The following is a 51,087-nucleotide window of genomic DNA, read 5'->3' as shown; positions in this document are numbered from 1 at the left end:
CGCCGTCGCCTGCGACGCCCGCCGGCACGCCGCCGCGCTCCGCCGGGAGAATCGCCGGTTGGCCGCCCGCCTGGCGACCTTCACCCGCGTCCTGGAGCCGCTACCGGCCATGCTCCGCGGCGAACCCGGCGCGGAGATCCCGGCCGAGCAACTCGCGGTGCTCGCGCTCCTCGTCGAGCAGGAAGGCCCCGAAGGGGACCGGCTGGCGATGCTTGAGGTCGCCTTCCACCAGTCGCCCGGCTACGACCGTGGACAATCCAATTAAATCTCCTGTATTATTGGCACATTGAGACAGGGGATTGCGGCCCCTATTTCGGTGACCAGGAGGAACACCCATGAACCAGTACCGGCACCACTTCGCCGAGGAACTACGCGGCCTGGGCTTCAGCGCGCCCGTCAGGGCCGAGGACGACTACGAGGTGCGCTTCTCGCACCGCGATGGCCTGCACTACGCCATCCACACCGACACCGGAAAGATCACCATCGCGCAGGTGGCCACCAGCGACCTCACAGGCGACGCGGTCCGATGGGCCACCGCATGGGGCACTGGCCGCCCGGCGCTGATCGGCGACGCCTCCGCCGTATGGGAGATCCCGGTGGACGTGGACACTCCCGAGTACCTCGTCCTCGCGATCCTCAACGCACACCTTCAGCGGATCGCCGAAGACCGCGCCGCCGAGCGCCTGAGCAGGTCCCTCAACCGGGTCTTCGCCTAACCCGCCCTCTCGCTGCGCCCGCACACGCGGGCGCTCAGCATCCCTTGGAAGGACACCCGATGCGCGCCCTGACAGCGCTCACCCTCGCCGACCTCATCGACCCTGGCGAGCTGCAGCAGAACATCGCGAAGTCCTACGTCCGCGTGCAGACCCATCCGGTCCTGCCGTACTCGATCCTCAACTACAGCGACCTCACGCAGTACCACTGGGCCTGGAACGACGTCACCCGCCAGTGCCGGGGCCTGATCATCGACGCCCCTACCGGCCAGATCATCGCCCGCCCCTTCCCGAAGTTCTTCAACTACCACGAGCTCCTGGCGGATGGCCGCAAGCTGCCGCTGTCCACTCCCGCGATCGTCACCGACAAGCTCGACGGCCAGCTCGGCATCCTCTACCCGACCGGCTCCGGCGGCTACGCGATCGCCACGCGTGGCTCCTTCACCAGCCTCCCGGCGCAGCACGCCACCACCGTCTGGGAGGAGCGCTACGCCCACGGCTTCCACCCCGAGCAGGGCTACACCTACCTGTTCGAGATCATCTACCCCGCTGGCCGCATCGTGTGCGACTACAACGGCATGGACGACCTGATCCTGCTTGGCGCAGTCGAGATCGCCACCGGCCACATGCTCCTTCCCGAGCACATTGGCTGGCCAGGCCCATCCGCCCCGACGTTCCCGCACGCCACCCTCGGCGACGCCCTGGCGGCTCCTCCGCGCCCCGGCGCGGAAGGCATGGTGGTGCACCTGCCTGACCTCGGCGTCATGCTGAAACTCAAGCAGGACGACTACAAGGCGCTCCACGCGATCTTCACCCGCACCAGCGCCCGCTCCCTGTGGCAGCACCTCGCGGTCAACGCCTGCCAGCACCTGGCCACCCACCCGAAGCAGTGGCAGAACCTCCTTGGGCTCGACCCCCGCCGCGCCGAGCGATGCCGGGCCGTAGGCCCGAACTGGCTGCCCAAGATCCTCGACGGCGTCCCCGACGAGTTCCACGCCTGGGTACGCGACACCCTCTCCAACCTCACCAGCGGGGTCGCCGCCCTTGAGGCCGAGATCCGCGCGTTCGCCGACCTCGCCCTCTACGTCTACGGCGGCGACCGTAAGGCCCTGGTCCGCGAGGTCCTCGACCACCCGCACTACGGCGCCGTCCTCAAGCTCATCGACGGCGACGACATCGCCCCCTACCTGTGGCGCAGCGTCTACCCCGACGCCGACAGGCCGTTCCTCGTGCAGCCGGAGGACGCGGCGTGACCACCCTGATCATCACGCGCGGCCTGCCCGCCTCCGGCAAGACCACCTGGGCCAAGACGTGGGTCGCCAACAACGTCGGCCTCCGCGCCCGCGTCAACAAAGACGACCTGCGCCTCATGCTCCACAACGGGACCTTCGTGCCCCGGGTCACCGAGCAGCAGATCCGCGTCGCCCACCGCGCCTTGGTCACCGCGCTGCTCGCCGCCGGGCTGGACGTCGTGTGCGACGACACCAACCTGTCGCAACCAGCCGTCACCAGGCTGGCCGCGTACGCCGCCACGGCGGGTGCCAGCGTCGAGGTCAAGGACTTCACGAGCGTCCCGATCGACGTGTGCATCCAGCGTGACGCCGCTCGCGCCCAGCCGGTCGGCGAGCCTGCCATCCAGAACATGTACGACCGCTACCTGCTCGGCAGGGAACTGCCCCTGCCCCTCCCCGGCGTCCCGGCCGCCACTCCGCTCACGCCCTACAGCCCGCCTGCCCGAGCGCTGGCGCGCCGAGCGGTCCTGGTCGACATCGACGGCACCCTGGCCACGATGAACGGCCGCTCGCCGTATGACGAGAGCCGTGTCGGCGAGGACCTGCCCAACCTGCCGGTCATCCACGCCGCCCAGGCCATGTACTGGCGCGGCTGGGATCTCGTGATCATGTCCGGCCGTAGCGAAGCCTGCCGTGAGGCCACCGCGCTGTGGCTCAAAGAGCATCTCGGCGTCCCCTTCGAGGGCCCGTTCCTGCGCGCGGACGGTGACCGGCGGCCCGACTGGCAGGTCAAGGCCGAACTGTTCGACGCCCACGTCCGCCACCACTACCGGGTCGAGTTCGTCCTGGACGACCGCACCCAGGTCGTCGAGATGTGGCGCCGCCTCGGTCTGACCGTCTTCCAGGTCGCAGACGGCACCTTCTAACCCCACCTCGGGCGGCTCACCGTACGCGGGACCGCCCACCCCACCCCCGGAGGATCACCATGACCGCCACCGTCGCAGACCACCCCACCGCCGCCCCGCCCGGCATCACCCCGGAATTCGCCCGTGCGCTTCGGCTTCTGTCCACCGGCAGCACCGCGCATGCAGCCGCCTCCAAGACCGGCGTTCGCCTCGGCCGCCTCATCGGTCTCGCCCGCCGCCAGGGCTGGACCATCCACCCGGCCACTCAGCTCGCCACCGACCCGCTCCAGCCTGGCGGCAAGCCCGCCCTGGACTCCGCCATCGCCCAGCTCGCCGACACCTGGACCAACCCAGGAACCGCCATCACCCCTGACGCGGCACCATCGGCAGACGAGTCCAGCCTGGTAGGGCACGAGGACGCCGCCGCAGATGCCGCCCTGGAAGTCGTAGCGCTGCTCGACGACGCCCGCGCCTCCACCGACACCTACGTCCAGGCCGCACTCCGCCGTGTCGAAGAGGCGATCAGGCACCTGCGTGACGCGCTCCACTCGGCCAAGGACCGGGTGGACGCCGCAGCGGAGGTCGCCGAACTGGAGGCGCAACTGGCGGCCGCCCGGCAACGGCTGCAAGGCCTCAAGCCCACGTTGGCAGCCATACCCGCCGCCAAGACGGCCAGGAAGCCCAAGCCCGGTCGGCCGGGAGCGGTCGCCACCGACGCCGACATCCGGCGGTGGGCGCTGGCGAACAGGGTCCCGGTCAGCGAGCGGGGCCGCGTCGCCCGCGAGGCCCGCGACGCGTATGAGAACGCACACCCGGGCCAGGCGAGCGCCCGATGAGATCCAACGCCGCCTGCCGCGGAACCGACCCCGACCTGTTCTTCCCCCTCACTCACGAGGGGCCCGGCGCTGCCCAGACCGACCAGGCCAAAGCCATCTGCCGTGGCTGCCCCTGCCTGGACAGCTGCCTGGCGGACGTGATCGCCAACCCGCCGGCATTCGGCGTGTTCGCCTGCACCACTCCTGACGAACGCCGCATCCTGCGCGCCAAGCGAGGGCTGGCCGACGTTCGATGATCTGTGACGAGCAGGCGCTGCACTTCTACCTCGGCACCCACCGGCCGAACTGGATAGCCGCCGCCAGCGTGCCGCCCGAGGTGAGCCTGTTCATCTCCCACCGCGTCCTGGCCAGGTACAAGACGCTGCCCACAGCACCGGCCTGGCCAGTCCGCCGACACATCGCCATCGATTCCGGAGCCTTCACCGAACTCAGCCTGTACGGCACGTTCCGCACCACACCGGAGGAGTACATCGCTGCGCTGGCCCGCTACGACGACAAGATCGGCGACCTGGACTGGGCCGCACCCCAGGACTGGATGTGCGAGCCGTGGATGCTGGCCAAGACCGGCCTCACGATCGCCGAACACCAGCGGCGAACGGTCGCGAACTTCGTGCGCCTGGTCGAGCTGTGGCCCGACTACAGCGACGCCGACTGCCCGGTCATGCCCGTGATCCAGGGGTGGACCGTGGACGACTACCTCGCCTGCGTCGACCTGTACGAGCAGCACGGCGTGCGGCTGGCCCAGGACTACCCCGTCGTCGGCGTCGGCTCCGTCTGCCGCCGCCAGGCCACCCGCGACATCGGCGACATCTTCCAGACCCTCGCCGCACAAGACCTGCCGCTACACGGCTTCGGCGTCAAACTCTCCGGCCTGCGCCGCTACGGCCGCTACCTCACCACCGCCGACTCCATGGCCTGGTCCTACGCCGGACGCCGCACCCCCACCCAGTGCGGCTCCACCCGGCACAAGAGCGAAGCCAACTGCCTCATCTACGCCCTCGCCTGGCATGCCCGCGTGCAGGACGCCGCCGACGCTGCTCAACGCGTCCACCCGACCACCCGACACGACCTGCAAACCGCCGCCTGAGAGACCCGACATGCCCTCCAAGACCCGGATCATCACCTGCACCAACTGCCACAGAACCCTCCACCTCGGCGGATACGGCTGGTGCTACGCCTGCTACTACCGATGGCGCAGAGCGGGACGCCCGGACACCGGCCCACCACCCGCCCTCGACCCCCAGACCGTGCACCTCCTGGCCGAGGAAGGGCGACGCGCCGCCCGTCGCGCCCGCATCGAGGACTACCTGTTCATCCTCGACACCTGCCCCGGCATCTCCGTCACCGCCGCCGCCGAGCGCATGGGCGTCACCACGCGAACCATCTACCGCTGGAACGCCGCTCTCCGAGCCGAGCAGAACCAGGCAGCCGCCTGAGCGCACCGCCGCCGCAGTGCACTCCGGCCAACACGGCGTGCGACCATAGGTCTCGTGGTTCTGGCAGCTGACGTACCGATCAACCCGCCCGCAGGCGTCACCGACGTCTCCGACTGGTCACTGGCCTGTGCCGCCGGCGGGCACACCGAGTGCAAGGGCTTCCGACTCAACCCCGCGCTGCGGGCGCCCGCCGAGGAAGTCACGCGGCCCTGCGTCTGCACCATCTGCAACCACAAGCCCAAGGCCCGCGGCCGCCCCCGCAAGTCCGCGTAGCCCGAAAGCAGCAAGCAACGGCAGCTGATACGAGGTTGGGCGTGAATACGCTCAACCAACCGGCATACGACCGGCTCGTCGCCAAGTACGGCATCAGCACCAGCCCCTACTGGCACAGCGACCGAGCCACCCTCTACCAGGGCGAGACTCTCGCCATCCTGCCCACGCTGCCCGAGCACTACGTCGACGCGGTCATCGCCGACCCGCCCTACAGCTCCGGCGGCGCCACCGCCAGGGACCGCCAGCGCTCCACCCGCGACAAGTACGTCTCCGGCCGCGCAGGCGACATCAAGCACGAGGTCCCCGACTTCCCCGGTGACCAGCGCGACCAACGCTCCTGGACGTACTGGTCCACGCTGTGGATGTCCCAGGCCCTGCGGGTGACCAAACCCGGTGGCGCCCTGCTGACCTTCTGCGACTGGCGGCAGCTCCCGGCCACCACCGACGCCGTACAAGCCGCCGGCTGGACCTGGCGCGGCGTCGTCACCTGGATCAAACCGGCCGGCAGGTCCCGCCCGATCCGCGGCGGCTTCCGAAACGCCGCCGAGTACGCCGTCTGGGCCGTCAACGGCCACATCCAGAAGGAACACGAGGTATACCTGCCCGGCGTGATCGAAGGAACAGCGCCGACCGGCAAAGACCGCGTCCACCAGACGCAGAAGCCCGTCGAGCCGCTCCTGACCACGCTCGCGCAGGTCGCTCCGCCGGACGGACTCATCCTCGACCCGTTCGCCGGCTCCGGCTCCACCGGCGTTGCGGCCTTGCGCACCAGCCGCCGCTTCGTCGGGATCGAGATGACCCCGTACTACGCCCAGGTCGCCGCCGACCGGCTCGCGGCAGAACTGGAACTCACTCCCGCGTAGCAGGTCAAGGCGTCGCGCGACGGCAGGAAGACGTAAAGGGCGGAGTGTGACACACTCCGCCCGCTTCACCCAAACGACTCAACTGCCACAGGAACCGCACACTGTGTTTACCGCCACTCTTGAATGCGTGTTCGACGCCGCACACCGGCTCCCCCAGCTCGACAGCAAGTGCGCCAACCTCCACGGCCACACCTGGCAAGTCCGCGTCACCATCGGGGCCCCGCACCTCAGCCCCGACAGCACCGTCGTCGAGTTCGGCACCGTCAAGGACCTGATGCGCGCCTGGATCGACACTCACATCGACCACGCGACGCTGCTCGGCAAAGACGACCCGCTCATCCCCGCGCTGCGCGCCGCGGGCTGCCGCGTCTATGAGTTCGGTGCCGACTACCCCGACCAGATGTGGCCAACGGCCGAGGCCGCGGCCGCCATGATCGCCCACCACGCCCACTCCTGGGCGCGCGCCGGCGGCCGCGACGACGTCCACGTCCTGCGCGTCGAGGTCTTCACCGCCAGCAGGAACTCCGCCGCCTGGACCACGTCATTGCCTGGCTGGCTCACCACCCTGTGACCACCACCCGCACCATCGCGGCCTCGCCCCCAACCCGTCCCCGACGTCGTGCTTCCCACGAAGGAGCTTCTGATGACCGCTGACCACGCAGACCACGAGCCGCAGCAGATCGGCAGCCTCATCGACCAGCTTGGCGTCAAGGCGTGTCTCCACAAAGGCGATTACGTCACCGACGTCATCGTCATCGCCAAGATCCTCTCCCAGGACGGCCGCGTCGGGGTTGCCGCCTTCCCCAGCGAGAGCACCCAGCCGTACGACCGCTGGGCGATGATCAACATTGTCGCCGGGCACTCCGGTTCGGGGGAGCGTTGATGGTCGACGAAGCCAAGCTGGGGCGACCCACCAAGCTCACCCTCGAACTGCAGGAGGAGCTGTGCGCCCACCTGCGTAAGGGCAACTACCTCAACGCCGCCTGCGCCCTCGTCGGCATCCACGAGTCCACCGTCTACCGGTGGCTGGAGCGCGGCGAGGCCGCGGCCGTACGCGAGGACGAACACGGCGACCTGGAGCCCGACGTCCTGTACCGCGAGTTCTTCCGGGCTGCTGCGCGCGCCAAGGCGGAGGCCGAGGCGATGTTCGTCAGCGTCATCGTCGAAGACGCCAAGGGCGGCGTCACCACCAAGGAGGTCATCCGGCACCCGGACGGGTCCACGGAGGAGCGCACCTACACCCCGCCGAACTCGCGGCCCGCGCTGGAATGGCTGGCACGCACCCAGCCAACCCGGTGGGCGCCGAAGAAGGCACTCGAGGTGTCCGGCCCCGGCGGCGCGCCGGTGCAGCTCAGCCACCAGGCCGACATCGTCAGCGGGCTCGTGAACCGCATCGCGGCGGTCAAGGCCAAGCGCGAGCAGCGCGCGGGCGAGGCAGACGCATGACGCCCGACGACCAGCGGGAGACCGCGGTACTGCGTCTGGGAGGCCGGTCGACCGCTGCACCCGCCTGGCTCGACAACGGCCTGGCCGAACCCTCGCCGGCGGCCGTCGAGACCCCCGAGCAGATCGAGCGCCATCTACGAGAAGAGATCGCCAGCGAGATCGCCAAGCAGATCCAGGACTGCCCGGAGCACCCGGACCCGAGACGCCTGCGGGCACCCTGCCGGTGGTGCGACCGCAACGAGGTGATCCACCACACCATGCAGATCGCTCTCGGGCGGATCAGCGGCGACCCGGCGCCCTTCCCCCGCCAGGCGTGGCAGGTCATCACCAACACCCGCGCCGAACCCGAGCCCGTCATCGCCTTCCGAGCACCGAATGGATGATCTGCCGCACACAGAAGCCGGCGATGAAGAGGAGGCAGGCGTCGAGATCGTCGTCGGCGACCCCCAGCCGGCCACGTGCCCGGCCTGCGGGACGCTCGCGGCGTTCGCGGCCGCCGACATCTACGCCTTCACCCTCGCCGGATGCTGCCGGGTCGGGGCGTTCGCAGTGTGCGGCGAGTGCGGCTGGTCGCCATACCGCGCGGCGCCCTCCGGCCGGTGTGAACGCCGAAGGGCCGCTCACCGGCCGTACCCCAGGAGTCGGTACGGCCGGTGCAGCGGCCCACGCTGAATTGCGGTCAGCAGCTATGCGTGCTCCGCCACGGCGTAGCCCTGGGGCAGCGTCACCCGCCGCAGGCACGTGCTGCACTCGTAGACGCCCGGCGCGGTCTCGAAGTGCGGGGTGCCCGAACTGGCCTTCAGCTCACCGGGCCCGACGACGGTGACGTCGTTGTGCCGCCAGCCCCAGTCCAGTTCGACGATCCCTCCGGCGCAGGTGGACGTCGGGCACTCCAGACGCCCGTCGGCACCGACCTTCGCAGGCTTGGCAGGTTCAGCCGCGAGAGTGCCGACGCTGGTCATCACCGCCTGCAGGATCGAGGTGGCGCGGGCGGTGCCGCGCTCGGCGGCCCACACAGCGGTCTCGGTGTAGAGGACGAGCTGGCGGGCGATGTCCTCAGGCGTGCGGCTGGCCATGTCCCGGATCGTGTCGGTGAACACCTCGCGCAGCCGGTCGATGTAGGCCGGGTCGTGGTAGTCGGCCACCGGCTTCTTCAGCATCTCGATCTGCTGCTCGGCCTGGCGGAGCCGCACCAGGACAGGCGCCATGCGCTCGCCCATGTAGCTGGTGAGGTTCGCGCAGTGGATATCGCCCAACCCGGGCAGAGACTCGTGGTCGTGGGCGAGCCGGTCGCGAACGACTCTGGCCAGCTCTTCGACCAGGTGGTCGCTGGCGGGGTTCCCCGGGACGAGGGGCAGGTTCTCGGTCACAGTCATTGCGTACTCCAAGGGTTGGGAAGGTGCCCTTGCGGGGCCGGGAGGGGTCAGACGGGGTTGTCGATGATGACCTGGCGAATGGCCTTCAAGGACGGCGCGTCCCGCCAGTAGTGACCGGGCCCCTGGAGCGGGACATGCCGCCAGATCAGCAAAAACAGCCGCAGGGTCTTACCCCCGGTGGCGCGGCTGTGCCAGGTGACTTTGATCTCCCATTCGGGGTTGAGCCGCTTGAACAGCAAGGTCACGAAGGGGTTCCCGCCGGTGTCTATGTCAGCGGCCCCTGCGACTGCCCATCCGTTGTTCTTGGCCAGCGCCAGAAGGTCCTGCGCTGCCTTGGGGAGCTTGTCAATCGCCATCTCTCTTGGCTTCGCAGGCTGTTCGACAGCGGTCATCATGCGCTCCCGAGAATCTGGGGTGGGGCCGGGCCCTGATGGGCCCGGCGGGAGGTCAGGAGTAGATGGCGTCGTACTCGTCGGTTCGCAGGTGCAGGGCCACGGTCCGGCAGAACAGCCGGGCAGCCTTGGCCTCCAGGACCTCGCGGGATCGGTAGATCGACCCGACGCCGTTGGAGTAGAGGTGATCGGGCAGGCTCACGATGATGCGCAGCGCCCTGACCTGCTCGGCGTCGGCCGCCGTGCGCAGGTCCTTGCCGTCCTTGATCACCTGCCAGGCGACGTGGAAGGCGTGCTGGGCCAGGAATTGGGCGACCGCGTGCCCGTCTAGGTGGATGGTGAGCTCGGCGACCATCGCCGGGCCGCTGGTCCTGGTCATCAAGGTGCGAAGCTCTTCGTCACGGTTGGCGGCCTCGTCGAGCATCTCGTTGAGCGCCTTGGCGAACCGCCGCTCCGCGAAGGCGCACGACTCCAGCTCGGAGATCTTGTCGGGTAGGCCGCTCACCTTCACGGCGGCTTCGACGTAGATGGTCTTCAGCAGCGAGCGGCTCGCGGCGGAAGCCAGCCTCTTGGTGACCGCACCGGCGGTCTCGTGAAGGTCGGCGATCCGGCGGCGCAGCTCATCCATGGTGGGAATGGCGGCGGCGGCCTTGATCGCGTCCTCGCGGACGGCGGCGAGTTCAGCAACAAGACCCGGCCGCTGCTCGGCGATGGCCTGCGCGGCAGGCGACCAGGACTCAGCGAGGTCAAGGTCGATGCGGAAGTCGGTCGGGATCTGCATGGGGTCTCGATTCCTCGAAGGGGCCAGGGGAGACAGCCCCGGTGGGATTGCGTCCCACCGGCCGGTTAGTTGGAGACGAAGTCGTAGAAGTTCTGGGCGATCGCGGAAAGCAGGCTGGTGGCGGCGGTGAGCGTGGCGGCATCCAGGTCAGCGAGCGGGTACGGCCCCGGGTACTGCGGGTGTCTGACGGGGACCAGGTCCGGGCCGATGCACATCACCGCGCCGGTCAGGAGGCGGTCGTTGACCAGCAGGCCGGTCAGGTTGTAGCCGCTCTGGTCCCCGGGGCGGCCCAGGCTGATCGCCACGGCGAGCCGGTTACGCATGCCGAAGTAGCCGGGCTGGACGAAGATCTTGCCTCGGGAACCGAAGTTGTACAGGGCGTGGCGGCCGTCGCCGGTGCCGATGAAGTGGAGGTTGGCTTGGTGGATCGGGTCGAAGCGGACAAGGGTCTGGGTCACGGTCGCCACTCCTTCAATGGGGGTCGCAAACTCTCTACATCTCAAATATTACAGGCTATTTAATTTTGGTCAAGGGGATTCCCGCGCTGCCCTCCGCTTCCGCGGCCGGCCACGACCGAACGTCCCTGTCCTGGGACCCGGCGGCCCCCGCCCGACGCAAGCCGGGCGGGGGCCAGGCCCCGCCCGGCTACCGCAGTGAGATGTCCACCTCGGCCTCGCAGCAGCTCGTCACCGTGGTGCTCGACGCGTCGCCACGCGTGATCACCCCGGGGTCCTTCCGGCCGCAGCCAGGGCAGGCGTCGACGTATCCCCGGCCGGGCTCGCCGGGGCCGATCTCAGCGACGATGAGGGTGACGTTGTCCTTGCCGCCTGCATCGAGCGCCAGGGTGATCAGCGCGTCGCGGGCCTCTTCGACGGTCGCGGCGTCGGCCAGAGCGGCGCCGATGTCCTCGGGCTCGACGTAGCCGTCGAGGCCGTCCGAGCACAGCAGCAGCCGCCAGACGGGCGCCTCCTCAAGGTTCAGCTTCACCGTGTCGGCGCCCTCCTCGCTCGCGACGTGCCGCAGCAGGAAATGCTGGTCGTCGGGCTTGTGATGCGGCTTAGTGAGCCGCTCGAACCGCCCGTCCGGGGCCAGCACCCACGCGGACGTGTCGCCGAGCCAGGCGATATCCACCCAGGCGGGACCGCTCGCGAGAAGCTCGTCGTGGGGAAGCACGGTTATGGTCAGCGTGGATGTCGCGGCGCCCCGCGCCCGGTCGGAGAACTCGGCGTAGCGCCCGAACACGGCGGCCTGGACGGTGTCGGCGGCCAGCAGCGCATGCCCGCCGTACGCGCCGGTCGTGGCGGCGACCTCGGCGGCCAGCTCGGCAGCCTGCCCCGCGAGAAGTGCGCACCGACACCGTCCGCGACTGCCAGCGCGGTGAAGCGCGGGCCGACCCGGACGGCGACGTGGTCGTTGTTGTCCGCTCGTCTCAACCCGATGTGTGTGGCGTAGGAGATCTCCCCGGCCGGGCTGGTCAACGTGCCGTGCGGTGGGCCCGGCGGCAGCTCGGGGGCGTGGAGCGCCGACACGGGCCGAGCGGTGGGGGAGAGGTCGCGCGCTGTGGACATGATCGCCTCCAAGGGCGTGAGTGAGCGGGCCGGGGGGGACCGCCCGCCCGGATCGCGGGCGGGCGGCCGAGATGGCTACTTGTGCGCGTGGGCCAGGGCGCGCAGCCCGTCCTTGTCGCCCACCGGGATGGCAGCGAACCGGGATACGGCGGAGCGCTCGGCCGCTTCGGCGAGGGGGAAGACGCGGCAGGCGGACACATTCACCTCGCCGCTGCCGCGCTTGTAGCCCTTGGAGGCTGCCCAGGCGTAGACCTGCTCGACCGCTTCCTCGGCGGAGATCTTGCCGTCAGGGTCAGGGCCGAACACGGTCACGCCGTGCGACTGCTCGCCGTCGTTCAGCTCGGCAACGATGACGTACATGCGGTTACCAGCTCTCGGGGTAGGCGGCCAGGCCGTCGATGGTGATGGTCAGACCGACCGCGTAGCCGGGGCCGTGCCGCTCCTCCAGGCCGTTGGCCAGGGAGCGAGCCAGAGCGTCCGGCCAATCGGCGTCGGCCAGTGTGTGCAGAACGTCGATGATGATGTCGGCCGCTACTTCGGTGTCGTCCCCTTGCCCGCCCAGATCTCGGCGGTAGTAGGTGCGGAGCGCGGTACCGCGTCGGCGAGCCTTCCTGGCCTTCTTGGACCTTTTGGGCTTGACGGGAATCGCGTGGGTCATGCCGATCATGGGTGGTCCTTCCGGGTGGGCCGCCCGCCCGGATCGCGGGCGGGCGGCTTCGGAGATGGTGCTCGTTAGAGCTGGTTGCGTCGCTCGCCTCGGGGGCGCAGAATCCGCCAGGCGATCAGCCCGCCGATCGCGCCGATCGGGAGCAAGACGACCAGGACCGCGCCGACCACCGTGCCGAAACCGGGGCCGCTGTCTTCGGCCTGCCGGACTAGCTGGGCGGCCATCCAGGCGGGCATCTGGTCAGCGGGAGCCGCCTGAGGCACGGCGTGCACCGGGGCGGCCTCAGGAGCAGGCTCCGGCGCGGGGTCGAACGTGAGTTGAGTCTGCGGGGTCGCCGCAGGCATCTGCTGGACCACGACCGGCGGCGGGGTCTGCTGCCGGTCAGCGGGGGCTGCCACGGTGCGCGTCACCGTGACCTTGGGTGTGGGCGTCGCCTTCTTCGCGCTCGGGGTCGCCTTCGGCGTGACCGTGACGGTCTTCGTGGGCGTCGGGGTCGCCGTCGCCTTGTCCGTCTCGCCCGCCGTAGGGGTCGGGCTGACCGTGATGGTGGTGGTCACGGTCGGAGTCGGCGTGGGGGTCGGGGTCGGCGGGGTCGCCGCCGTGATCCCGACCTCCGACAACGTGGTTCCGTTGCCGCTGACCAGGAGCACCTGGTGCTCGCCGGGGGTTTCCGGCGTGTAGGTGCCGCCGAAGGTTGTCGGACCGCACATCGGCCCGGCGTTCCCGAGGCTGACTTTCACCGTGGCCCCGTTGGGGGTGCGCACCCGCAAGGCGGGGTCGCATACTCCGCTGGTGTCGGCGCTGACCGTGAGCGGCTGGCCGACCGTGGCGGCGCTGCCCACCGAGGGGCTGGTGATGACCGCTTCCGCCGCGTGGGCGGGGGAGGCGGTGACGGTCAGGGCCGTGGCCACAGCCCCGACCGTCAGGGCGATTGCCCGAGTGATTCCCATGGGGGATTCCTCCTGGTTCCGGCGAGGGCCGCAATCCCTCGCGCTTCTCAAATAATACAGGCTTTTTAGTCGCGAGGCAACGATTCCCTCGAAAGAGGCCCTGGCCTGCGATGAGAGCTCACGTCGCAACCATGAAGCCGCCCGCTGGCCTGCGGCCCCCGTGGAGAACTCGCCGAGCGTGCGGGCTGCATGGTCGTCACCGCGCCCCATCGACCCTGCGGCCCCGTCCTCATCAGGGAAAACATCAGCTCAAGAGAGGGCTTCCCATCTCATTAAATATTCTGTATTCTTTGAAGTGTCAGAGGGGATTGCGGCCCCAAAGGCGTTAACCAGGAGGACCCGATGTTCTACACCACCCACGGCCCCGGCCTGATGACCACGTCCGACCAGGCTGGCCACTACGCCGAGATGGCCCAGTACGCCACCGAGCGCCCCGGCGGCCTCAGCCCCGACGAACTCAACAACGTGGAGTGGTACGGCCACCCCTGCGGCGACATCCACGGCATCGACGGCCACCGCGTCACCTGCACCTGCTGATGACGACACTCACCTCGACGGGCGAGGCGGCCACCGCCTCGCCCCCGGCCCACCATCAGCCCGCCTGCATCGTCTGCAGCGACCCCGACCCCACGATCCTCGAAGACGGCCGGACGGCCTGCTGCAACGAGGACCCCGTGGCCTACACCTGCCCCGACTGCCACTACCCCGTCTACTACCAGGCGGACGGCACCGAACCCGACTTCTGCCCCCACTGCTGAAGAAACCGGCCGGGGGATTGCGGCCCCCGGCCCCACAACCAGGAGGAACCCCACGTGAAGCACACCGCCAAGAGCCTCGCCGACGCCTACGGGATCGCGGACCAGGCCCACCGCCAGGCCCAGAAAATCGCCCAGAACCACCAGGGCGAAGTCGCCGCCTACACGAGCCTGCGCATCGCCGCCGCCCACGCCCGCGACCACTACGCCATCTGGGCCGACGTGATGGGACCCGACGCCGTCGCCGAGGACATCAAGGACCTGGGCCGCATCATCCGCGATTGGTTCGCCACCCTGGAAAACGGCCAGGTGTACGGCCTGGCCATCGAGTACGGCTTCCCCTTCACCACGGTCGGCTACGTCTCCTCCAACGCGCTGCGGTTCTGGCTCAACACCGCCTACCCCGACGACCACGACAAGAAGACCCACATCGTGAACGTCTCCCAGGAGCGCTACGACGAGATGCTCGCCAGGGTCGCCGAGATCGCCAGGCAGATGGAGCCCATCGTTGAGGGCGGCGTCCGCCACGTGAGCGGCCTGGTCGTCTTCACCCGCATGTAGCTTCACCACGGCCCCGCCCACACGGGCGGGGCCGCCCCGGCCCATCCCGACCAGGAGCACGCCATGGCCAAGGCCGTACTGATCGCACGAGACCCAGCCACCGGCACACAAGTCGTGATCGGCCCCGTGTTCACCCCCAAGGGCATGGCCGAACTCCGCCAGCTCGCCGCCGGGCGCGGCCTGACGGCCCTGACCGAAGCCCCGCTCACGTCCAAGGCCGACTTCACCACACCCACCCGGAACACGTAGCCACCCACGGCGGAACACCTGAGGGGCGGACCAATAGTCCGCCCCTCACCGCATGCCAGGACGTAAACGGCGAAACCCGCCACCCTGCACCGCGACCACCGAACCCGCCTCGGGAGGACCGCCGTGCGGACCATCGAATCGCCCAACAAGTACAAGGGCCGCCGCAGCCGTATCCGGCTCATCGTGATCCACACCATGGAGACCGGCGAAACCGGCAACGTCGCCGAGAACGTCGCCGCCTACTTCGCCCGCCGCGCCACCAAGGCCAGCGCCCACGTCTGCGTCGACAACAACTCCGAAATCCGCTGCGTCGCCGATAGCGACACCGCCTGGGCAGCCCCCGGCTGCAACGACGACGGCCTGCAGATGGAGCTGGCCGGCCGCGCCGGGCAGAACAACTCCCAATGGGCCGACCCCTACAGCGTCGCCCTCCTGCACCGCGCCGCGAAGATCGCCGCCGCCTGGACTAAGAAGTACAACATCCCCATCCGACGCCTCACCCACGCCGAACTCCGCGCCGGCAAGGCCGGGTTCATCGGCCACATCGACGCCTCCAAGGTGTACAAGCGCAGCGACCACTGGGACCCCGGCCCCCACTTCCCGTGGGAGCAGTTCCTCCAGCTGGTGCGCAGCTACCGCGACGGCTCCGGCGACCCGACACCCACCAACCCGATCCCCAAGCCCGGCACCGGCAACCCCGCGTGGCCCGGCCGCATGCTCCACTACAACCCGCGCCAGCCCATGATGACCGGCCACGACGTCGAAACCTGGCAGAAGCGACTCATGGCCCTGCGCTACACGATCACCGTCGACGGCAAGTTCGGACCCATGAGCTCGGCCGCGACCAAGGTGTTCCAGCGCGACAAGCGCCTCGAGGTCGACGGCGTCGTCGGACCGGACACGTGGGGAGCCGCCTGGTGACCGGCCCGCACGGGCACGTCGTCCCCCGCCCGGACGGCAACAAGGCGCGGTGCGGCGGCCCCCGCATGTGCCGAGTGTGCGCGGCCGAACTCGCGGCCAAGCAGGACTCCGAACGCGAGCTGACCCGCACCCTCGCCGCCGCCTGGACCCAGGATGTCCCCGACTACCTCATCGGGGTCGTCCGCCTGTCCTGCGGCCACGCCAAGTTGTGGCAACGCAACATCGGCATCCCCGGTCCCGCCTCGTGCACCATGTGCTTCGCCTGCGACGACGAGGTCCGCGGCTCCTACGAAATCCCTCGCCCCGCACCAACCGGCCAGACCCTCAACGAAGGAACGCTCATGACGTTCGGCGACGCACTCGCCCACCTCAAGCTGGGCAGCCGCCTGACCCGCGACGGCTGGAACGGCCAAGGAATGTGGATCTTCGTCGTGCCCGGCTCTACCTTCCGGCCCGAGCCCGACCGGCCCCTGGGCAAGGCCGCACCCGAGCTCGTCGGCCAGCCGGTGACCTACCGGCCGCACATCGACATGCGCACCGTCGACGGCCAGATCGTGCCGTGGGTCGCCTCCCAGTCCGACCTGCTCGCCGACGACTGGAGGATCGTCCTGTGACCGCCATCGCCGGCCTCGTCCACGACGGCCTGGTCATCCTCGGCGGCGACTCCGCCGGATCCGCCGGCTGGCACCTCCGCATCCGCGCCGACCGCAAGGTCTTCACCAACGGGCCGTACGTCTTCGGCTTCACCAGTAGCTTCCGCATGGGCCAGCTCCTGCGGTACGCGCTCACCCCGCCCGAACCCGACTACGACGACCTGCCCCGGTTCATGGTCACCACGTTCGTCGACGCCGTCCGCACCTGCCTGAAAGATGGCGGGCACGCCCGCAAGGAGTCCGAGCGGGAGAACGGCGGCACCTTCCTCGTGGGCGTCGGCGGCCGCCTGTTCGAGGTCGAGGACGACTACCAGGTGGCCGAGCACGAGGACGGCTACGCCGCAATCGGGTGCGGCGCCGCGACGGTGCTCGGCGCCCTGCACGCCACAGCGCCGCTCGGCATGGCCGCCGACGAGCGGCTGCTGCGCGCCCTGGAAGCCGCCGAGCGGTTCAGCAACGGAGTCCGCGGGCCCTTCCACAGCGTGGTAGGCGGCGCCCGCCCCGACCCTCCGGCGCCAGCGGTGGCGGCGCCGAAGATCGTCGTGAACGTCGAACCCACCCCGTGGACGGAAGATGGACGCTGGATCGGCTGGAATCCCGGCCAACAGGTACGCGCAGCGCCGCTACGTCAGGCAGAATAGGGTCCAAGAGGCGAATTTCTCATTCGAGGCATTGCATAACTAAATATGGAATTAGTGCTAAACCTTATTGTCTTTTCACACGCGTCTAGAGCGACCGCGTCCGCCTCTCGACATGACGGGGAGCACACCTACGGAGTTAGGTGGTCTCTCGCATGTCTGTACGACGTCCCAGGACGGCTCGCTCTACGCTGTGCCGTCGCAGGCCGAGCCCCCGGCCGGTTCACCATCCGCGCTGCTGCTATCACCGCAGCCAGCCAGCGTGCGAACCGCGTCCGCGCTGGCCGTTGTCGCAGAGCCGCTGGACGGACACGGTCCTGCCGTGGCTCGTCTTCATGATCAACGTGGCCATGCTCATGATCAACACGGCGATGCTCGTCCTGACCGTCCTGCGCTGAGGGCATGTCAGAGGAGCAGAGCCAGCGTCGCCCACGTGGCCGCGGCGCCCGCCATGGCGCCCGCGGTCACCTGGGTGGGCGTGTGATCCTGAATCGTCACGCGGGACCAGCCGATCGCCGCCACCAGCGCACCGCCCACCATGAACACCGGGAGAGGCGGCAGCACAGCGGCGACCATGACGACGCTGCCGGCCGCCACCGCGGTGTGGAACGAGATCTTCCAGAAGAGCGTGATCGGCCCCAGGACGGCGAGCGTGGCCAGCATGATGGCCACGCACGCCACCATCACGCGCGGGGCGCCGAGCACCACGAGCAACGCCAGCGCGAGCACCACCAGGGCGACGATCACGCCGATCAGCCACGGCCGCTGCGCCCGGTCAGTGACGTGCCGATCCACGAACCGGCCCGACTTCACCCCCGCCCAGATCACCAGGCCAGGGATCCCGCCGCACAGCCCGGCCGCGAGCAGCGCCCACCCGAGCCCTGCCCAGCCGCCCGTCACCACGCCCACCACCAGCGGCAGGCCCATCACGAAGTACTTGGGGGCCAGGACCTCGGTCAGGACACGAGCGACGCGGGACTCCGCCTGGTGATCTTCCTGAACTCGTTCGCGACCTGCTGTAGCCACTGCGTTTCCCTCTCGGCGCTGTTCGCGGATCCGCCGACACTACTCGGACCCGGGATACGTCCGGCCGGGACACCCGTCCCTTCGCCCCGGCGGGCAGCCTCGAGCGCGGCCACCAGCCACTGGGCTACCTCGCCCGGGTCGCTGCTGGCCGGTGGGGGCGTGACCGAGGTCAGCGCGAGCATCCCGTCGCGGATCTCCAGAACCCGCCGCAGCAGCTGCACCTGCAGGGGGCCGCGGACACCGAGGGCGATGTCGGGCCACTGGGTGGTCACCGCCTCCCACAGCGGGCGAAGGTCACGCAACGCCCGCCTGGTCTTCAGCCTTGCCTTGGCCGCCCGGTAAGCCGGGATCGATGTGCCGATCGTGATCCCTGCAATGCACAGCAGGAAGGTGCCCTTGTGCAGCCCCGGCAGCTCCTGCGCGCCCAGCTCCGGCCACCCCATCACCAGCAGGTTCACGGTCATCACGTGTGCCCGGTTGATCACCCCGGCCGCCATCGCGGCAGCGGAGATGACCAGCCCGACCCGAAGCAGCGCCGGAGCGCGCCGCGCGTAGGAGGCGAACATCCACCCAGCGGCCGCCAGGCAGCACATCAGCCAGCCGTCGAAGATCAGCAGGTAGATCCGGCCAGTCTCGGCGGTGCCCGCCGCGGGGCCGGTCGCTCCGTCCAGCCAGTAGATCCGGCCGCCCCGCGCCGCGAACATCGCCACGAGCGCGGCCATGAAAGCCAGCGCCGGCGGCCAGATCCACCGGCCCCGGGACGCCTGGCCCTCCTTACGGCTGATCACTTCCACGTAGGCCAGCAGGCACGTCGCGGAGGTGAGCCCGGACAGGTGCCGCAAGAGCGTGGCCCACTCCATGTGCGTGGCCGAATCCAGCCAGGCCACAATCGGCGCCGCACTGAACACCCTCGACAGCGCCAGCGCGGTGAACGCCCCCCAGAGCATCCGCTGCACGTGCGACGTGCGCGCGGCGGGAATCCGTGACAGCGCCGCCCCCCACAACAGGATGAGCGCTAACCAGTCCACCAGGCTCATCACCAGTGGCCTCCGTTCGTCCGTTCGTATCCGAAGCTCTGCTCGATCATGCGGAGGCCGCGCTCCTCGTCGTGAGGATCCTGGATGCGCATGAGGATGAGGGTGGCCAGCTCCTCGGCCTCCCTCTCCTCAGGGGTGTCGTACCGGCTGCGCGCCCAGGCCCCGCCGAGTGGGTTCTGCTCCTCGAACGCGCCCACGATCGGCTGCAAGAGCCGCTGTAGCGCCGTCTCGGCGTCACCGACGCGGCCGTGGTTCAGCAGCATGTGGCTGATCTCGTGCTGCATGATGTGCTGGCGCAGCACGCCGGTGGCGCTGGGCACGACGAAGATGTGGTCGCGACGCTTGGTGGCGATCCAGACTCCGGAGACTGCGCCTGGGGCGTCGAGCGGGAAGTCGTGCATGTGGATGCGCCGCCGGCGGATGCGCTGAATCCCCTGCCAGTACGCCTTGAGGGAGAACGGCCGAGGGATGGGAGCTGACTCAAGGGCAGCGACAAGCTCGGGGGAGACGCGCAAGATCTTGGAACCTTTCCGGGTACACCCGAAACACGTTACTGGGCTACCCGAACGTGTTTTCTATATTCTGTCTACATCTAGTCCCGCTCAAACCAGGCTTCGTCGGCCGCCATGCTCTCTTCCTCGTCTGCGCCTTCGGCTGCGCGCATCGCCTCGACCATCTTGAGGATCGCGTCGACCGACAGCTGGGACAGGCCCATCATGCGCTCGGCCACGTTCTGGACGCCGAGATCGGCCAGACCGAGCCGCGCCTGTTCCAGCTTGGCCTGTTCCTCAGGAGTGAGCTCGCGGCGCAGCACGGGCGTGTCCCGGCCCAGCAGCCAGTCGACGGACTTGCCCGTGAGGTCGGCGAAAGCCTCGAGGTGCTCGCGCGTCGGGTTGGTCTTGGCTCCCTTTCGCAGCAGCCCGATGTAGGCATGGGAGATCGTCACGCCGCGCCGCTTCAGCTCCCTGGCCGCGCCGCGGTCGGACAACCTTCGCTCTCTCAGCGCCTCAGCCAACCGCTGGGCCAAAGTCGCCTCGTCCACGAATATCTACCCTTTCCGGGTCCCTGCCGACCGCCTGCAAGATCTCTGCACGATTTGGACGCCAACAGTACACACCACAAGGCACACGGCTACCAATGGTTGACAAAGCTCCCTAAAAGAGGTCCAATCATCCCCCCGAGTGTTAACCCGTGGTGACCATACCCAGGTGGGGGCTAACTCACAGTTGACATATTCGTACCAGGAGCCGCCTTTTGGACCGCATCGGCGACGACAGAGCTGACCTGCTCCTGACCCTCTTTCTCGAGGCAGCTCATGATCCCAACGACCCCTTCGCGCTCATCAGGACGATCAACCACCGCCTCGACGCCAACGCCTACGAGCGCAAACTCCTCGAGCAGATCCGCGACCAGGAGCTCGCCCTCATCCACGAGGCCCGCGACCCGGACACCGGCGAACGCCGCTACCACCAGAAGAACATCGCCAACGCGCTCAAGAGAAGTATCGCCTGGGTTTCCAAGAACAAGAAGGCCGCCGACCCCGACGTCCTCATCAGCCTGGTGAAGAGCGAGACCGCCCGCCTCCGCCTTGTTGCCGAGGACGAGACCGTGCCCGCCGTGGTGCGCATGCGCGCCACGACCCGGATCGTCCTGCTCACCGAAGCGCTCCACCGCTTCGTCGGCCGCGTCACCGCCGGCGCCGCCACCGTAGTCGGTGCCCTCTGGCTGGCCTCCAAGGGCCCAGCCCTCCTGCAGGCCATCACCGGGGGAGGAGCCACCGGCGGAGGCCTCGCCGCAGGCGGGACGGCGACAGGCGGCGCGGGGCTCGCCGCCGGCGTCACCGGCGGCGGCGGGATCCTGGCCGGCAGCGGTGGGATCGCGGCCACGGGGGCTCTCAGCGGCGGCGTCGCAAGCGCGGGCGGAGGCCTCGCCGCGGTGCTGGCCCAGGCTCCCGCCGTCTTCCACGCCGGGGTGCTCGCTGCCAGTACGTACGTGGTCGGCGCCCCCGTGGTGAGCACGATGATGCAGCCTCCGCAGCCGCCCCCGATCGTGATGACGGTCGCCGCCGACACCTCCGCCCCCGAAGCCTCGCCCTCGGCACCGGACAGGGGCTACCCGACAGGAGCCTTCACGCCCACGCCCACACCCGGCATCGAGACGCCGACGCCTGACCCGGCGTCGACCACGACCGGGGTACGGCCGACCACAACCACGGCCCTGGCCGCGACTCCGGCGCCCACCCAGCCGACGCACGCGAGCCCCTCACCTTCACCCACGGCCACCCCGGCGAGCGCGATGGCGACGGCAACGGCGAAGCCGGAGGCCTCCAGCAAGGCGCCGAGCCCCGCTGCCTCGGTCGCCGTTTCGACGACGTCGCCGACACCCACCAGCTCGCCCACCCCTGCGCCGACCTCAGCAGGGCCGACCCCGACCCCGACGCCGACCGGAACGCCGGCCCCCACGCCGACCATCACCGAAGAGCCCACCCCCACCCAGACCGCGGTCCCCACCCCGACCAGCGAACCCAGCCCATCTGCAACGCCGACCGCTCCCGGCGAAGCAACACCCGAGCCCAGCCACATCGTCTCAACGGGGAGCGCCTGGTGATGACCTCCAGCACCCAGCCGAACTCGAGCTGGTGGAACGATCCTTCCATCGACCCCAGCGCGCACGCGCCAGAGCGGGAACTCAACCATCTCGCCTCGGCCATCGCCGGCAACGACGTCTATGTCGCCCGCTGCCGATGCGGCACCTTCAACGGACCCGTCGTCCGCGACGGCGAAGAACTATGGACCGCATACGCCACCCACATGCACGCCGTCCAGGCCGCCGGCCGGGAACGGCGCGCCTCCTAAACGCCCACGTCCCCGGCCTCGAGCGGGGGGCCAGCGCAGGGCCTCTCGTCTCCCTCGCAGGAAGGAGGCCGGGGACGTGGGTCTACCTCCAGCTCTACAGTGGCCAGGTGCGGTACATCAACCAGCCGATCGAGGTCACCACCGAACCGGATGAGGACGCCCCCTACCCTCTCGGCCGGCCGACCGAGTTCTACTGGCCCGCGCACGACCGGACGTACAAGGTCATCGAGAACGCCCACGAACCCTGGGCCGAAGCCCGCCACTGGTGGACACCCGAGGAGCTGGATCTCCCTCCCGAAGCACCCGGCGACCGCTGGTACTACCAGGTCTACGCGAAGTCGAACCAGGGAGGCGGCGTCGTCACCATCGAACTCGACCCCGCCCGCGGCACCTGGACCCTCATCAGCTTCGAAGACTGATTCGGGCACAGGAAGCTTTGATGGGCAGAATGGGCGTGCTGGGCAGTCACCAGCGGTGGGGCCCATGGCGGCGTGATAGTGACAACGCCCAGTTCTCCAGGGTCTCCAACCCTTCGTGCCGCATCACCCACTGATCAGCGATGATCTGCATGCCGTGACGGTCACCTTCGTAGGCATCGGCAACCTCCGCGAACAGCGATGCGAACCCTTCGGCGAGTTCTACGTACCCGTCCGGGTTGTACAGCCACCTGCTGACGACCTCAACGACCGAATCGACCAGCCGCTCGTCGAGGCGACGCTCCCCGACCTGGAACCCGAGGATGTGCACCACCCGCCTGAAGGTGTCAGCCTCCCACGATCCGCCCCGGCCTGCGGTCAAGATGTGACCACGGTCCTGCCCTCGATGGGCGGCCAGGTCGTCGGCCCACAGGCGGTACAGCGCCACCAGGACACTGATGAGCGCCTTGCGCCCGGCGCGGGTCATCTCCGCCACCAACCGGTCGGCATCCTCCTCCGGCATGGCCACGACAGGCCGCACCGGGCCGTACAACTCCACCACCTGCATGTACGGCAGAAACGCGCCGCCGTCGCTGCCCGACCAGCCGCCAGCGTAGTCCTTCATGAACAGCTCGTCGTCATGCTCCTCGCTCCAGCCCTGCGACACCCAGCCATTGGCGTGGTCGTCGACCAGACGCCCCGGTGGCAGCTCTTCCGGGTATCGGAAGGCAACCTGGAGTTCTCGGGCGGCATGCCACAGCTTCCATTCCTCGCTCGTGAGATCTCCATGAGTGGGGACAGCGCGTAGCGCCTTGACCAGCGCCGCCAGCTCCCCGGCTTCGGCCTGGTCGTTGTCCCCGACTGGCTGGAGCGCCGCCGCGACCTCGGGGATCTGCCGAACGGACGCGGCATCAGGAAGCTCCTGGACGGCAGCATGAATGCCGCTGATGGCGGCGGTGAGCGCGGCACCTGCTGAGGAAGGTTGGCCAATCTCGGTACGAAGCGCAGCCGTGTACTTGGCGCCATCACGGGCGGCATCACGGGCGCGCTGACCTGCGCGGGACTGCCTCTTAGGCATGGTGTTCTCCTCCGCGCCGGGCTCCACGCACCGGCCGGATGGCATGCCGTTGCTCTGCTGCTCCGCGGGCCGAGAAGGCGACCTTGGCCGAAGTGCCCTTGGCGGCGTGGGCGCCGGGGCGCAGCGGACGGCGTACGCGTCATGCCGTTGCCAGGCAGCGTACCGCGGCGGATTCCGGCTGTCCCATCCTTCAACGACCCGTTCTCTGGCCCACAACGAGAGGGAATCGAACACCTGTCCCGACGTATATATAAGGCCACGATTTTCAGGAGCGCAGCTTCCTCGGTTCCGGGAGCGTCAGCCGGTCGACCGCCTCCTGGCGGGTCCGGTCGGGACGCCGGTCGTACCGAGACGTCGTGACTGGCGAGCTATGGCCCGCCAAGGCCTGCGCCGTAGCGAGGTCCACGCCCTCGTCGAGCAGGTTGCCGATGAACGTGCGCCGAAGATCGTGCGGGGTCCGCCGTACCGCCCCGGCCTCCTTGAGCCGCCGGGCGAAGATATCGGCGATGGCCTGCCCACTCAGGTGCTGCGGCCGGCCGCCGCGCATGCGCACCTTCTTGGCCCCCTTGAAGTAGCCGAAGAACAGCGGTCCCGGCTTCGAGCCGCGTACGGCCAGCCACGCCTCCAGGAACGCGCACGCGTCCCGGGTCAGGTACACCATGCGCTGCTTGTTCCGCTTGCCGACCACGCGGATCGACCGGTCGGCCGGGTCGTAGTCGGCCAGCACCATCGTAGCGATCTCCTCGCGGCGGCATCCGGTGGTGAAGAGCACGGCCAGCAGCGCGGCGTCGCGCCGCCCCGCGGCGCTCTCGTCCTCCTCGCACTCGGCGAGCGCCGCGGCCAGGGCCTCGTCAGGAACATGCGCCCCGGCCGGGAGCCGCGACTCGTCCACGTTCTGGATGTCGCGGGCCCGCTGGTAGACGTCGGGCTGCATAATCCCGAGACGCCACGCCTCCTTCAGCACCCGCCGCAGCGCGACCAGGTGGTGGTTGACGTGCTTGGCCTGCCAGTCGCCGCGGTCAATCTTCTCCACCAAGCGGGCGCGGAGCTTCGTGGTATGGGCGTAGTCCAGCAGGTGCCACGGCGCCTGCTCACCGGTGATGGCGGCGGCCGCGGGGTCGTCGGGTTCGTAGCCGGCGAGGATGCGGGCGAGCCGGTCGAGATTGCCGCGCATCGTCCGCCTCGAGTTCGCCGAGGCGAGGCTGTCGATGTACACCCAGTACGGGTTGCGGTCACGAGGGAGCGCCGCCGCCGCGGTGATGAGCTCGCCGTGCAGCTCGGTGACGGCCGGCAGATGCTCGGCAGTGCTCACCAGGTGTCCCTCCCGGGCGGGAGCATAACGAGCGTGACGGTGAACGGCTCGTCGGGGTCGGCGTCGCGCGGCCTGCTGTACTGAGCGTGCACCATCAGCACCTCGCCGACGCACTGTCGGCAGTAGCGCCCCGGCCGTTTCCCAGGCGGACTGAAGATCTCCTCCGGCAGGTGGAAGTCGGCGTCGCGTTCGCGGCACATCCCGCAGTCGTTGCGGGTGTGCGGGTACGGCAGGCGGGAGGGCTCCTCGGTCACGGGGCCACGTCCTGTGCGTGGGCGGGCGCGGCGGGTATCGACATCGGTGGCCATATGGGTTCCACTCTCACGGCCTTGCCGTCCACCACACGGAGTTGCCACAGGTCGTGGGCGTCATCGCCGCGGCACCACAGGACGCCGGTGAACGTGCGGCCATCCCCGTGCTGGTCGATGATCTCCTGGACTTCGTCGAGCAGGCCGTACGCCCGGAGCGCGAGGTTGGGGTCCACCGTCTGGATGGCGATCGCCGCTCTGGCGCGGAGGACGCCTTCGCGGACGGTGACGTCGCGCTCGGCGATGTCGAGTTCGATGCAGTACTTGAGTGCGTCGTCTTCGCTGCGGGGGAGGAACTCGCTGTCCTGGATGTCGCCCCAGGGGATGGGCGGCTCGATCTCGATGCGTCCGGAGATCTGCGTCCGGTAGGCCATGGCTACGCGCCTTCCTGGTGAATGTTCTGGCGGCCGAGCTCTCCGAACAGGTCCATGATCGCCTCCTGGCCGAGCTTGTAGATGGGCTCGTCGAGGCTGGTGTCGGTGTGGACGAAGCCTTGGAGCAGTCTCTGGAGCGCCCACAGCTTCGACTCGTTGATCGTGACCGTGCGTTCGCCCTCGGACGGCTTGTCCCAGAGCTGGCGGGCTTCGGCGGCGAGCTTGTCGCGATCGGCTCGGTACCACGGTTGGGATGTCATGGCTGCTCGCCTTCCTGGCCGGTGGCGAGCTGGGCCGTCTTGCGGAGCGCATCGGCGAACTCCGCGAGGGTCCATCTCCCCGCGCTGAGGTTGTCGAGGACGTCGGCGAGGGCGTTCGCACTGGCGGGGGAGAGCCGGACCTTGCTCTGCTCGCCCGTCCGGCCCTTCTGCCCGATGACGATGGTGGGCGCGGCGTCGTCGGGCGTCTGGATGAGGACGCTGTTGCTACGCAACTGGGTGAGGAACAGTGAGGTGAAGCCGTCGCCGTCGCCCTCGCTGTGGTGGGTCGGACAGGGGTCGGCGCTCTGTCCGGTGCACCAGAGCGGGCACGGGTCCGGCTTGCGCCTCCATGCGGATGCGTTCGGCTGGCGGTCGTAGTCGTAGACGGAGTCAGGCGTGGTGGGCATGCTCATGTCCCTTCGGGGAGGTAAGGGCTTCGATGATGCGCGCGGCGGTGTCGTCAGGGTAGATCTCGCACACGTTGCCGTCCGGCACCTCGTCCCATTCGGCTCGCGCTGTGGAGCGGATGGTGTCGGCGATGAGCGCCTGGAGGGTCGTGACGGGCTCGTTGGGGTGCGCCATGGACCCGATTCTAGTAGATCTTGTGACAACGTGCATTGTCGTGAGTAATGAGGAGAGGGTCTTCGCCTGTCATGAAACCGCCTTAGGGTCTACCGCCTGGACGGAGCCCCGACGCCTGGAACCCCTTAAAAAATCTTGAAACCAATTCCGTCAGATGATCATGGAAATTCGCCTCTCCCTTACCGACAGCAGCACTCGGAACCGCAGCGGCCCCGCTGCACCCTCGTTGGAGGCGTAAGTGATCACTCAGGAACTGCTCGACACCTTCGTCACGGCCGGGGCCGGCGTGATCGCCGGTCAATTGGCCGCCGCGATGTGCCGGCGTGTGATGCACTGGAGTCGACCCGTGCTCGTCGGCCTCGCTGAGGCCACGATCGCCCGGCTCTCTCCCACGGCTCCACGCACGAAGGAGCGCAAGCGGCCGTGACCGAACCTTCCGTAGGGCCCGCTGACAACGACGACAGTGGGCCCATCCCCCCACAGTGGACGCCCCTCACATTCGAGGAGGGCTACCGCAAGTACCGCGCCCCGCTTCTGCGGCACGTCCAGTACCGGGTCAACGACCTGAAACTGCCGGAGAGCGTCGCCGACACCGAGGGTATCGTCCAAGAGGCGTTCGAGAAGGCCCGGCCTTACTGGCACACGATCGACCGCGGCTACTTCGGCTACCTATTAAGGATCGTCGACGGGCTGCTGTCGGACCGGGTCGACGACGACAGCAAGCGCGGGGAGGCGAGCGACCGCGACCGCGAGGACCCGGACCGCCAGATCAATCAGCCTCGTACACGTAGCGCCGAAGACGTCGAGGACAGGATTGAGGTGACGGCGAGGCTACGGCGGCTGCCGAAGCGGCAGCGCGAAGCCGTGTGGCGACGCGATATCGAAGGAGAGTCCAGCGAGGAAATCGGCCGGGACATGGGCTGTTCGCCCGAAGCCGTCGACTCCCTTGTGTACCGCGGGAGAGCTGGCGCTCGTCGCGAGAGCGGAGTGTATTTCGACGCGGGGAGGGGCCGCACCCCTTGGGAAGTAGTCGCCATACTGCTATCCCCGGTGTTCCCGATCGTCGTCATCATCGCTGGCGTCCTCGGCCTGCCGCTCCCCGTGTGGGCTCTCGGGCTGATGGTCGTGGCCAGCGTTGCCCTGAGCACCGCGGTCTCCCACATCAGCTCCCGCCGCCAGCAACGCGCCATCCCTGCCGGTGAGCGTCCGCGAAGCCGACCAGCGAATATCAGGATCGTTCATCAACATGGGTGCCAGATCGGTGAGAACTTCACCCAGAAGAACGAGTGGGTATTGCTGAGCGACGACGCGGGTGAAGAGCCCGATGGCATCAACAGAGAAGACGATCAGAGCTCTCCCCCGGGAACTGGACCACGTTCGAGCTGATCTCATGCGCCGGGCGCGTGGTGCTCGGGAGCGCAGCTCATTCAGGGCGTCAGCAGGCAGGCGTTGTGTCCAAGGCTTGGCCTTGCCAAATGCTAAATAAGCTGTATCGTTGGAAACGCAAGGGGATGCGGCCCCAACTAGTGAAGCCAGGGAGAACCACCATGACCAGCACTTCCATCCACGTGAACCCCACCGACCTTCTTGACCGCCTCGTCGGCCTCGTCGCCGCACTGCCCGCCACCACGGCCCCTGGCGACGCGGGACTCATCCCCGTCACCGCCACGGCCGAAGGCGAGATCGTCTGGGTGTACTCGCGCGGCCAGTACCGGCGCGGGATCGTCACCAAGGTCACCCGGACTCGCGCCGAGGTCTCCTACACCACCCAGGGCGCCCTGGACGAATCCGCGCGAATCTACGCCGTGTGCGAGCCCGCGACCGAAGACGACGCGACCAGCGCCGCCGCCCGCCAGGCGCGCCAGACCTGGGCCTTCAAGACGACCATGGCCGATGGCACGAACAGCCACTACACCGATTTCGCCAGCCTCTACACGCCCGAGCGCAAGCAGAAGGAGATGGCCGAGTACGCCGCCGAAGTGGAGGCCGCAGGCAGCAAGGAGGCGTACGTGCAGGCCGAGATCGACCGCGCGCGGACCGCCTTCCAGCGGAGGAAGGCGGCGAACACCGGGCCGCTCGCCTACGTGAAGGTCACCCGCAAGGTCAGCAAGATCGTGGAGCTGTACCGGGACGCCGCCGTCTAGCCCCTGGCCCGCCGCCCCGGAAGGCCGGGGCGGCGGCAACCTCAGCGACCACCTCCCACAGGCCAGAAAGAACAGCATGAGCACCACCAGGCAGGCCGCGCGCCGCCACTACTCCAACCCCTTCCGGACCGCGATGGACCGCCTCCCCGAGGTCTCGCCCGTCACCCTCCACCTCGACATGCTCAACCTCGGCGGCGACGCCTGGTGCCTCTACTGCACCAAGCAGCTCACCTGGTCCGACCTCCTGCAGGCGCCGCTCGCCATGCCCGGCCGACCCTGGGACTACCTCCCGAGCCACGCCGTCGCCATGGGCGAGGTCGTCGGCCTTCTCTCGTGCAGCCAGTCCCCTGGTTTCCTGCACATACCCGTGGGCAGCTACGACCTCGACCTCGACCAGGAGCTACCGCGATGAGCCAGATCGCCGGCTACCACTCCGGTTCACCAACGACCATGTCCTGATCCTGTACCTCGACGGACCAGGCAAGATCGACCTCCGGCTCGGCGACTGGGACGTCTCCCTGAACGAGGACGCGACGAACACGCTCATCCGCCTGCTCGACAGGGCGCTGGCGCACCCGGCCACCGGAGGATGGGTTGACATCCCCGCGGGCGACGACACCGTGCTGCGCTTTCGCGTGCAGGACGGAGACGTGCACCTGGGCCTTCGGTGGGCCGGTGTCTCGCTGGAGACCGAGGTGACCGTCCCGCATCGCCAGCTCGCCGACTTCACGTCGATCATGCGGGCGGTAACGATCGACACCTAACCTCCGCACGGATGGGGGCCGCATTCCCTTGCCCATCAAGTAAATAGACTGTATTATTTGAGCTGTAACAAGCTGTGGCCCCCTTCGATTGGAGTCTCCGTGAACACCCTGCGACTGCAGCCCCCGATCGGCCTCATGCGCATCCCGGCCTGGATCACCAACGGCATCGCCGCCGTCGAGGAAACCACCCCGGCCGCCGCCCAGCACTACCCCCGCACCTACGCCTTCGAATACCTCTTCATCCACCGCGACAAGTTCGGGATGTCCCAGGACGTGATCAACGTCGCCGACTGGCTCCGCTTCCAGCTCGGCATCTCCGACCCGGACCACCGCTCCCCGGCCTTCACCAACGTCCTGGCCGCCCTCGCCGACGCCCGCCTCCGCGAACTCGGCCGCGCCCTCGACGAGAAGACCCGCGCCTCCCGAATCGCCGAAGACTCCGCCGCCCGCTGACGAAGGCGAGGCCACCCCGGGTGGCCTCGCCCCGGGCAACGCCGACACCCGGCAGGAAGGAACCCGAATCATGAAGGACACCGAGGTAGCCCGGCGCGCCACTCCGCTGATCGGGCGCACCGTCCGCGTCACGGCCGAGTTCGGCACCGGCTACGGGAGCCCCACCTGCCATACCTACACCGGTGTGCTGCTGGCCATCGGCCGGAAGCAGGGCAGTTCCATCCGTAACACCATGCCGCACTGCCTCGTCATCGACGCCACGGCGAGCGGCGAAGGCGTCCCCATCATCGCCTTCCGCAGCGTGGCTTCCATCACCTCACTCGAAACCGAAGGAGACGTCTGATGCTCTTGGCGCCCCCCACGCTGGCCGGCCTCGTCAAGCTGTTGAACCTCGCAGCCGTGATCGAGACCGATGATGATGGTCACGAGGTCGCCTGCTCCGTCTGCGGCCGCTTCATCGACGCGGCTGACGCGCTGGGCGACCTGACCAAAGCCGCCATCGAGCACCTGGAGCGGGATCACCTCCTGCCCGGCGGCGCGATCTCCACCACCCCGAACACCATGGTCCGCGCCGGGGAAGAGGTCACCGTCTACCAGTGCGACGAGTGCGAGGAACTGGTCCCCGACGTGCTCGAAGCCGACCGCGCCCACGGCGAGGAATGCAGCCTGCACTGCGGCAACGTAACGACCGAGTGACGTCTCAGACTTGAGGGGTGCACCGCTTGCTCACGAATTAAATAGACTGTAATATTAAGCTAGTAAAGAGATAGCGGCCCTAGTGGAGGAAAGTGACATGGCGACCAACACCCTGCCCGCCTGGATCACCTGCGGCATCAACACCGCCGAACGCGCCACCACCGCCGCCATCCCCGACCAGTACCCCCGCACCTACGCCATCGACTACCTGCGCGGACACGCCGCAGGGTTCGGCATCCCCACCGCCGCCACCCGCGACCGAGGCACCGCCGCCACCTGGCTCCGCCGCAGGCTCGGCATCACCAACCCCGACGACCGCTCCCCCGCCTACACCGCCGTACTGGCCGCGCTCGCCGACGCCTACCTCCGCGAACGCCGCATGCACATCGACGACACCACCCGGACGGCCCGCCTGACCAAGGACGCCACCCCTCGCTGACCACGAACGGCCCCGGCCCACCGCCGGGGCCCTCACACCCGCGATCGGAACCTCGTATGACCAGCAACCTGATTGTCTTCTCCTACCCCCATCACGACGACGACCAGGAAATCGTCGAGTTCCGCCAGCGCGCCGAGCTGACCCCGCAGCATGTGACCGAACGTCTCACCGGCGCCCTGCGGCGCGTCCGGGAAGGCACCGCACACCCCAACATCGCGTGGCACATGATGAACGCCCTCGTCACCGCCTACACCGACCACGACCTGCCGCTCGGCCCCGACGCCCCGCCTCTCCTGGACGATCTACGCACCCTCTGCCTCCCCTCCTGCCGTGACGGCCACCCCACGCACGACGGATGGTGCAACGAGCACGGCTGGGACTGTGCCGACTACGAACTCGAGCACCGCGCCCACGCCGCCCACCGCTGATCCGACGCCGCCCTGGCCGCATTCGCGCTGGATGGGCGGCGCCAACCTGGCTCCGCCTTCACCTCCTTGGAGAACACATGCAGCCCCTCACCCCCGAAGACGAGCCCGCCCACGCATTCCAGCTCGGCGACCCCGTCGAACTTGTCGTGCGCGGCACCATCGGCGAGGTCGACCGCAGAGATCCGCACCGGTACGGCATCCGCCGCGGGCAAGGCCGGAGCGGCTACTTCACCTACTGCCGAACCGACGACCCCCACATCACGCTCCGCCCCGCTCCCGCCGCATTCGATCCGCTGGATCACGCCACCACCTTCACCTTCCACCGCACAGGCAGCGACACCGAAACGTACGAGGTCAGCCGCCTGCGCAGCGGAGCCTGGTGGATCCAGCGCATCGACGCCACCAAGGCCATCCACGACCTCTACCAGCACGACGGCACGTGGATCTCCGTCCTCGCACTCCCTCACGAGCCCAGCGAGCGAGAACACCTGCGCTTCGACTGCGACACTGCGCTCCGCATCGCCCACCAGCTCGCCAACGCGCCCGCCTGTACGGCCAGCGATGACGGCGCGTGCGAGAACTGCGGCACACCCTACGACGCCTGCCAGGACACGGTGCGGCTCACCTACGAACCATGCTGCCCGACCTGCAGCAAACGCGACACCCACTTCCCGCCGCCCGCCTGCACCTGCCCACCCCAGCATCAGCAGTTCCCCATGGACCCGCCCCACGACCCCGCCACCTGCCCGCTCGGCCGCGTGCAGGTCTTCACCCTTCCCAGGAGATCCACCGATGGCTGACACGATCTCGCCGAACCCCTACAGCCCCTACGCCACCGCCGAGGCCGGGCTGCGCCACAGCATCCCCTCGTTCCTCGGCCTGCTCCCCGACCCGGGTGTCCTGTGCCTGGCCACCTGCGAACGCATGACCGTCGCCCCCGACGAAGGGGTGAACCGCGACGTCCTGAACGACATCGCCGCCGGCACTCTCCCGGACGGCATGTGCCCGGCCTGCATCGCCGTGGCCACCGGGCAGGCCGAACCGGACCGTATCGCCCGCGACAGGTGCACGGAGTGCGGCGGGGCCAGTTCCCAAGGGCAGTGGTGCGCGCTGTGCCGCCAGGAGCTGCACGAGGCCTGGTGGCCGAACCGCCCGCCCGTCGACATGCCTCTCGCCGACCTGCCCGACCTGACATGGCACGCCACCAAGCCCCTGGAGAAGGCTGACCCGCCCATCGTCACCTACGCCGACTTCACCACCCGCACCGATGAGCAACTGCTCCAGATCGCGGGCTTCAGCCACGGCCGCCTCGACAAGGTCCGCGCCGCCATCGCCGCCACCACCAGGACCCCCCGCGTGACCCTCAATGGCGCAAGTGGCTGACGTACTCGACGCGCTCCTGGTGGGCCTGGCCCTTCTCTACGCCGCCGCAGGCATCGCCAGCGGCGGCTGGGCCGCCCACCGGATCCGGCGCTCACCGATCATCCGGCACCGGTTCGACCGGCTGGCCGCCCTCCTGCGATGGCCAACCGCCGCAATGTGGCTGTTCGTCATCGTGGGCGCAGTCGCCGGCGGCCCCATCCTCGCCCTCGTGGCCATCCATGACCGCACCACCCGACCACCCTCCAAGAACGGACACGACCGCCCATGACCACCGAAGACGTCGGCAACGCCGACGCAATCCACCACCTCCTCCGCGCTCTGCCCCGCCAGAAGATCACCCCCGAGACGATCGACCAGCGGACCATCGACCACTGGTACAAGCGCGAAGACCACTACCGGCAACTCTTGTCGGCCATAGCCGAACACCACCAAGCCGCCGAAACCGGCAGCCGCGTCTGCGTCTGCGGTCTGCCCGACTGCCCCACCGCGATCCTCGTCACCGGACAAGCGCCCCCCATGACCGCCTACATCGAGCGCGCCATCCGCGAGGTCCGCGACGGCCTGGCCGGCATCCTCCACGAACGCGCCGAAGCCGCCACCGAACGAGCCGAGGCCGCCACCTCCTCCGCCCAGCGAGAGACACACCAGCACACCGCCCAGGCCTGGTCGTCCGCAGCCCTTCTCCTCAGCGGCGACGGCCACGTTGCCACCCCGGCCGCCGCAGACCTCGTAGCCTCCCCAGAGGAGCAGGAGATCCGCGACGAGCTCGCCCGCCAGGACGCCACGTGGGGCCAGCAAGATCACCCCGACCTGGACCCCCGCGACTACGATTTCGTCACCCGCAACGAGTACGCCTTCCGGGCACAACGCTGGAAGGACATCAACGAAGAGCGAACCCGGACCACGGTCACGCCTGGCTACTGCCGAGGCCACTCCGACTACGTGACCCCGCACCCCCACACCGCGTGGGACGGCATCCTCCTCGAGGAGGTCTACGAAGCGCTCGCCGAGCCCGACCCCGACAAGCTGTACACCGAACTCGTCCAGGTCGAAGCCGTAGCCCGCCAGTGGCGCGCAGCACTACGCCGCCGTGCCGCCGCCGAACCCGGAGGAGAATCCACCCCATGACCGGCACCGGCATCCGCCCGCTCCCCCGCCCGATCGACCTCGAGCACGAGCACTCCTGGTGGACGTACCCCACCCCGGGCAGGCCAGCCCCGACCGCGCACGCGCACCTCACCGTGTGGCGCGCCCTCCACGCCAGAGGCAGGGAAGGCTACCTCGCCGTGGTGACCGAAACCGGCACCGGCCTGTCGATCACCAACGGCATCGAACACATCTGGGCGCAGCTTCACCGCGCCTACCCCGGCAACCCGGTCACCCTGCTCGAGCATTACCCAGCCGACCTCGGCATGATCAGCGAGGAACACTTCGACGAGGCGTGGATACCCGACGAGCGCGGCGAACCACGCTGGCGCCGCATCTGGCCCACTGCCTCCGCCAACGACAACCACGACCTTCTCGGCGCCTGGTGGGACGAACACGGGCCCCGCCTCCTCAACACCGTCCACCGCCCCCACGGAGCAGCCCCCGATGACCGAGCCTGACGCCGCCCACCAGGCCGCCCCCACCTACTACCGGCACCACAACGACGACCTCAAACCGGAGATCGTCGTCCGAGCGTGGCAACCCGGACACGACACCCTGTGGGGATTCACCGTGACCTGCGGCACCGGCTTCGACCCCTGGGTCGAGGTGCAGATGCGAACCCCCCACTTCGCCGCCTACACGCAGTTCCCCGCCTTCTTCCAGGCCCTCGCCGACCGCAAGCCCACCACCCTCGACGACGTCGCCCGCATCCTCGACGAACTCGGCGTCGCCGACACCACCGCCACACGCGAGCAGCACCAAGCACAGACCCGGACGCTTCTCGGCCCCGACGATGGGTGGCGCTACCGGTGAACGACGTCGACGGCTACCGCCTCACCACCATCGCGGCCTACGCCGGAGCCAGCCACGGCAAACTCGTCCTGCGCGCCATGGCCGTCCTCGGCCACCTCCACCGCCCCGCCGACCCGCACAAGGCGCTGCTCTGCCCAACATGCCGCACCTCCCGCGGCCGCCACGCCCCATGGCCGTGCCCCACGTTCGTCGAGATGTCCCGAGCGCTCGGCTTCAACACCGACAAGACGCTCAACCTCGCCAACCTGGCCGGGATCAAGCTCCCCCCGCCCCTCGACATCGACCAGCTCGAACACAACCAGCGTCTCAAGGCCTCCGCCGCACCCACGCGTGGAATCCTGGACCCGTGACCGGCTACCAGTACCATCCCCGGCGCAACCTCCTCGAACGCGCCCACCAGCTCGACACCGAAGCAGCCGGGATGCCCGACAGGGCCGCCCGGCTGCTCCACGCCGTAGCCGGCCACCTCCGAGAAGCCGCCGGCATCTACGAGACCGACCCCACACTCGTCGACTGCCCCACCGGCCGCGAACGCGCCCTCGGCGTCATCGCCGAGCTCGGCCGCCAGATCTGGCCCCTGGTACGCCACGCGGCCACCAGGCCCGACGATCCGCGCTGGCCTACCGCTCTCCGGTGGGAAGAAGCCGAAGCGCTCACCGCCCGCCTCCCCGAATTCCTCAAGCGGGCTCACGCTGTCGCCCGCCCCGACCACGCCACCGAAGAAGGCTCCCGCGACATCTCCCACCAGCGCCTCACCGCAGCCCACGAGGAGATAGCAGCAGCCGCAGACCATCTGCGCCGCGCCGTCGCCAACGCGGCCGCGCTGCCGTACCCAGCCCCCACCGTCACCGAGCTGCTCAACCTCGCGAACCAGATCGACACCCACGCCGACGCGCTGGAGAAGGAATGGCACACGCGGACCCCCTGACCTGCGCCGCCCGACGCGACCGCGCACGCCTCCAGACCCTGCGGTTCTGGCTCACCCTCCGCCGCATCCTCGACCCCTACCGCGGCGACCTCGCCCACGACCTCCGCAACATGGAAGGCTCCTCCCCATGACAAGACACGGCAGCGGCTGGGTGACGCCCAGCGACACAGGCGGTTGGGCACCGGCGAGCGTTACCGGCGGTATGCGCCACGCGGGCGGCTGGTAATCCGGTACGCCAGGCAGGAGGGCCCGAACTCCGCAGAGGAGGGTTCGGGCCCTCCCGTCTTGTCAGGGTTCCGTACGGCCGATGGGTCCGCATCGTTGCCCCTGAGGGGGAGACTTTCGCGAGCCGCTTTGCGCGTGCGCGCGAGTTGACCGGTTTGTCGGGTTTCGTAGTGTGGGTGTGTGGCGTTGTGGCGGGCCCCTCGTGGCGTGGAGGTTGAGCTGATCCGGTTGGACGGCCGGCCGGTGTTGCGCGCGAGTCAGACGGTCGGGGAGACCCGCTACCTGTTGGGGTACTGCCAGTCGGTGCAGGAGCTGACGCGGTTGGGGATTGATCTGGCGGACCTGGTCGAGGTCAACGTGTAAACCTGGCCAGGGCGTGTCGCGCGTCGGATTTCCGGTCAGATCACGACTTGAGCATCCAGGCTCCACGGGCGTCGCGCGGCGCGGTGCAATGAGCCATGGGCTTCCTCCGACACTCCACGCCACCTGCCGCACCGCCCGCGCTGCGCACGCCCCGCTCCCTGTGGTGGTGGGCGCTGCCATCCGCGCTGCTGATCGGCGCCGCCGCCTGGGGCGCCGCCCAGTGGCTCCTGCAGGACCTGCCGCGCGTCCCCGTCCCGCAGCAGATCTCCCTCCGGATCGAGGCGCTGCGCACCGCGCTGGCTGCCGCGGCCGGCGTCGGCGCAGGGGTGACGTTGCTGCTGGCGGTACGGCGCCAGCGTCACCAGGAGGTGGCTAGCTGGCACACCACCCACGACGCCGCCGAGCGCCGGGTGACCGAGCTGTACACGAAGGCGGTCGAGCAGCTCGGCAGCGCCCAGGCACCGGTCCGCCTCGGCGGCTTGTACGCGCTGGAGCGCCTGGCCCAGGACACCCCGGCGCTGCGGCAGACCATTGTGGACGTGATCTGCGCGTACTTGCGCATGCCGTACACGATCCCGGCCGACAAGGAGCCTGAGCGGGAGCGGGAACCCGGGGTACCGGGAGTGGCCATCGGCGGCGTCGCCAAGCCCTCACCCGGCCCCAAGCACGACCCGCACGAAGAGCGCCAGGTTCGCCTGACCGCCCAGCGCATTCTGGTCGCCCACCTGCGCCACCAAAACCCGCCCGCACACCGCTGGTGGCAGCGCCGCCCTGCCGACCCCAATCTCCACCACTGGCCTGGCATGGGTCTCGACCTGCGTGGTGCCACCCTCATCGAGTTCAACCTCCGCAATTGCCGAATCCAGGAGGCGGAGTTCGATGGTGCGATCTTCAGCGGGGACGCCTGGTTCGAGGGCGCGACCTTCAACGACCGCGCCGGGTTCGAGGATGCGGCCTTCAACGACCCCGCCTGGTTCCAGGGCGCGACCTTCAAGAGCTTCGCCCGGTTCCAGGGCGCGACCTTCAGGAGCCTCGCCAAATTCGAGGATGCGACCTTCAGCGACGGCGCCTGGTTCGATGGTGCGACTTTCAACAGGGCTGCCTGGTTCGAGGGCGTGACCTTCAACGGCACCGCCTGGTTCGAGGGCGTGACCTTCAACGCCGTCGCCCGGTTCGAGGGGGGGACTGTCAGCGGCAACGCCTGGTTCGATGATTCGAACTTCAGCGGCACCGCCGGGTTCAGGGGTGTGACCTTCAGCGGCTCCGCCGGGTTCAAGGACGTGACTGTCACCGGCACCGCCTGGTTCGATGATTCGACCTTCTGCGGCACCGCCCGGTTCGAGGGTGCGACCTTCAACCGCTCCCCTCAGTTCGAAGGCACGACCTTCAACGGCGCTGTCAGGTTCAAGGGCGCGCAAGGCATGGAGGACGCTGTGCTGAACCGGGCGCGGCTGGCGTCGGGCGCGAAGGAGACAATGCTCCCGTCGTCCTGGCGAGCGGAGATGTTCGGAGAGGGATGGCAGACGCTACGCCTGGCCACCCCTGAGGAGCTGGCGCAGACGGGGGAAGACGCGGAAGGTTAGAACTAGGTCTCTGACCTGCGGAGGGACGTTAACGCAGGAATCGTCTAGCTTCCCTCTCCCCTCATGGAGAGGTCCTTTCGTGACGATTCCCCCTGGCGGCCCGGTCCGCCTTTACCTGGCTCCTGTCGGCTCCCGCCCTGGCAACTTCGACGCGGCCGGCGGCGGCCGGTGAACGGGTTCGTCGCGCACGACGGCACCTTCTGCTACGTGGCCACGCGCGATGGTCTGCTGGTGGATCTCGACCCGCGTCTCCCCAGACCGGGGGCCGGGCAGCCGGCGGTCGGGGCCTGCAAGAACTGCGGCGACTTCGGCGTCGTCTACGAGGTGCCGCCGCTGGCCGAGGACGTGGCGGAGGACCTGGCTGCGTTCACCCGCTGGCTGGATGCCAGCCTGTCGTGGGCGGAGGACGTCGGCGAGGAGCACACAGTCGAGCACCGCGCCCTGGCGCTGTTGCACGCGCCGGTGGAGATCGTACGGTTCGGCGTGGGTGGTGGCCCGCCTGCGCGGGAGGTGGCCTGTTCGGCGTGCCAGGCCGGCGGGTTCCCGTGCCAGACGATCCGCGTCGTCGCCCGCATCTACCGGCATCCCGGATCGGGCTGGCGGGAAGCGTGGGCGCCGGCCACCGGTGCGGACGCTGAGCACGAGGACGGTGTGTAGGCCCATGGCCGAGTTTGCGCTCGTTCTCGGCGTCTTCTCCGTCGTGCTCGGAGGTGTGGCGCTCCACATCGCGGCGCCGGGCGCGAACGCGGCGAAGACGCGGCTGAGCCTGCTTGAGCGCGTCTGGTACTGGAAGATCCGCGACACGCCGCCGCTCGCCACCAGCTACAGCCGGCATCTGCCATCCCGGTACTGGGCGCGGCTCGTGCCGTACCGGTGGCGTCGCTTCCACGAGCGGTACGCCCGCCGACATGGCTTCTACTGGCTGCCGTGCCCGCTGTGCGATGAGCCTCACGGCGGCCACGAGGGCGGAAAGTCCATCCCGGACCCGGGCCAGGGGCCGCAGTTCGGGATCATCATCTGCTCGCGCTGCAGCCTCCGGCTGAACGTTCAGGAGCTGGTGTGAACGCCCGCCCGCGCTGCCCCGCGTGCCTGTCCGGGCGCGTGGTCGCCGAGCGCCGCAACATCAACGGCGAGAACTGGCGGGCGTACAGTTGCGGCCACGTCGTCGACGGCCCGAAGTACGCGAAGGTCCGCAAGGTCGGCTACCACGCGATCATCCCGCACGAGCAGCTGCTCGACCACATGACGGCGGAGGCCGCCGCCCTGGAGGAGACCCGCCGGATCATCGCGGGTGGGCCGTTCGGATGGAGGGGGTGAAGGCGTAATGGTCGCGTACATCGTGTTCGTGTACGTCGTGCTGGGCTACCTGTGGTACGTGCCTGGCGCGGTGACCGCCAGAACCGAGCGGCTGATCAGCGAGTGGGAGCGCGACGCCGCGGTGTCTGCGATGTTGCAGCGCACGCGGATGCTGAGTGCGCTGATCGACCAGCTGCCGTTGATTCATCGCGAGCTGGGGCCTGTCGAGGGTTACGAGGCAGTGGATCAGGAACGCTCGCGGATCATGGCGATCCCGTCCGATCCGGCGCCGGTGGCGGAGCTTCGTCGTAAGGCCGCCCTCGGCTGGCCACGGGACTGCGTCGTGTGGCTGCCCATCCTCACCGCCCGCCTGGCCGTGGCCGCCCACCACACCGTGGCCGGCCACGTGGCGAAACGGGCGCCGTGGACCGTACGTCAACGTGACCTGGTGATCAGCCGACTGGAGAACGAGATCCACCGCCGCAGCATGGAGGAGATGGAGCTGTGACAGACCGAGACGACGTCCACAGCCACCCGGTCATGAAGCTGGTCCACGAGCGTCGCGAAGAGGCGCGCCGCCTCTACCTCTCAGATCAGGGCGCTGCTGTCGAGCAGACCCTCACCCTGGAGCAGGCATACGACCTGGCCCGGCACATCGAAACAGTCCGGACCCGGTTGCTGGGCGAAGGACGCGTCCTCGATGTCGATGATCCCCGGCTGCCGCCTGAGTTGCCGCCCGTCGAGCCCGGAATCCTGCTCGGCACCCTGTACGGGGTGCGGCTCTGGGTGGAAGACCCAGCGCCGCTCGTGGCTGTGCAGCACGGCGGAGAGGGCCACATCGGGATCAGCGCGATCGCCGGCGCCGCGGTGCCGGAAGGCTGCGTCCCGCACGCGGAGACGCGGCTGCTGATGCCGTACAGCCTGGATGAGGACACGCCGATGCTGAAGGCGTGGGCGCGCCGGGAGATCGGGAAACGTCTCGGTGAGCCGTTCGTCCTGGTCGTGGTCGGCAGGAAAGACCTGACCCCAGCGGATGAGCCCCCCGACACCGTGTGGATGGCCCCCGAGTGGAAGCTGGGGTACGGCTTCACGTTCCGGGCCCAGCCGGGCAGCACCGCGCACATCGTGTTGCGGCCGGCGCCGACGCTGCCGCCTGGGCTGCTGCCCCCATCGCAGGACGGCGTGTGGGGGCCACGGCCGCCTCACCTGGACCCGCACGAGCAGATCGCCGTCCCCGTCGTACCGCACGCCACGAGCTTCGACGACCTGGAGGGAGCAATAGCGCTGCTGTACGCCCGGCCGACCGGCCGCGTGGAGGTCAACCGCGACCTGGAGATCGCCGAAGTGTACGAGGTGACGCAGTGAACCCGCCCAACCAACAGCCTCAGATGTCGTGGGCGACGCGCCTGCAGCAAGCGGTGGCGCGCGCCTGGCGCGTGTACGCCGACCCGGCCACCAGCGCCACAGTCAGCCAGCTGAAGGCGCTCCTGGCCGTGATGGCGGGCCTGCTCGCCGCCCAACTCCTGTGGCCGAGCAGCATCCCGGCCGGGTTCCGCGTCGGGATCGTCCCCGTGTTCCTGTGCGCTGCGATGCTACGGCTGGCGCGGCAGCGTGATCAATCCCGCGCCGAACGCGCCGCGACCACCCAGAGGCATCGGCCAGCATGAGGATTGTGATCTGCGCCTACGACTACCGGGAGGCCGAGCAGGTCCGCCGGCGGATGCAACTGGCCCAGGCCTGGGTGGTCTACGCATCCGACGAGTGGAAGCTACAAGGCCTGGGGACGCAAGCGATCGGCGTCGTCACCACGCCACGCTTCTCCGCGCGGCGCGGCTCCCTTGCTGTGTTGGAGGAGCTGGCCCGGTTGGAGGCGCTCGGGACGAAGCTGCACCGGCTCACCTGCCCGGAAGGGATCTGACCTGGCTCTGCTTCGCCGTCGCTGGCTCATGGATCCAGGGCCCGCCGGCGACCACCCGCCCCGCGTCGGCCCGGTGACCGGGCCGGGCTTCGCGGGGTGACCCGCTCGGCCGTCGCCCGGACGGGGGCGTCGGCCGGCCGGGCGAGCAGCACCTCGAACACCACCCGGCTGCCGCCACCCCGGTGCCCCAGCTCGCGGGTGTCGCTGATGATGAGGTCAGGGCAGGCGCGCAGCCACGGGATCACCGCGGCGAGCACGTCCTGTACCGCCTGGCCGTCATCCGCCATCGCTCGGAACTGCACCATCAGACCCGCTCCTTCCCGGCTGCGGCCTGCTCGGCGAGCAGCTCGTCCACGACCGCGGTGGCGGCCCGGGTGCGTGGCTTGTGGAAGGTGTCGGCGACGAACCCGTTCTTCGTCCGGCACCAGCTGCCCGGCTTGGCCTGGCACGTGGTGCACAGCTCCTCCTTGGCCTGAGCGTCGATGGCGGCATGGCGGGCGCGCGCGAGCCGGTCAGCGGCACGCTTCGACTCCCACTCCTCCAGGCCGGGCAGGTCCTTGATGCCTTCCAGGTACGGGATGCCGGGCTCGTGGTTCGCCCAGGGCTCTTCGTCGTGGCGGGCGAGCCGCTCGATCTGCCGCAGCGACAGGATCGTGGACAGCCGCTTGCCGTACTTGGCCGGCTCCTCGCCGTGGGCTCGGCTGCCCCACGGTTCGCGCCCGTGCATGGACAGGTACGGGGCCAGCGGCCGCTGCTCGGTGATGATCTCGTCGACCTTGCCGATGTCGGCGCCGAGCTGCCCCAGCTCGCGGCTGAGCGCGGTGAGGCGATCGCACACGTTGTCGCCGAGCTCGATCGGAACGGCGGGCTTCTCGGCGGCGATCGCCAGGTGGTCCAGCCAGCGGGCTGCGGCGCTCAGGTGGACGGCCAGCTCGTCGAGGGTGATGCGGTCGCCGTGGTGCAGGTATCGGGTGTCCGGGTCGGCGGGGATCACGCCGGGCTCGGTTGGGGTCACGTGCTCATGCCTCCTGAAAGTGTGGCGGGGGTGCGTGAGGCCCTGACCGTACGCCCGCCGGCGGGGCCAGCGCAAGCCTGAAATCCTGACAGAAACATGGCGTTGACCTGCGCTAATAGTGTCGATTTAAGCCTGCAAGCTTCTGGTGGCGCTGGTGGGTGGCGGAGGCCTTCGCCTCGGGGTGAGTGGTCAGGTGCCGGCGACCCGGTCGATCGCGGCCCGCCACACCATCCCGGGCGTCGTCACCTGGAGGGCCAGTTCCTCGTAGCGGGCCCACGCCTCCGGGTGGTCCATCTCCGTCACGACGTCCGGGTGGTCGTCGCGCCAGGCCCGGATCGCGTTGATCGCCTCCGCGCTGGTCCAGTAGCAGCCGCCCTGCACCTGCTCATACGAGCTGACCGGAATCCGGGCGTTGATCTTCGCCTGCCAGCCCCGCTCCCGGCTGCCCGGCCAGCGGCTGGCGTGAGGGGCGTCCGGCGGCAGCGGCGGCCAGTCCACATCCCACGCCCGGTCGGCAAGCTCAAGCCGTACGGCGTGCGTCATCAGCGTGTCCCACGTGTCCAGGAGCTTGCCCTGGGCGCGAAGCTGGTCGCGGTGGGCCAGAGCGCGGCCGCGTAGCGCGGCACGCGCTTGGAGGGTCATCCCCTGCTTCGGCTGCCACCGCTTCTGCGCGGCCAGCCGCTGCGCCCGCGCCTGCTCTTGGCGGAGCCGCACGGTCGCGCGGTCGCGCTGCTCGGCGGACAGCCGCGGAGTGATCAACGTCAGGCCGGCCACGCTGCCCATCGTGCCAGCCACCCCCACGGGGCCGCGACCTTATGTCGCAGGTGTCGAAGCTTGCAGGCTAAAAGTGACGCTCTGTGCCCACCGGTGCGGGGATTCCCCGGGCGTGCACCTACGCACCGTAACCACTGGACGAATCGGTTATTTGCCTCACCCCGCGAACCTCGGGAGGGTGCAATGGGGCGATGAAAGGGAGATCTCCCCATGTGCCTCCACGTGAGGTCCTCGCCGCGGCGGCCGCCGCCCGCGCCCGGCGCACCACAACCGCTCCGCCAGCGCCTTCGGCCGATGGTCCCCCTCAGGCGCTGACTGAGCGAGTAGGGCTGGCCTGGAGACGAATTCTGACGTGGCGCTCGCCAGTGGTGCCTGTCTCGATCTGCGTTGTCGTCGCGGGTTTACTGCCGGAGTACCACGAGGGCCGTCTGGTGCTGCTCGGGCTAGCCATCGCCATTGTGGCTGGATTCGGGATCGCGCTTCTTATGGGGCCTGTCGCCCGACGCCTGGCCGGGGTAAGCGGCCCTCTCACTCCGGCGGACCGATCACAGATGTCCGCCGCTGAACGCGTCGAGGCGGTCAACGCGGCTCGTCACACCCTCATTCAGTTGGCTACCGGTCTCGTCGTGGTCAGCGGCGTGCTCTTCACCGTCATGAGCCTGTGGTATACCGCCCGCACTGTTGAGACCGCTCAGGAGACCACGAGGATCGCGCAGGAAGGCCATATCACCGACCGCTACACGAAGGCCGTTGAGCAACTCGGTTCCAGCCAGCAGGATGTCCGGCTCGGTGGCATTTACGCCCTGCAGCGCTTGGCCTTCGACTCTCCCCGCGACCACCACACCATCCGCAACGTGCTGGCCGCGTTCGTCCGTGGCCACGACATCTGCCCTCCTGCCGCCAGGAAGAAGACCCTCCCCAAGCCGTGCACCGCCACCCCTGAAGAGCTAGAGGACATTCCGAGCGTGCGGTTAGATGCCGATGTGCTCGCCGCTTTAACCATCGCACCGACTCTGGCTTTCCGCTATCGAGCGGACCTTTCCGAAGTACGTTTTCCACGCGCGGACCTGCGCAATGTGAACCTGAGTGACGCGATCTTGCGCGGTGCAGACTTGCGCGGTGCAGACCTTCATGGCGCCAATTTGACCGGTGCGGACCTGAACGGCGCTGATTTGACCGGCGCGAGCCTGGGCGGCGCGAACCTGAACGGTGTGGACCTGCGCGGTGCGTTCCTGAACGGCGTCTACCTGAACGGCGCGAACCTGAACGGTGTGGACCTGCGCGGTGCGGAGTTACGCAACCTCGGAGGAGTCTCCGAACAGAGAGTACGCGACGTCGCCAAGGTCGATGAGTACACGCGCTTCTGAGCATCCGGCTGATATGGGCACCAGGACGTAAGTGGGTGGGGCGGCTACGTTCCGCGGCATGGGAGCCGCACACTACGACCTGCTCATTGAGCAGGGCACCCACTACGAGCGCCTGCTCCGCCTCACCAGCCGGGAGAGCGGAGCGGCTCTCGATCTGACTGGGTGCGTGCTGCGCGCCCAGGTACGGGTACGGCACAGCGCCCCCGACGTGCTGTACGAGCTCACCCAGGCGAACGGCCGGCTCGTCATCACCGACGCCGCCGCTGGCCTCGCCCAGCTCACCATCCCTGCCGCCGACTCTGCGGCGTGGCCGTGGCGGGCAGGAGTGTACGACGTCGAGCTCGTCGACGCCGGCGGCCGGCCGGTGCGGCTGATGAAGGGCGCCGTCATCGTCTCCCCGGAGGTGACCCGGTGACGAACATGCTGGACGAGCCGGTCGTCATCGACCTCGTCATCGAGGAGAGCGGCGGCGTCGCCTTGACGGTCGAGGAACTCACCACGGTGGTGGAGGTCGACCTGGCGGTGCCTGGCGTGCAGGGGCCGCCAGGACCTCGAGGTGATCAGGGGCCGCCCGGCCCGGAGGGTGGCGCCTATCAGCGCGAGGTGGCGTTCGTGGTGCCGGCGCTGGTGTGGGAAGCCGAGCATGACCTGGCCCGGCAGCCGACCGTCACCTGTTTCTCCCCGGACGGGCAGCGGGTCGAGGGCGACCCCTCCTACCCGGCCAGCAACGTCGCACGCGTTACGTGGGGGGTGCCGATGGCCGGCACGCTCCGACTCACCTGAAAGAGGGGGCACCATGCCGAACTGGTACTCGCAGCACAAGTTCAATCAGATCCCGGTCGTTGGCCTGGTGCTGCCGACGTCGGGCAGCGAGCCGGGCACGCCGGTGGCGTTCGAGGTGTGGGGAGACACCGGCAGCGGGAAGGCGCGCTGGCGGACGCCGGGCGGCGTCTGGGTGGCGTTCGACGATGTCGCCGACTCTGCGGTCACGGATGCGAAGGTGGCGGCGGGGGCGAACATCTCGCTGTCGAAGCTGGCGACGAACCCGCTGGCGCGCGCCAGCCACACGGGGACGCAGCTCGCGGCCACGATCTCGGACTTCGCGGCGGCGGTGCGGGCGAATCGGCTCGACCAGATGGCCGCCCCGGGCGCCGACGTGGACATGGCCGGGTTCAAGCTGACCGGGCTGGGCACGCCGACGCAGCCTGGCCACGCCGCCCGCCTGGCCGACGTGCAGGCCGCGGCCGCCGGCATCTCGGTGAAGCCTGCGGTGCGGGCCGCCACCCTGGTCAATGTCGCGTTGACCGGCCTGCAGACGATCGACGGCGTCGCCCTGCAGGCGGGCGACCGGGTGCTCGTCAAGGCCCAGACCAGCGCGGTCGAGAACGGCCTGTACACCGCGGCGTCGGGCTCCTGGGCGCGGACTGGCGACACGCTCGCCCCGAACACGTTCGTGTTCGTGTCCGAGGGCGGGTCGCTGGCCGACACCGGGTGGGCCATCTCCACCAACGGCGCCATCGTGGTGGGTACTACGGCGATCGCGTGGGCGCAGTTCGCGGGCGGCGGCGGCACCAGCGGGCCCGGCGCCGGTCTCGTCCAGAACGGCGCCAACCTCGACGTCGTCGCCGCGGACGGCTCCCTCATCGTGGCCGCGGACTCCATCACCGTGGGCCTGGTCCCCATCACCAAGGGCGGCACCGGCGCCACCACCGCGTCCGCCGCTAGGGCGGCGCTCGGCGTCGGCGGCAGCTACAGCGCCGACCTGCCCGCCCTCACCGCCGGTACCTGGCACAACATCGTCCACAGCCTCGGCACCCTCGACGTGGCCGAACCCACGTTCCGTGAGTTGTCGTCCGGCGAGTTCGTGCGCCTGGACGCCAAGACCATCGACGTCAACACCGTGGCCGTGCGCGCCGCCATCGCGGTCGCGAACGGGGCGATCCGGATCACGGTGAAGAGCTGATGCGCCTTCTCAACCCGCTCCACCTGCCCGCCCTCACCGCGCCGCCCGCGCCCCCGCCGGCAGGGCATGTCGCCCTCCAGCCCCGGCCGGATGGCTCCCTCCAGACCGTGGACGCCGCCGGCGGCGTCCGGCACCTTCCGGCCGGCCAGCGTGCCGAGCTCACCGCGGACCACGTGCTGACCAACCCCGGCTTCTGGGAGACGGTCCTCACCCATCAGGTCACGCCGGGCGCCTATCGGCTGGCCTTCCACCGGCGCGCCCAGGTCGCGAGAGGCCAGTGGCAGTGGGCGCGGCTCACCGGTACGGCCGACGCCGCCATGTCCACGCTGCTGGTGGCCGGCATGCGCGACGGCAGCCCGTACGGCGACTTCCGGCACAACATCCAGCTCGGCGACATATTTCTCGGTGCCGACGACGGCACCGTGAATTTCGACGAGCTGGTCGAGGGGCTGCTCGTCGTCACCACCGCGGGCAACATCCGTGTCCAGGCCACCCACGTCTCCTTCGCCGACGAGATCGACTTCGAATCGGGCGGGGCGATCAACCGGTGGAGCCAGGACGGCGCCGACGTGCTCGACCAGAGCGACGAGATCGCCGCGCACGGCGGCGGCTTCTCCGGCAAGCTGACCGCATTGGGCGCCGACCAGGCGGTCGTGTACCGGTGGTGGAGGACAGAGCCCGGCATCACCTGGACGATGCGCGGCTGGCTGTACTCCCCTACTGGGCACCCGGCCGGCGTCGTTCGTCTCAGTTACTACGACGGCAGCGGCAACAACGTGGGCTTCACGGACGACGTGCGGCCCGTCCCGGCCGGGGTGTGGACCGAGTTCGAGGTGAGCACGACAGCGCCGGCAAACTCGTTCGAGGTGTACGCCCACATCGGTATGGCCGCGGCCAGCGGCCACGCCGCGGGCAGCATCGTGTACGTGGACGATATGGCGTGGACGGCCGCTCCGGGGGCCGCGCGGATGCTGGCTGGGACTTCTCTGCAGCTCACTCCAGCCTGACCTGGGCGTACCCAGAGCCCTGGGTCGGAATATAAGCCTGCAAGCTTTCGGTGCCGGCGGAACCCGCCGGAACAGGCCGGCGCGTGGTGCGGGCTCCGCTTGGGCGCCGGCCGAGCTGTTACGTCCGCTACAGCAGGAGGGTGTGGCTCAGGAGGGTATGGATAGCGTGCATGGCCAGGGAGACGGTGGCGCGCGCCAGCATCTTCACGAGGTTGCAGTACCCGGGGCTCGTCAGGGGCCTGATTGGAAGCCATACGGAGGACAGCATCGCGGCCCGGTGGACGATGCGGGCGTACATCCGCTGACGCGTCATGAGGTCACCTGGCCGGAGGAGGGCGCAGGAGCATCGAGGTCGGAGCGCTCGACCGAAGGTCGGCCGGGCCGGGCAGTCGTGCGGCGTTTGGCCTGCCGCCACAGTCGGCGCACGCCCGGTCGGGCGCAGAGCCCGACGATGATCAACAGGCCCGCTCCGGTCAGGACCATGAGGGTCTCCGGGTAGTTTCGCCCGAGCGCATCCCACAGCGCGTGCGCGGCGATCAGCGGCAGCAGCCGCTCGTAGCGGCGCCACAGGTAGACCATGCCGATCCCCAGTAGGGCGAGCGCGGCAGCGGCCCAGGAGAACTGTGCGTGGTAGCTGGCGCGCACGATCGCGGGGATCAGGTACACGCACACGATGGGCACGTTGCGGCGGGCCAGGCCGGTCACCAGCAGCACCGCGGCCACCTCCTCGCCGGCCCCTGTCCAGAGGGAGCGAATCAGCCGCTCGGCATAGGTGTCGATGTGTGCCACCGCGCCCACCAGGCCGCCTGCTTCAGATTGTGTCGTCTGCCCCGGCGTGAGCTGGATGCCCAGCCATGTCGCGAGCGCGATGACCCCGCCCCCGCTCGCCAAGATGAGCGGGAGAGGCGCGAGCGTCAGCGGCAGGTCGCGTCCGCGTGGCGGCCACAGCGGCGCCAGGCCGAATTGCTGGACGGCCAGGAAGAGGCACATCCCGGCCGAGGCCGTGTAGTACAGGCCGTACGTGACCAGGTTCGGGACGGTGACCGCCAGCACGGTGATGATGGCGCTGGCCGCCACGAGGCCGGCCCTGACCCAGATCGGCGATCTCGGTAAGCACCAGCCCGCCAGGAACGATCCTAAGATCATGACCTGGGCCAGGTAGTAGCCCGTCAGCACCGTGCTGATGGCGGGCACATCGGGTCCGAGGGCGCCCCACCAGGTGATCAGTGGGCCGGGATAGGCGAGCGCCAGGAGGATCACCACGGCCGCCGTCAGCGGCGCCGATCGGCTGACTATGCCCGGGTCGATCTGTCTCATTGCACACTCCATCATGTGGTCTTGGGCAGGGTGGCTTACGCCGCCGCCGTCAGGCTCTGTGGCGTCGGCAAAGTCGGCCGTGGACGCCTTGTCCGGGCCGGGGAAGGGCTCGTGGCGGCGCTGGGCTTGGGCACCTCGTTGTCCAGGACGAGGTTTAGGAGCTTTGCCCCCACTCATCTGCAGGTGGCTGCAGAACGCCGGCGATGCGCTCCAGCTCGGCCAGCGTGGTGGTGCCGCCGGGCAGCTTCTGCACCAGGGCGGGGAGCAGGAGCGCGACCGCGACGGCGTCCCACAGCGCGCGGTGAGGGCTGCGTTTGGGTGCGAGGGTGTGCACCTGGCCGGTCAGCTCGTACTGCCTGACGAGCTTGCCGAGGCTCTGGCGCAGCGCCTTGGGGTGCAGGTGCTTGTACAGGCGGGCGGTGTCGATGAGCGCGACGACCTCCAGGCCGGGCAGATGCCGTTGGAGGAGCCGCCAGTCCACCGCGATGTTGTGCCCAACGAGGATCTGCTTGTGCACGCGCGTGCTGATGTCGTCGGCGACGTCGTCGAACGGTGGCGCGGTCAGCAGGAGGGGGCCGGTCAGGTCGGGAGAGATCCACGGCCGGGGTGCGATGTAGCGCTCGGGGTTGATGGTCGTCTCCCACGCCTGGCTCATGTCGGGGCGGCCGCCGGCCAGCGGGACGACCGCGATCTCCAGGATCTGCTCGGGGCGGTCGTCGCGCGGGCGGCCGGTGCCCTCCACGCCGAGCGCGATCAGGTTGTCGGCAGTGGTCCACGGCGGGGTCATCAGGATTCTCCTGTAGAGGTTCGGGCGAGCTGACGACCGGCCTGGCCGCCTAAATTGGTTACCCGCCGCCTTTGGGCGGCCCGCCCGCCCCCCGAATGGGGGGTTATCCCCGGCGGGTTGCGGGCGGGGGGGCCGCGCACCAACAGCGCCCCCCGCGACATGCCGCCCCCGCTGGGCCTGGCAGGGGCGGGCGCTGCCGGCCAGGGCAGCAGGCTGGCCGACAGCTTCAGGAGGGCTTACTGGCCGATGGTCGCCGACCACCGGCCGCGCCGCAGGGTGATCACCCCGTCCGGGGTGATGGTCGCCCGTGCGCCGCGGAAGGGCAGTTCGCCATGGCGGAGCCAGAAGTCGCGCACCTGGTCGAGGTAGTCCCACAGCCTTCGCGGGCCGGCCTGGTGCACGGTCACCGTTCCGTCGTGATCCTCGGCGCGAGCCCACGAACCGTCCTGGTGGGTCATCACCGCGATCCGGACGCCGTCGCCCTCCTCGTAGTGGTGCTCGATGCCGGGGGCGAGGATCGCGAGCATGGTGTTGACGTCCCACGCTTCGACCACGTCCAGCACCGGGTAGCGGCCGGTCTCGACATGCTCGCCATCCTCGGCCAGGGCCCGCGCTTGCAACACCTGGTCCCGGGGCGGGTAGTCGTTGCCGTCTCGCGTGCGCATGAACGCGGCCTGGTCGCGCTCGATCCTCCCCACCGCGCTGCCATCCTCACGCCTTTCGGCAGTGAGGATGACGCCCATGTCCGTGAGCGTGGTGGCCAGCCGTCCGCCCGGAGGCAGAGCCTGCAGCCACGACGGCGGGATCTTCCTGACCGCGACCATCGCGACGATGCGGTCCCACTGCCCATCCAGCGGGCCGGTCGCGTCGCCGGTGAGCAGCCGGGGGCGGACGTTGACGTCTTCCAGACGGGCGGCGGCGGCCTCGGTCAGGTACGGATCGACGTCGATCGCCGTCACACGGGAGGCGCCGACGTGCGCGCACAGGATCGCGGTGCCGTAGCCGCTGCCCGTGCCCACGTCCAGCACCCGGCAGTGGTCGCTGATCGAGGCATGCCGATACATCTGGACGACCAGGCCCGGCAGCGTGGAGGAGGAGGTGGGACGACCCGAGACGACGGCGCCGGGTTCGGCGTGGTCGGCGTGCAAGGGGCCGACGCGGGTGACGAGCGTCTGGTCGCGGTAGGCCGCTTTCAGCCATGCGTCCGGGTCGGACTCTCCGTCCCGCAGCACCCAGGCGCCCTGCTGGTAGGACCACCAGCAGGGGACGAACAGATGCCGCGGGATGTTCTCGACCGGGCCGCGCCAGCGGGAGCCCGGCGGGGTCGCGATCGCCGCGAGGGCGTGCGCGTGCCTCTTCCAGTCCATAGAGAAGTATGAGCTGGCGGTCACCGGGCGCCACCATCTGGACGGAAGAACAGGGCCGGGATGGGCGGCAGGATGAGCGCGTTGCCCTCGCAGAGGGTTTCGGCGGGCCCGCAGTCGTTGCCGTCTGAGCCCGGGTTACAGCCGCGCGGCTGGTGCCGGGGCACCAGGGCGAGCAGGTCACGCCAGGCCTCGGACGCGAAGATGTCAGCCAGCGAGGTGATGCGGACGTTCCCGGCAGGGGGCAGGAACCTGGACAGGACGCACATGCGGACGTCCCCGTGCCAGGAGATGGCGGCGCGGCCGTTGCCGCACTGCCCGCACAACTCGGTGACGTCTGGCTCCTTGCCCATGTGCTCGGTGGCGCGGCCGACCGCGCGCACCCGATCGACCGGCCCGACACGGGGGACGCCCAGGGCGATCATCTCGGCGTGAGCTTCGTCGGCGC

83 protein-coding genes (2 of these 83 cut by a window edge) are annotated in these 51,087 nt (G+C 69.4%); 56 read left to right on the top strand and 27 right to left on the bottom strand.

Annotation, left to right across the window (positions count from 1 at the left end):
* From ACFWYW_RS47125 to ACFWYW_RS47060, 14 genes are all read left to right on the top strand, one after another.
* Positions 1-265 carry the 3' portion of a hypothetical protein gene (locus tag ACFWYW_RS47125; protein WP_379623851.1) on the top strand. Its footprint begins 59 nt before the window's first position, so only the last 265 of its 324 coding nucleotides appear in the window; the start codon falls outside the window, past its left edge; the stop codon is at positions 263-265.
* A 70-nt stretch (positions 266-335) separates the two neighbouring features.
* Positions 336-716: a hypothetical protein gene (locus ACFWYW_RS47120; RefSeq protein WP_379623853.1), complete on the top strand. Its 381-nt coding sequence runs from the start codon at positions 336-338 to the stop codon at positions 714-716.
* A gap of 59 nt (positions 717-775) precedes the next feature.
* Complete coding sequence (locus ACFWYW_RS47115; protein ID WP_379623855.1) at positions 776-1,966, top strand: RNA ligase; 1,191 nt, start codon at positions 776-778, stop codon at positions 1,964-1,966.
* Positions 1,963-2,871, top strand: a complete 909-nt coding sequence (locus tag ACFWYW_RS47110) for an AAA family ATPase (RefSeq protein WP_379623857.1) — start codon at positions 1,963-1,965, stop codon at positions 2,869-2,871. The genes ACFWYW_RS47115 and ACFWYW_RS47110 overlap by 4 nt, the downstream gene beginning before the upstream one ends.
* A gap of 59 nt (positions 2,872-2,930) precedes the next feature.
* Positions 2,931-3,686 (top strand): hypothetical protein, encoded by a 756-nt coding sequence (locus ACFWYW_RS47105; protein ID WP_379623859.1) that lies wholly within the window; start codon positions 2,931-2,933, stop codon positions 3,684-3,686.
* Positions 3,683-3,922: a WhiB family transcriptional regulator gene (locus ACFWYW_RS47100; protein WP_379623861.1), complete on the top strand. Its 240-nt coding sequence runs from the start codon at positions 3,683-3,685 to the stop codon at positions 3,920-3,922. The genes ACFWYW_RS47105 and ACFWYW_RS47100 overlap by 4 nt, the downstream gene beginning before the upstream one ends.
* Entirely contained in the window at positions 3,919-4,773 is an 855-nt protein-coding gene (locus tag ACFWYW_RS47095; RefSeq protein WP_379641292.1) for a hypothetical protein, read from the top strand. The genes ACFWYW_RS47100 and ACFWYW_RS47095 overlap by 4 nt, the downstream gene beginning before the upstream one ends.
* A gap of 10 nt (positions 4,774-4,783) precedes the next feature.
* A complete protein-coding gene (locus ACFWYW_RS47090) occupies positions 4,784-5,122 on the top strand; it encodes a hypothetical protein (RefSeq protein ID WP_379623867.1) in 339 nt (112 codons plus the stop codon).
* Between the two features lie 54 nt (positions 5,123-5,176).
* Positions 5,177-5,395 carry a hypothetical protein gene (locus ACFWYW_RS47085; protein WP_379623869.1) on the top strand — a complete coding sequence of 73 codons (219 nt, stop codon included), beginning with the start codon at positions 5,177-5,179 and terminating at the stop codon, positions 5,393-5,395.
* Positions 5,396-5,436: 41 nt separating this feature from the next.
* A complete protein-coding gene (locus tag ACFWYW_RS47080; protein ID WP_379623871.1) occupies positions 5,437-6,258 on the top strand; it encodes a DNA-methyltransferase in 822 nt (273 codons plus the stop codon).
* A gap of 127 nt (positions 6,259-6,385) precedes the next feature.
* Entirely contained in the window at positions 6,386-6,829 is a 444-nt protein-coding gene (locus ACFWYW_RS47075; RefSeq protein WP_379623873.1) for a 6-pyruvoyl tetrahydropterin synthase family protein, read from the top strand.
* Positions 6,830-6,901: 72 nt separating this feature from the next.
* Positions 6,902-7,141, top strand: coding sequence for a hypothetical protein (locus ACFWYW_RS47070; protein ID WP_379623875.1), 240 nt, complete (start codon positions 6,902-6,904; stop codon positions 7,139-7,141).
* The gene (locus ACFWYW_RS47065; protein ID WP_379623877.1) at positions 7,141-7,704 is read left to right on the top strand and encodes a hypothetical protein; all 564 of its coding nucleotides are present in this window, start codon (positions 7,141-7,143) and stop codon (positions 7,702-7,704) included. Before ACFWYW_RS47070 ends, ACFWYW_RS47065 begins: the two co-directional genes overlap by 1 nt.
* Positions 7,701-8,087 (top strand): hypothetical protein, encoded by a 387-nt coding sequence (locus ACFWYW_RS47060; protein ID WP_379623879.1) that lies wholly within the window; start codon positions 7,701-7,703, stop codon positions 8,085-8,087. Before ACFWYW_RS47065 ends, ACFWYW_RS47060 begins: the two co-directional genes overlap by 4 nt.
* Positions 8,088-8,390: 303 nt before the next feature.
* Here ACFWYW_RS47060 and ACFWYW_RS47055 read toward each other — a convergent pair whose 3' ends face one another.
* From ACFWYW_RS47055 to ACFWYW_RS47020, 8 genes are all read right to left on the bottom strand, one after another.
* Entirely contained in the window at positions 8,391-9,080 is a 690-nt protein-coding gene (locus tag ACFWYW_RS47055) for a hypothetical protein (protein WP_379623881.1), read from the bottom strand.
* A gap of 47 nt (positions 9,081-9,127) precedes the next feature.
* Positions 9,128-9,475 (bottom strand): hypothetical protein, encoded by a 348-nt coding sequence (locus tag ACFWYW_RS47050; RefSeq protein WP_379623883.1) that lies wholly within the window; start codon positions 9,473-9,475, stop codon positions 9,128-9,130.
* Positions 9,476-9,527: 52 nt separating this feature from the next.
* Positions 9,528-10,253: a hypothetical protein gene (locus tag ACFWYW_RS47045; protein WP_379623885.1), complete on the bottom strand. Its 726-nt coding sequence runs from the start codon at positions 10,251-10,253 to the stop codon at positions 9,528-9,530.
* A 65-nt stretch (positions 10,254-10,318) separates the two neighbouring features.
* Positions 10,319-10,711: a hypothetical protein gene (locus ACFWYW_RS47040; RefSeq protein ID WP_379623887.1), complete on the bottom strand. Its 393-nt coding sequence runs from the start codon at positions 10,709-10,711 to the stop codon at positions 10,319-10,321.
* Positions 10,712-10,898: 187 nt separating this feature from the next.
* Positions 10,899-11,495, bottom strand: a complete 597-nt coding sequence (locus ACFWYW_RS47035) for a PP2C family protein-serine/threonine phosphatase (RefSeq protein WP_379623889.1) — start codon at positions 11,493-11,495, stop codon at positions 10,899-10,901.
* Between the two features lie 401 nt (positions 11,496-11,896).
* Positions 11,897-12,181: a hypothetical protein gene (locus ACFWYW_RS47030; protein WP_379623891.1), complete on the bottom strand. Its 285-nt coding sequence runs from the start codon at positions 12,179-12,181 to the stop codon at positions 11,897-11,899.
* A gap of 4 nt (positions 12,182-12,185) precedes the next feature.
* On the bottom strand, positions 12,186-12,488 hold the full coding sequence (locus ACFWYW_RS47025; RefSeq protein WP_379623893.1) for a hypothetical protein: 303 nt from the start codon (positions 12,486-12,488) through the stop codon (positions 12,186-12,188).
* Positions 12,489-12,553: 65 nt separating this feature from the next.
* Positions 12,554-13,438 carry a hypothetical protein gene (locus ACFWYW_RS47020; RefSeq protein WP_379623894.1) on the bottom strand — a complete coding sequence of 295 codons (885 nt, stop codon included), beginning with the start codon at positions 13,436-13,438 and terminating at the stop codon, positions 12,554-12,556.
* Positions 13,439-13,780: 342 nt separating this feature from the next.
* Between ACFWYW_RS47020 and ACFWYW_RS47015 the strand changes: the two genes are divergently transcribed.
* From ACFWYW_RS47015 to ACFWYW_RS46985, 7 genes are all read left to right on the top strand, one after another.
* Positions 13,781-13,975 (top strand): hypothetical protein, encoded by a 195-nt coding sequence (locus ACFWYW_RS47015; protein WP_379623896.1) that lies wholly within the window; start codon positions 13,781-13,783, stop codon positions 13,973-13,975.
* Entirely contained in the window at positions 13,975-14,196 is a 222-nt protein-coding gene (locus ACFWYW_RS47010; protein ID WP_379641291.1) for a hypothetical protein, read from the top strand. The genes ACFWYW_RS47015 and ACFWYW_RS47010 overlap by 1 nt, the downstream gene beginning before the upstream one ends.
* A 54-nt stretch (positions 14,197-14,250) precedes the next feature.
* On the top strand, positions 14,251-14,754 hold the full coding sequence (locus tag ACFWYW_RS47005; RefSeq protein WP_379623898.1) for a hypothetical protein: 504 nt from the start codon (positions 14,251-14,253) through the stop codon (positions 14,752-14,754).
* 63 nt (positions 14,755-14,817) lie between these two features.
* Positions 14,818-15,003 (top strand): hypothetical protein, encoded by a 186-nt coding sequence (locus tag ACFWYW_RS47000; protein WP_379623900.1) that lies wholly within the window; start codon positions 14,818-14,820, stop codon positions 15,001-15,003.
* Between the two features lie 123 nt (positions 15,004-15,126).
* Positions 15,127-15,924, top strand: a complete 798-nt coding sequence (locus ACFWYW_RS46995; RefSeq protein WP_379623902.1) for an N-acetylmuramoyl-L-alanine amidase — start codon at positions 15,127-15,129, stop codon at positions 15,922-15,924.
* Positions 15,921-16,538 carry a DUF2829 domain-containing protein gene (locus ACFWYW_RS46990; protein ID WP_379623904.1) on the top strand — a complete coding sequence of 206 codons (618 nt, stop codon included), beginning with the start codon at positions 15,921-15,923 and terminating at the stop codon, positions 16,536-16,538. The genes ACFWYW_RS46995 and ACFWYW_RS46990 overlap by 4 nt, the downstream gene beginning before the upstream one ends.
* Entirely contained in the window at positions 16,535-17,218 is a 684-nt protein-coding gene (locus ACFWYW_RS46985) for a hypothetical protein (protein ID WP_379623906.1), read from the top strand. Before ACFWYW_RS46990 ends, ACFWYW_RS46985 begins: the two co-directional genes overlap by 4 nt.
* 402 nt (positions 17,219-17,620) lie before the next feature.
* Here the strand turns inward: ACFWYW_RS46985 and ACFWYW_RS46980 are convergent, their stop codons facing one another.
* The 4 genes from ACFWYW_RS46980 to ACFWYW_RS46965 form a co-directional block, all read right to left on the bottom strand.
* Complete coding sequence (locus ACFWYW_RS46980; RefSeq protein ID WP_379623908.1) at positions 17,621-18,241, bottom strand: phosphatase PAP2 family protein; 621 nt, start codon at positions 18,239-18,241, stop codon at positions 17,621-17,623.
* Positions 18,172-19,278, bottom strand: a complete 1,107-nt coding sequence (locus ACFWYW_RS46975) for an MAB_1171c family putative transporter (protein WP_379624020.1) — start codon at positions 19,276-19,278, stop codon at positions 18,172-18,174. The genes ACFWYW_RS46980 and ACFWYW_RS46975 overlap by 70 nt, the downstream gene beginning before the upstream one ends.
* Positions 19,278-19,793, bottom strand: coding sequence for a hypothetical protein (locus ACFWYW_RS46970; RefSeq protein ID WP_379623911.1), 516 nt, complete (start codon positions 19,791-19,793; stop codon positions 19,278-19,280). The genes ACFWYW_RS46975 and ACFWYW_RS46970 overlap by 1 nt, the downstream gene beginning before the upstream one ends.
* A gap of 77 nt (positions 19,794-19,870) precedes the next feature.
* The gene (locus ACFWYW_RS46965; RefSeq protein ID WP_379623913.1) at positions 19,871-20,320 is read right to left on the bottom strand and encodes a hypothetical protein; all 450 of its coding nucleotides are present in this window, start codon (positions 20,318-20,320) and stop codon (positions 19,871-19,873) included.
* Between the two features lie 212 nt (positions 20,321-20,532).
* Between ACFWYW_RS46965 and ACFWYW_RS46960 the strand changes: the two genes are divergently transcribed.
* The 3 genes from ACFWYW_RS46960 (at position 20,533) to ACFWYW_RS46950 (ending at position 22,552) form a co-directional block, all read left to right on the top strand.
* A complete protein-coding gene (locus tag ACFWYW_RS46960) occupies positions 20,533-21,885 on the top strand; it encodes a hypothetical protein (protein ID WP_379623915.1) in 1,353 nt (450 codons plus the stop codon).
* Positions 21,885-22,133, top strand: a complete 249-nt coding sequence (locus ACFWYW_RS46955) for a hypothetical protein (RefSeq protein WP_379623917.1) — start codon at positions 21,885-21,887, stop codon at positions 22,131-22,133. The genes ACFWYW_RS46960 and ACFWYW_RS46955 overlap by 1 nt, the downstream gene beginning before the upstream one ends.
* Before the next feature lie 107 nt (positions 22,134-22,240).
* Positions 22,241-22,552, top strand: coding sequence for a DUF6504 family protein (locus tag ACFWYW_RS46950; protein WP_379623919.1), 312 nt, complete (start codon positions 22,241-22,243; stop codon positions 22,550-22,552).
* A gap of 46 nt (positions 22,553-22,598) precedes the next feature.
* Here ACFWYW_RS46950 and ACFWYW_RS46945 read toward each other — a convergent pair whose 3' ends face one another.
* The 7 genes from ACFWYW_RS46945 to ACFWYW_RS46915 all read right to left on the bottom strand — a co-directional run bounded on the left by ACFWYW_RS46945 (position 22,599) and on the right by ACFWYW_RS46915 (position 26,463).
* On the bottom strand, positions 22,599-23,627 hold the full coding sequence (locus tag ACFWYW_RS46945) for a hypothetical protein (RefSeq protein WP_379623921.1): 1,029 nt from the start codon (positions 23,625-23,627) through the stop codon (positions 22,599-22,601).
* Positions 23,628-23,892: 265 nt separating this feature from the next.
* Positions 23,893-24,939 carry a tyrosine-type recombinase/integrase gene (locus ACFWYW_RS46940; RefSeq protein ID WP_379623923.1) on the bottom strand — a complete coding sequence of 349 codons (1,047 nt, stop codon included), beginning with the start codon at positions 24,937-24,939 and terminating at the stop codon, positions 23,893-23,895.
* A complete protein-coding gene (locus ACFWYW_RS46935) occupies positions 24,936-25,193 on the bottom strand; it encodes a hypothetical protein (RefSeq protein WP_379623925.1) in 258 nt (85 codons plus the stop codon). Before ACFWYW_RS46935 ends, ACFWYW_RS46940 begins: the two co-directional genes overlap by 4 nt.
* Entirely contained in the window at positions 25,190-25,621 is a 432-nt protein-coding gene (locus tag ACFWYW_RS46930; RefSeq protein ID WP_379623927.1) for a DUF6205 family protein, read from the bottom strand. Before ACFWYW_RS46930 ends, ACFWYW_RS46935 begins: the two co-directional genes overlap by 4 nt.
* Positions 25,622-25,623: 2 nt before the next feature.
* Positions 25,624-25,881: a hypothetical protein gene (locus ACFWYW_RS46925; protein ID WP_379623929.1), complete on the bottom strand. Its 258-nt coding sequence runs from the start codon at positions 25,879-25,881 to the stop codon at positions 25,624-25,626.
* On the bottom strand, positions 25,878-26,288 hold the full coding sequence (locus ACFWYW_RS46920; protein ID WP_379623931.1) for a hypothetical protein: 411 nt from the start codon (positions 26,286-26,288) through the stop codon (positions 25,878-25,880). Before ACFWYW_RS46920 ends, ACFWYW_RS46925 begins: the two co-directional genes overlap by 4 nt.
* Positions 26,272-26,463 carry a hypothetical protein gene (locus tag ACFWYW_RS46915; RefSeq protein ID WP_379623933.1) on the bottom strand — a complete coding sequence of 64 codons (192 nt, stop codon included), beginning with the start codon at positions 26,461-26,463 and terminating at the stop codon, positions 26,272-26,274. The genes ACFWYW_RS46920 and ACFWYW_RS46915 overlap by 17 nt, the downstream gene beginning before the upstream one ends.
* Positions 26,464-26,701: 238 nt before the next feature.
* Here ACFWYW_RS46915 and ACFWYW_RS46910 point away from each other — a divergent pair, with 238 nt between their 5' ends.
* From ACFWYW_RS46910 to ACFWYW_RS46780, 27 genes are all read left to right on the top strand, one after another.
* Positions 26,702-26,890, top strand: a complete 189-nt coding sequence (locus ACFWYW_RS46910) for a hypothetical protein (RefSeq protein WP_379623935.1) — start codon at positions 26,702-26,704, stop codon at positions 26,888-26,890.
* A complete protein-coding gene (locus ACFWYW_RS46905) occupies positions 26,887-27,849 on the top strand; it encodes an RNA polymerase sigma factor (RefSeq protein ID WP_379623937.1) in 963 nt (320 codons plus the stop codon). The genes ACFWYW_RS46910 and ACFWYW_RS46905 overlap by 4 nt, the downstream gene beginning before the upstream one ends.
* 161 nt (positions 27,850-28,010) lie before the next feature.
* Positions 28,011-28,607 (top strand): hypothetical protein, encoded by a 597-nt coding sequence (locus tag ACFWYW_RS46900; protein ID WP_379623939.1) that lies wholly within the window; start codon positions 28,011-28,013, stop codon positions 28,605-28,607.
* A 76-nt stretch (positions 28,608-28,683) separates the two neighbouring features.
* On the top strand, positions 28,684-29,019 hold the full coding sequence (locus ACFWYW_RS46895) for a hypothetical protein (protein ID WP_379623941.1): 336 nt from the start codon (positions 28,684-28,686) through the stop codon (positions 29,017-29,019).
* Between the two features lie 451 nt (positions 29,020-29,470).
* On the top strand, positions 29,471-29,824 hold the full coding sequence (locus tag ACFWYW_RS46890; RefSeq protein WP_379623943.1) for a hypothetical protein: 354 nt from the start codon (positions 29,471-29,473) through the stop codon (positions 29,822-29,824).
* Between the two features lie 70 nt (positions 29,825-29,894).
* Positions 29,895-30,167: a hypothetical protein gene (locus ACFWYW_RS46885; RefSeq protein ID WP_379623945.1), complete on the top strand. Its 273-nt coding sequence runs from the start codon at positions 29,895-29,897 to the stop codon at positions 30,165-30,167.
* Positions 30,167-30,520, top strand: coding sequence for a hypothetical protein (locus tag ACFWYW_RS46880; protein WP_379623947.1), 354 nt, complete (start codon positions 30,167-30,169; stop codon positions 30,518-30,520). The genes ACFWYW_RS46885 and ACFWYW_RS46880 overlap by 1 nt, the downstream gene beginning before the upstream one ends.
* Before the next feature lie 97 nt (positions 30,521-30,617).
* On the top strand, positions 30,618-30,959 hold the full coding sequence (locus ACFWYW_RS46875; RefSeq protein WP_379623949.1) for a hypothetical protein: 342 nt from the start codon (positions 30,618-30,620) through the stop codon (positions 30,957-30,959).
* 56 nt (positions 30,960-31,015) lie between these two features.
* Positions 31,016-31,387, top strand: a complete 372-nt coding sequence (locus tag ACFWYW_RS46870) for a hypothetical protein (RefSeq protein WP_379623951.1) — start codon at positions 31,016-31,018, stop codon at positions 31,385-31,387.
* A 77-nt stretch (positions 31,388-31,464) separates the two neighbouring features.
* Positions 31,465-32,187 (top strand): hypothetical protein, encoded by a 723-nt coding sequence (locus ACFWYW_RS46865; RefSeq protein ID WP_379623953.1) that lies wholly within the window; start codon positions 31,465-31,467, stop codon positions 32,185-32,187.
* On the top strand, positions 32,180-32,770 hold the full coding sequence (locus tag ACFWYW_RS46860; protein WP_379623955.1) for a hypothetical protein: 591 nt from the start codon (positions 32,180-32,182) through the stop codon (positions 32,768-32,770). The genes ACFWYW_RS46865 and ACFWYW_RS46860 overlap by 8 nt, the downstream gene beginning before the upstream one ends.
* Positions 32,763-33,038, top strand: a complete 276-nt coding sequence (locus ACFWYW_RS46855; protein WP_379623957.1) for a hypothetical protein — start codon at positions 32,763-32,765, stop codon at positions 33,036-33,038. The genes ACFWYW_RS46860 and ACFWYW_RS46855 overlap by 8 nt, the downstream gene beginning before the upstream one ends.
* Positions 33,035-33,898 carry a hypothetical protein gene (locus ACFWYW_RS46850; RefSeq protein ID WP_379623959.1) on the top strand — a complete coding sequence of 288 codons (864 nt, stop codon included), beginning with the start codon at positions 33,035-33,037 and terminating at the stop codon, positions 33,896-33,898. Before ACFWYW_RS46855 ends, ACFWYW_RS46850 begins: the two co-directional genes overlap by 4 nt.
* Positions 33,895-34,377, top strand: coding sequence for a hypothetical protein (locus ACFWYW_RS46845; RefSeq protein WP_379623961.1), 483 nt, complete (start codon positions 33,895-33,897; stop codon positions 34,375-34,377). The genes ACFWYW_RS46850 and ACFWYW_RS46845 overlap by 4 nt, the downstream gene beginning before the upstream one ends.
* Entirely contained in the window at positions 34,364-34,732 is a 369-nt protein-coding gene (locus ACFWYW_RS46840; RefSeq protein ID WP_379623963.1) for a hypothetical protein, read from the top strand. The genes ACFWYW_RS46845 and ACFWYW_RS46840 overlap by 14 nt, the downstream gene beginning before the upstream one ends.
* Complete coding sequence (locus ACFWYW_RS46835) at positions 34,729-35,082, top strand: hypothetical protein (RefSeq protein WP_379623965.1); 354 nt, start codon at positions 34,729-34,731, stop codon at positions 35,080-35,082. The genes ACFWYW_RS46840 and ACFWYW_RS46835 overlap by 4 nt, the downstream gene beginning before the upstream one ends.
* On the top strand, positions 35,079-35,660 hold the full coding sequence (locus ACFWYW_RS46830; RefSeq protein ID WP_379623967.1) for a hypothetical protein: 582 nt from the start codon (positions 35,079-35,081) through the stop codon (positions 35,658-35,660). The genes ACFWYW_RS46835 and ACFWYW_RS46830 overlap by 4 nt, the downstream gene beginning before the upstream one ends.
* On the top strand, positions 35,639-35,791 hold the full coding sequence (locus ACFWYW_RS46825; protein WP_379623969.1) for a hypothetical protein: 153 nt from the start codon (positions 35,639-35,641) through the stop codon (positions 35,789-35,791). Before ACFWYW_RS46830 ends, ACFWYW_RS46825 begins: the two co-directional genes overlap by 22 nt.
* Before the next feature lie 301 nt (positions 35,792-36,092).
* Positions 36,093-36,248 (top strand): hypothetical protein, encoded by a 156-nt coding sequence (locus tag ACFWYW_RS46820; protein WP_379623971.1) that lies wholly within the window; start codon positions 36,093-36,095, stop codon positions 36,246-36,248.
* A gap of 95 nt (positions 36,249-36,343) precedes the next feature.
* Positions 36,344-37,831, top strand: a complete 1,488-nt coding sequence (locus tag ACFWYW_RS46815; RefSeq protein ID WP_379623973.1) for a pentapeptide repeat-containing protein — start codon at positions 36,344-36,346, stop codon at positions 37,829-37,831.
* A 168-nt stretch (positions 37,832-37,999) separates the two neighbouring features.
* Positions 38,000-38,488, top strand: a complete 489-nt coding sequence (locus ACFWYW_RS46810) for a hypothetical protein (RefSeq protein WP_379623975.1) — start codon at positions 38,000-38,002, stop codon at positions 38,486-38,488.
* A 4-nt stretch (positions 38,489-38,492) separates the two neighbouring features.
* The gene (locus tag ACFWYW_RS46805) at positions 38,493-38,894 is read left to right on the top strand and encodes a hypothetical protein (RefSeq protein ID WP_379623977.1); all 402 of its coding nucleotides are present in this window, start codon (positions 38,493-38,495) and stop codon (positions 38,892-38,894) included.
* Positions 38,891-39,148, top strand: a complete 258-nt coding sequence (locus ACFWYW_RS46800; RefSeq protein WP_379623979.1) for a hypothetical protein — start codon at positions 38,891-38,893, stop codon at positions 39,146-39,148. Before ACFWYW_RS46805 ends, ACFWYW_RS46800 begins: the two co-directional genes overlap by 4 nt.
* Before the next feature lie 7 nt (positions 39,149-39,155).
* Positions 39,156-39,635: a hypothetical protein gene (locus ACFWYW_RS46795; protein WP_379623981.1), complete on the top strand. Its 480-nt coding sequence runs from the start codon at positions 39,156-39,158 to the stop codon at positions 39,633-39,635.
* Positions 39,632-40,492 carry a hypothetical protein gene (locus ACFWYW_RS46790; protein ID WP_379623983.1) on the top strand — a complete coding sequence of 287 codons (861 nt, stop codon included), beginning with the start codon at positions 39,632-39,634 and terminating at the stop codon, positions 40,490-40,492. Before ACFWYW_RS46795 ends, ACFWYW_RS46790 begins: the two co-directional genes overlap by 4 nt.
* A 23-nt stretch (positions 40,493-40,515) precedes the next feature.
* Positions 40,516-40,794, top strand: a complete 279-nt coding sequence (locus tag ACFWYW_RS46785; RefSeq protein WP_379623985.1) for a hypothetical protein — start codon at positions 40,516-40,518, stop codon at positions 40,792-40,794.
* Entirely contained in the window at positions 40,791-41,045 is a 255-nt protein-coding gene (locus ACFWYW_RS46780) for a hypothetical protein (protein WP_379623987.1), read from the top strand. Before ACFWYW_RS46785 ends, ACFWYW_RS46780 begins: the two co-directional genes overlap by 4 nt.
* A gap of 26 nt (positions 41,046-41,071) precedes the next feature.
* On the opposite strand, the gene ACFWYW_RS46775 is transcribed toward ACFWYW_RS46780, so the two are convergent.
* The 3 genes from ACFWYW_RS46775 to ACFWYW_RS46765 all read right to left on the bottom strand — a co-directional run bounded on the left by ACFWYW_RS46775 (position 41,072) and on the right by ACFWYW_RS46765 (position 42,861).
* Positions 41,072-41,350, bottom strand: coding sequence for a hypothetical protein (locus tag ACFWYW_RS46775; protein ID WP_379623989.1), 279 nt, complete (start codon positions 41,348-41,350; stop codon positions 41,072-41,074).
* On the bottom strand, positions 41,350-42,060 hold the full coding sequence (locus ACFWYW_RS46770; protein ID WP_379623991.1) for a hypothetical protein: 711 nt from the start codon (positions 42,058-42,060) through the stop codon (positions 41,350-41,352). The genes ACFWYW_RS46775 and ACFWYW_RS46770 overlap by 1 nt, the downstream gene beginning before the upstream one ends.
* 189 nt (positions 42,061-42,249) lie before the next feature.
* Positions 42,250-42,861: a hypothetical protein gene (locus ACFWYW_RS46765; protein WP_379641289.1), complete on the bottom strand. Its 612-nt coding sequence runs from the start codon at positions 42,859-42,861 to the stop codon at positions 42,250-42,252.
* Between the two features lie 524 nt (positions 42,862-43,385).
* On the opposite strand from ACFWYW_RS46765, the gene ACFWYW_RS46760 reads away from it, so the two are divergent.
* From ACFWYW_RS46760 to ACFWYW_RS46740, 5 genes are read left to right on the top strand one after another with little or no spacing between them, the layout of a single operon-like run.
* Positions 43,386-44,201 (top strand): pentapeptide repeat-containing protein, encoded by an 816-nt coding sequence (locus tag ACFWYW_RS46760; RefSeq protein ID WP_379623995.1) that lies wholly within the window; start codon positions 43,386-43,388, stop codon positions 44,199-44,201.
* 58 nt (positions 44,202-44,259) lie between these two features.
* Positions 44,260-44,616, top strand: a complete 357-nt coding sequence (locus tag ACFWYW_RS46755; protein ID WP_379623997.1) for a hypothetical protein — start codon at positions 44,260-44,262, stop codon at positions 44,614-44,616.
* On the top strand, positions 44,613-44,984 hold the full coding sequence (locus ACFWYW_RS46750) for a hypothetical protein (protein ID WP_379623999.1): 372 nt from the start codon (positions 44,613-44,615) through the stop codon (positions 44,982-44,984). The genes ACFWYW_RS46755 and ACFWYW_RS46750 overlap by 4 nt, the downstream gene beginning before the upstream one ends.
* A gap of 13 nt (positions 44,985-44,997) precedes the next feature.
* Entirely contained in the window at positions 44,998-46,164 is a 1,167-nt protein-coding gene (locus ACFWYW_RS46745) for a hypothetical protein (RefSeq protein WP_379624001.1), read from the top strand.
* Positions 46,164-47,171 carry a hypothetical protein gene (locus tag ACFWYW_RS46740; RefSeq protein WP_379624003.1) on the top strand — a complete coding sequence of 336 codons (1,008 nt, stop codon included), beginning with the start codon at positions 46,164-46,166 and terminating at the stop codon, positions 47,169-47,171. Before ACFWYW_RS46745 ends, ACFWYW_RS46740 begins: the two co-directional genes overlap by 1 nt.
* Positions 47,172-47,298: 127 nt before the next feature.
* On the opposite strand, the gene ACFWYW_RS46735 is transcribed toward ACFWYW_RS46740, so the two are convergent.
* The 5 genes from ACFWYW_RS46735 to ACFWYW_RS46715 form a co-directional block, all read right to left on the bottom strand.
* Complete coding sequence (locus tag ACFWYW_RS46735) at positions 47,299-47,484, bottom strand: hypothetical protein (RefSeq protein ID WP_379624005.1); 186 nt, start codon at positions 47,482-47,484, stop codon at positions 47,299-47,301.
* Entirely contained in the window at positions 47,481-48,488 is a 1,008-nt protein-coding gene (locus ACFWYW_RS46730) for a CPBP family intramembrane glutamic endopeptidase (RefSeq protein ID WP_379624007.1), read from the bottom strand. Before ACFWYW_RS46730 ends, ACFWYW_RS46735 begins: the two co-directional genes overlap by 4 nt.
* Before the next feature lie 154 nt (positions 48,489-48,642).
* On the bottom strand, positions 48,643-49,275 hold the full coding sequence (locus ACFWYW_RS46725) for a 3'-5' exonuclease (protein WP_379624009.1): 633 nt from the start codon (positions 49,273-49,275) through the stop codon (positions 48,643-48,645).
* Positions 49,276-49,511: 236 nt separating this feature from the next.
* Complete coding sequence (locus tag ACFWYW_RS46720; protein ID WP_379624010.1) at positions 49,512-50,642, bottom strand: methyltransferase domain-containing protein; 1,131 nt, start codon at positions 50,640-50,642, stop codon at positions 49,512-49,514.
* Between the two features lie 20 nt (positions 50,643-50,662).
* Positions 50,663-51,087, bottom strand: partial view of a radical SAM protein gene (locus tag ACFWYW_RS46715; RefSeq protein WP_379624012.1) — the end only. Its footprint extends 508 nt past the window's final position; 425 of the gene's 933 nt are visible here — the last part of the coding sequence; the start codon falls outside the window, past its right edge; it ends in the stop codon at positions 50,663-50,665.

The organism is Nonomuraea sp. NPDC059023 (assembly GCF_042740095.1).
Lineage (GTDB): Bacteria > Actinomycetota > Actinomycetes > Streptosporangiales > Streptosporangiaceae > Nonomuraea.
Note: the sequence above shows the minus strand (reverse complement) of the source record. Positions and strands in the feature narration are given on the sequence as shown.

What these genes read in the sequence shown, in the direction of transcription:
- ACFWYW_RS47120 (WP_379623853.1), top strand. Translation starts at nt 336, where the DNA reads ATGAACCAGTACCGGCACCACTTCGCCGAGGAACTACGCGGCCTGGGC.
- ACFWYW_RS47115 (WP_379623855.1), top strand. Translation starts at nt 776, where the DNA reads ATGCGCGCCCTGACAGCGCTCACCCTCGCCGACCTCATCGACCCTGGC.
- ACFWYW_RS47105 (WP_379623859.1), top strand. Translation starts at nt 2,931, where the DNA reads ATGACCGCCACCGTCGCAGACCACCCCACCGCCGCCCCGCCCGGCATC.
- ACFWYW_RS47100 (WP_379623861.1), top strand. Translation starts at nt 3,683, where the DNA reads ATGAGATCCAACGCCGCCTGCCGCGGAACCGACCCCGACCTGTTCTTC.
- ACFWYW_RS47095 (WP_379641292.1), top strand. Translation starts at nt 3,919, where the DNA reads ATGATCTGTGACGAGCAGGCGCTGCACTTCTACCTCGGCACCCACCGG.
- ACFWYW_RS47090 (WP_379623867.1), top strand. Translation starts at nt 4,784, where the DNA reads ATGCCCTCCAAGACCCGGATCATCACCTGCACCAACTGCCACAGAACC.
- ACFWYW_RS47070 (WP_379623875.1), top strand. Translation starts at nt 6,902, where the DNA reads ATGACCGCTGACCACGCAGACCACGAGCCGCAGCAGATCGGCAGCCTC.
- ACFWYW_RS47065 (WP_379623877.1), top strand. Translation starts at nt 7,141, where the DNA reads ATGGTCGACGAAGCCAAGCTGGGGCGACCCACCAAGCTCACCCTCGAA.
- ACFWYW_RS47060 (WP_379623879.1), top strand. Translation starts at nt 7,701, where the DNA reads ATGACGCCCGACGACCAGCGGGAGACCGCGGTACTGCGTCTGGGAGGC.
- ACFWYW_RS47055 (WP_379623881.1), bottom strand. Translation starts at nt 9,080, where the DNA reads ATGACTGTGACCGAGAACCTGCCCCTCGTCCCGGGGAACCCCGCCAGC.
- ACFWYW_RS47050 (WP_379623883.1), bottom strand. Translation starts at nt 9,475, where the DNA reads ATGATGACCGCTGTCGAACAGCCTGCGAAGCCAAGAGAGATGGCGATT.
- ACFWYW_RS47045 (WP_379623885.1), bottom strand. Translation starts at nt 10,253, where the DNA reads ATGCAGATCCCGACCGACTTCCGCATCGACCTTGACCTCGCTGAGTCC.
- ACFWYW_RS47030 (WP_379623891.1), bottom strand. Translation starts at nt 12,181, where the DNA reads ATGTACGTCATCGTTGCCGAGCTGAACGACGGCGAGCAGTCGCACGGC.
- ACFWYW_RS47025 (WP_379623893.1), bottom strand. Translation starts at nt 12,488, where the DNA reads ATGATCGGCATGACCCACGCGATTCCCGTCAAGCCCAAAAGGTCCAAG.
- ACFWYW_RS47020 (WP_379623894.1), bottom strand. Translation starts at nt 13,438, where the DNA reads ATGGGAATCACTCGGGCAATCGCCCTGACGGTCGGGGCTGTGGCCACG.
- ACFWYW_RS47015 (WP_379623896.1), top strand. Translation starts at nt 13,781, where the DNA reads ATGTTCTACACCACCCACGGCCCCGGCCTGATGACCACGTCCGACCAG.
- ACFWYW_RS47010 (WP_379641291.1), top strand. Translation starts at nt 13,975, where the DNA reads ATGACGACACTCACCTCGACGGGCGAGGCGGCCACCGCCTCGCCCCCG.
- ACFWYW_RS47000 (WP_379623900.1), top strand. Translation starts at nt 14,818, where the DNA reads ATGGCCAAGGCCGTACTGATCGCACGAGACCCAGCCACCGGCACACAA.
- ACFWYW_RS46975 (WP_379624020.1), bottom strand. Translation starts at nt 19,278, where the DNA reads ATGAGCCTGGTGGACTGGTTAGCGCTCATCCTGTTGTGGGGGGCGGCG.
- ACFWYW_RS46955 (WP_379623917.1), top strand. Translation starts at nt 21,885, where the DNA reads ATGACCTCCAGCACCCAGCCGAACTCGAGCTGGTGGAACGATCCTTCC.
- ACFWYW_RS46945 (WP_379623921.1), bottom strand. Translation starts at nt 23,627, where the DNA reads ATGCCTAAGAGGCAGTCCCGCGCAGGTCAGCGCGCCCGTGATGCCGCC.
- ACFWYW_RS46930 (WP_379623927.1), bottom strand. Translation starts at nt 25,621, where the DNA reads ATGGCCTACCGGACGCAGATCTCCGGACGCATCGAGATCGAGCCGCCC.
- ACFWYW_RS46925 (WP_379623929.1), bottom strand. Translation starts at nt 25,881, where the DNA reads ATGACATCCCAACCGTGGTACCGAGCCGATCGCGACAAGCTCGCCGCC.
- ACFWYW_RS46920 (WP_379623931.1), bottom strand. Translation starts at nt 26,288, where the DNA reads ATGCCCACCACGCCTGACTCCGTCTACGACTACGACCGCCAGCCGAAC.
- ACFWYW_RS46915 (WP_379623933.1), bottom strand. Translation starts at nt 26,463, where the DNA reads ATGGCGCACCCCAACGAGCCCGTCACGACCCTCCAGGCGCTCATCGCC.
- ACFWYW_RS46900 (WP_379623939.1), top strand. Translation starts at nt 28,011, where the DNA reads ATGACCAGCACTTCCATCCACGTGAACCCCACCGACCTTCTTGACCGC.
- ACFWYW_RS46895 (WP_379623941.1), top strand. Translation starts at nt 28,684, where the DNA reads ATGAGCACCACCAGGCAGGCCGCGCGCCGCCACTACTCCAACCCCTTC.
- ACFWYW_RS46885 (WP_379623945.1), top strand. Translation starts at nt 29,895, where the DNA reads ATGAAGGACACCGAGGTAGCCCGGCGCGCCACTCCGCTGATCGGGCGC.
- ACFWYW_RS46880 (WP_379623947.1), top strand. Translation starts at nt 30,167, where the DNA reads ATGCTCTTGGCGCCCCCCACGCTGGCCGGCCTCGTCAAGCTGTTGAAC.
- ACFWYW_RS46875 (WP_379623949.1), top strand. Translation starts at nt 30,618, where the DNA reads ATGGCGACCAACACCCTGCCCGCCTGGATCACCTGCGGCATCAACACC.
- ACFWYW_RS46870 (WP_379623951.1), top strand. Translation starts at nt 31,016, where the DNA reads ATGACCAGCAACCTGATTGTCTTCTCCTACCCCCATCACGACGACGAC.
- ACFWYW_RS46865 (WP_379623953.1), top strand. Translation starts at nt 31,465, where the DNA reads ATGCAGCCCCTCACCCCCGAAGACGAGCCCGCCCACGCATTCCAGCTC.
- ACFWYW_RS46860 (WP_379623955.1), top strand. Translation starts at nt 32,180, where the DNA reads ATGGCTGACACGATCTCGCCGAACCCCTACAGCCCCTACGCCACCGCC.
- ACFWYW_RS46850 (WP_379623959.1), top strand. Translation starts at nt 33,035, where the DNA reads ATGACCACCGAAGACGTCGGCAACGCCGACGCAATCCACCACCTCCTC.
- ACFWYW_RS46845 (WP_379623961.1), top strand. Translation starts at nt 33,895, where the DNA reads ATGACCGGCACCGGCATCCGCCCGCTCCCCCGCCCGATCGACCTCGAG.
- ACFWYW_RS46840 (WP_379623963.1), top strand. Translation starts at nt 34,364, where the DNA reads ATGACCGAGCCTGACGCCGCCCACCAGGCCGCCCCCACCTACTACCGG.
- ACFWYW_RS46825 (WP_379623969.1), top strand. Translation starts at nt 35,639, where the DNA reads ATGGCACACGCGGACCCCCTGACCTGCGCCGCCCGACGCGACCGCGCA.
- ACFWYW_RS46815 (WP_379623973.1), top strand. Translation starts at nt 36,344, where the DNA reads ATGGGCTTCCTCCGACACTCCACGCCACCTGCCGCACCGCCCGCGCTG.
- ACFWYW_RS46805 (WP_379623977.1), top strand. Translation starts at nt 38,493, where the DNA reads ATGGCCGAGTTTGCGCTCGTTCTCGGCGTCTTCTCCGTCGTGCTCGGA.
- ACFWYW_RS46795 (WP_379623981.1), top strand. Translation starts at nt 39,156, where the DNA reads ATGGTCGCGTACATCGTGTTCGTGTACGTCGTGCTGGGCTACCTGTGG.
- ACFWYW_RS46785 (WP_379623985.1), top strand. Translation starts at nt 40,516, where the DNA reads ATGTCGTGGGCGACGCGCCTGCAGCAAGCGGTGGCGCGCGCCTGGCGC.
- ACFWYW_RS46780 (WP_379623987.1), top strand. Translation starts at nt 40,791, where the DNA reads ATGAGGATTGTGATCTGCGCCTACGACTACCGGGAGGCCGAGCAGGTC.
- ACFWYW_RS46775 (WP_379623989.1), bottom strand. Translation starts at nt 41,350, where the DNA reads ATGGTGCAGTTCCGAGCGATGGCGGATGACGGCCAGGCGGTACAGGAC.
- ACFWYW_RS46760 (WP_379623995.1), top strand. Translation starts at nt 43,386, where the DNA reads ATGTCCGCCGCTGAACGCGTCGAGGCGGTCAACGCGGCTCGTCACACC.
- ACFWYW_RS46755 (WP_379623997.1), top strand. Translation starts at nt 44,260, where the DNA reads ATGGGAGCCGCACACTACGACCTGCTCATTGAGCAGGGCACCCACTAC.
- ACFWYW_RS46745 (WP_379624001.1), top strand. Translation starts at nt 44,998, where the DNA reads ATGCCGAACTGGTACTCGCAGCACAAGTTCAATCAGATCCCGGTCGTT.
- ACFWYW_RS46740 (WP_379624003.1), top strand. Translation starts at nt 46,164, where the DNA reads ATGCGCCTTCTCAACCCGCTCCACCTGCCCGCCCTCACCGCGCCGCCC.
- ACFWYW_RS46735 (WP_379624005.1), bottom strand. Translation starts at nt 47,484, where the DNA reads ATGACGCGTCAGCGGATGTACGCCCGCATCGTCCACCGGGCCGCGATG.
- ACFWYW_RS46730 (WP_379624007.1), bottom strand. Translation starts at nt 48,488, where the DNA reads ATGAGACAGATCGACCCGGGCATAGTCAGCCGATCGGCGCCGCTGACG.
- ACFWYW_RS46725 (WP_379624009.1), bottom strand. Translation starts at nt 49,275, where the DNA reads ATGACCCCGCCGTGGACCACTGCCGACAACCTGATCGCGCTCGGCGTG.
- ACFWYW_RS46720 (WP_379624010.1), bottom strand. Translation starts at nt 50,642, where the DNA reads ATGGACTGGAAGAGGCACGCGCACGCCCTCGCGGCGATCGCGACCCCG.